This window comes from Streptomyces sp. NPDC014894, assembly GCF_043080985.1.
GTDB lineage: Bacteria > Actinomycetota > Actinomycetes > Streptomycetales > Streptomycetaceae > Streptomyces.
In genome coordinates this window covers 114,257-159,471 of sequence record NZ_JBIBWD010000019.1, presented here as the reverse complement: position 1 = coordinate 159,471, position 45,215 = coordinate 114,257, and the positions used below count along the sequence as shown (strand labels likewise).

34 protein-coding genes, 7 tRNA genes and 1 riboswitch are annotated in these 45,215 nt (G+C 73.1%); of the genes, 17 read left to right on the top strand and 24 right to left on the bottom strand.

The window, feature by feature from the left end:
- Positions 1–384: 384 nt before the first annotated feature.
- Entirely contained in the window at positions 385–960 is a 576-nt protein-coding gene (locus tag ACF089_RS32555) for a MarR family winged helix-turn-helix transcriptional regulator (protein WP_392034645.1), read from the bottom strand.
- 132 nt (positions 961–1,092) lie between these two features.
- On the opposite strand from ACF089_RS32555, the gene ACF089_RS32550 reads away from it, so the two are divergent.
- Complete coding sequence (locus tag ACF089_RS32550; RefSeq protein WP_392034642.1) at positions 1,093–2,373, top strand: MFS transporter; 1,281 nt, start codon at positions 1,093–1,095, stop codon at positions 2,371–2,373.
- 58 nt (positions 2,374–2,431) lie between these two features.
- Here the strand turns inward: ACF089_RS32550 and ACF089_RS32545 are convergent, their stop codons facing one another.
- Together ACF089_RS32545 and ACF089_RS32540 are read right to left on the bottom strand one after the other, a co-directional pair.
- Positions 2,432–4,153 (bottom strand): SpoIIE family protein phosphatase, encoded by a 1,722-nt coding sequence (locus ACF089_RS32545; protein ID WP_392034639.1) that lies wholly within the window; start codon positions 4,151–4,153, stop codon positions 2,432–2,434.
- 169 nt (positions 4,154–4,322) lie between these two features.
- Entirely contained in the window at positions 4,323–5,864 is a 1,542-nt protein-coding gene (locus ACF089_RS32540; protein ID WP_392034636.1) for an NAD(P)/FAD-dependent oxidoreductase, read from the bottom strand.
- Between the two features lie 326 nt (positions 5,865–6,190).
- Between ACF089_RS32540 and ACF089_RS32535 the strand changes: the two genes are divergently transcribed.
- Positions 6,191–6,979, top strand: coding sequence for a TetR/AcrR family transcriptional regulator (locus ACF089_RS32535; protein ID WP_392034633.1), 789 nt, complete (start codon positions 6,191–6,193; stop codon positions 6,977–6,979).
- Positions 6,980–7,955: 976 nt separating this feature from the next.
- Complete coding sequence (locus ACF089_RS32530) at positions 7,956–9,896, top strand: sigma-70 family RNA polymerase sigma factor (protein ID WP_392034630.1); 1,941 nt, start codon at positions 7,956–7,958, stop codon at positions 9,894–9,896.
- Positions 9,897–9,917: 21 nt separating this feature from the next.
- Here ACF089_RS32530 and ACF089_RS32525 read toward each other — a convergent pair whose 3' ends face one another.
- On the bottom strand, positions 9,918–12,047 hold the full coding sequence (locus tag ACF089_RS32525; RefSeq protein WP_392034627.1) for an asparagine synthase-related protein: 2,130 nt from the start codon (positions 12,045–12,047) through the stop codon (positions 9,918–9,920).
- Positions 12,048–12,991: 944 nt separating this feature from the next.
- On the opposite strand from ACF089_RS32525, the gene ACF089_RS32520 reads away from it, so the two are divergent.
- The 4 genes from ACF089_RS32520 (at position 12,992) to ACF089_RS32505 (ending at position 18,721) form a co-directional block, all read left to right on the top strand.
- A complete protein-coding gene (locus ACF089_RS32520) occupies positions 12,992–14,428 on the top strand; it encodes an MFS transporter (RefSeq protein ID WP_392034624.1) in 1,437 nt (478 codons plus the stop codon).
- 163 nt (positions 14,429–14,591) lie between these two features.
- Positions 14,592–15,815 (top strand): L-2-hydroxyglutarate oxidase, encoded by a 1,224-nt coding sequence (gene lhgO / locus ACF089_RS32515; protein ID WP_392034621.1) that lies wholly within the window; start codon positions 14,592–14,594, stop codon positions 15,813–15,815.
- Positions 15,816–16,098: 283 nt separating this feature from the next.
- Positions 16,099–16,893, top strand: coding sequence for a tRNA (guanosine(46)-N7)-methyltransferase TrmB (gene trmB, locus ACF089_RS32510; RefSeq protein ID WP_392034618.1), 795 nt, complete (start codon positions 16,099–16,101; stop codon positions 16,891–16,893).
- Positions 16,894–17,464: 571 nt separating this feature from the next.
- Positions 17,465–18,721, top strand: a complete 1,257-nt coding sequence (locus ACF089_RS32505) for a PrsW family intramembrane metalloprotease (protein WP_392034615.1) — start codon at positions 17,465–17,467, stop codon at positions 18,719–18,721.
- 213 nt (positions 18,722–18,934) lie between these two features.
- On the opposite strand, the gene ACF089_RS32500 is transcribed toward ACF089_RS32505, so the two are convergent.
- From ACF089_RS32500 to ACF089_RS32470, 7 genes are all read right to left on the bottom strand, one after another.
- Entirely contained in the window at positions 18,935–20,023 is a 1,089-nt protein-coding gene (locus ACF089_RS32500) for a M23 family metallopeptidase (RefSeq protein ID WP_392034612.1), read from the bottom strand.
- 11 nt (positions 20,024–20,034) lie between these two features.
- Positions 20,035–20,191, bottom strand: a riboswitch (cyclic di-AMP (ydaO/yuaA leader).
- A 242-nt stretch (positions 20,192–20,433) separates the two neighbouring features.
- The gene (locus ACF089_RS32495; RefSeq protein WP_392034609.1) at positions 20,434–21,570 is read right to left on the bottom strand and encodes a PP2C family protein-serine/threonine phosphatase; all 1,137 of its coding nucleotides are present in this window, start codon (positions 21,568–21,570) and stop codon (positions 20,434–20,436) included.
- Positions 21,571–21,938: 368 nt separating this feature from the next.
- Positions 21,939–22,012, bottom strand: a tRNA-Met gene (locus tag ACF089_RS32490).
- 170 nt (positions 22,013–22,182) lie between these two features.
- Entirely contained in the window at positions 22,183–22,932 is a 750-nt protein-coding gene (locus ACF089_RS32485) for a MerR family transcriptional regulator (protein WP_392034607.1), read from the bottom strand.
- Positions 22,933–22,966: 34 nt separating this feature from the next.
- Complete coding sequence (locus ACF089_RS32480; RefSeq protein ID WP_392034605.1) at positions 22,967–24,238, bottom strand: RNA polymerase sigma factor; 1,272 nt, start codon at positions 24,236–24,238, stop codon at positions 22,967–22,969.
- A 246-nt stretch (positions 24,239–24,484) separates the two neighbouring features.
- Positions 24,485–24,901 carry a YciI family protein gene (locus ACF089_RS32475; RefSeq protein ID WP_392034602.1) on the bottom strand — a complete coding sequence of 139 codons (417 nt, stop codon included), beginning with the start codon at positions 24,899–24,901 and terminating at the stop codon, positions 24,485–24,487.
- A gap of 205 nt (positions 24,902–25,106) precedes the next feature.
- Positions 25,107–25,346: a hypothetical protein gene (locus ACF089_RS32470; RefSeq protein ID WP_392034599.1), complete on the bottom strand. Its 240-nt coding sequence runs from the start codon at positions 25,344–25,346 to the stop codon at positions 25,107–25,109.
- A 220-nt stretch (positions 25,347–25,566) separates the two neighbouring features.
- Here ACF089_RS32470 and ACF089_RS32465 point away from each other — a divergent pair, with 220 nt between their 5' ends.
- Complete coding sequence (locus tag ACF089_RS32465; protein WP_392034596.1) at positions 25,567–26,289, top strand: HNH endonuclease family protein; 723 nt, start codon at positions 25,567–25,569, stop codon at positions 26,287–26,289.
- Positions 26,290–26,386: 97 nt separating this feature from the next.
- On the opposite strand, the gene ACF089_RS32460 is transcribed toward ACF089_RS32465, so the two are convergent.
- The gene (locus tag ACF089_RS32460) at positions 26,387–27,436 is read right to left on the bottom strand and encodes a methyltransferase domain-containing protein (protein WP_392034593.1); all 1,050 of its coding nucleotides are present in this window, start codon (positions 27,434–27,436) and stop codon (positions 26,387–26,389) included.
- 65 nt (positions 27,437–27,501) lie between these two features.
- Between ACF089_RS32460 and uppS the strand changes: the two genes are divergently transcribed.
- Entirely contained in the window at positions 27,502–28,287 is a 786-nt protein-coding gene (gene uppS / locus ACF089_RS32455) for a polyprenyl diphosphate synthase (RefSeq protein ID WP_392034590.1), read from the top strand.
- A 95-nt stretch (positions 28,288–28,382) separates the two neighbouring features.
- Here the strand turns inward: uppS and ACF089_RS32450 are convergent.
- A tRNA-Ala gene (locus tag ACF089_RS32450) sits at positions 28,383–28,457 on the bottom strand.
- 447 nt (positions 28,458–28,904) lie between these two features.
- On the opposite strand from ACF089_RS32450, the gene ACF089_RS32445 reads away from it, so the two are divergent.
- Entirely contained in the window at positions 28,905–30,155 is a 1,251-nt protein-coding gene (locus tag ACF089_RS32445) for a helix-turn-helix transcriptional regulator (RefSeq protein WP_392034588.1), read from the top strand.
- 25 nt (positions 30,156–30,180) lie between these two features.
- The gene (locus tag ACF089_RS32440; RefSeq protein WP_392034585.1) at positions 30,181–30,495 is read left to right on the top strand and encodes a 4a-hydroxytetrahydrobiopterin dehydratase; all 315 of its coding nucleotides are present in this window, start codon (positions 30,181–30,183) and stop codon (positions 30,493–30,495) included.
- Between the two features lie 127 nt (positions 30,496–30,622).
- On the opposite strand, the gene ACF089_RS32435 is transcribed toward ACF089_RS32440, so the two are convergent.
- The 6 genes from ACF089_RS32435 to ACF089_RS32410 form a co-directional block, all read right to left on the bottom strand.
- A tRNA-Lys gene (locus ACF089_RS32435) sits at positions 30,623–30,695 on the bottom strand.
- A 192-nt stretch (positions 30,696–30,887) separates the two neighbouring features.
- Positions 30,888–33,224 carry a DEAD/DEAH box helicase gene (locus ACF089_RS32430; protein ID WP_392034582.1) on the bottom strand — a complete coding sequence of 779 codons (2,337 nt, stop codon included), beginning with the start codon at positions 33,222–33,224 and terminating at the stop codon, positions 30,888–30,890.
- A gap of 215 nt (positions 33,225–33,439) precedes the next feature.
- On the bottom strand, positions 33,440–34,033 hold the full coding sequence (locus ACF089_RS32425; RefSeq protein WP_392034579.1) for a hypothetical protein: 594 nt from the start codon (positions 34,031–34,033) through the stop codon (positions 33,440–33,442).
- Positions 34,034–34,187: 154 nt separating this feature from the next.
- A complete protein-coding gene (locus ACF089_RS32420) occupies positions 34,188–34,541 on the bottom strand; it encodes a fluoride efflux transporter FluC (protein WP_392034576.1) in 354 nt (117 codons plus the stop codon).
- 34 nt (positions 34,542–34,575) lie between these two features.
- Positions 34,576–35,058: a fluoride efflux transporter FluC gene (locus ACF089_RS32415; RefSeq protein WP_392034573.1), complete on the bottom strand. Its 483-nt coding sequence runs from the start codon at positions 35,056–35,058 to the stop codon at positions 34,576–34,578.
- Entirely contained in the window at positions 35,055–35,405 is a 351-nt protein-coding gene (locus tag ACF089_RS32410) for a metallopeptidase family protein (protein ID WP_392034570.1), read from the bottom strand. Before ACF089_RS32410 ends, ACF089_RS32415 begins: the two co-directional genes overlap by 4 nt.
- Before the next feature lie 321 nt (positions 35,406–35,726).
- Between ACF089_RS32410 and ACF089_RS32405 the strand changes: the two genes are divergently transcribed.
- The 3 genes from ACF089_RS32405 to ACF089_RS32395 all read left to right on the top strand — a co-directional run bounded on the left by ACF089_RS32405 (position 35,727) and on the right by ACF089_RS32395 (position 36,008).
- Positions 35,727–35,799 (top strand) — tRNA-Glu (locus ACF089_RS32405).
- A gap of 38 nt (positions 35,800–35,837) precedes the next feature.
- Positions 35,838–35,912, top strand: a tRNA-Asp gene (locus ACF089_RS32400).
- Positions 35,913–35,934: 22 nt separating this feature from the next.
- Positions 35,935–36,008: transfer RNA gene (locus ACF089_RS32395), tRNA-Phe, on the top strand.
- 42 nt (positions 36,009–36,050) lie between these two features.
- Here ACF089_RS32395 and ACF089_RS32390 read toward each other — a convergent pair.
- The 3 genes from ACF089_RS32390 to ACF089_RS32380 form a co-directional block, all read right to left on the bottom strand.
- Complete coding sequence (locus tag ACF089_RS32390; protein WP_392034568.1) at positions 36,051–36,968, bottom strand: cytochrome c biogenesis CcdA family protein; 918 nt, start codon at positions 36,966–36,968, stop codon at positions 36,051–36,053.
- Complete coding sequence (locus ACF089_RS32385) at positions 36,965–37,816, bottom strand: thioredoxin domain-containing protein (RefSeq protein ID WP_392034565.1); 852 nt, start codon at positions 37,814–37,816, stop codon at positions 36,965–36,967. Before ACF089_RS32385 ends, ACF089_RS32390 begins: the two co-directional genes overlap by 4 nt.
- A gap of 234 nt (positions 37,817–38,050) precedes the next feature.
- A complete protein-coding gene (locus tag ACF089_RS32380) occupies positions 38,051–38,416 on the bottom strand; it encodes a hypothetical protein (protein ID WP_392034562.1) in 366 nt (121 codons plus the stop codon).
- A gap of 154 nt (positions 38,417–38,570) precedes the next feature.
- On the opposite strand from ACF089_RS32380, the gene hrpA reads away from it, so the two are divergent.
- The 3 genes from hrpA to ACF089_RS32365 all read left to right on the top strand — a co-directional run bounded on the left by hrpA (position 38,571) and on the right by ACF089_RS32365 (position 43,304).
- Positions 38,571–42,491 (top strand): ATP-dependent RNA helicase HrpA, encoded by a 3,921-nt coding sequence (gene hrpA / locus ACF089_RS32375; protein ID WP_392034559.1) that lies wholly within the window; start codon positions 38,571–38,573, stop codon positions 42,489–42,491.
- 95 nt (positions 42,492–42,586) lie between these two features.
- Positions 42,587–42,661 (top strand) — tRNA-Asp (locus tag ACF089_RS32370).
- A 385-nt stretch (positions 42,662–43,046) separates the two neighbouring features.
- Positions 43,047–43,304 carry a DUF6274 family protein gene (locus ACF089_RS32365; RefSeq protein ID WP_392034556.1) on the top strand — a complete coding sequence of 86 codons (258 nt, stop codon included), beginning with the start codon at positions 43,047–43,049 and terminating at the stop codon, positions 43,302–43,304.
- Positions 43,305–43,684: 380 nt separating this feature from the next.
- On the opposite strand, the gene bldC is transcribed toward ACF089_RS32365, so the two are convergent.
- Together bldC and ACF089_RS32355 are read right to left on the bottom strand one after the other, a co-directional pair.
- Positions 43,685–43,891 carry a developmental transcriptional regulator BldC gene (bldC, locus tag ACF089_RS32360; protein ID WP_003949541.1) on the bottom strand — a complete coding sequence of 69 codons (207 nt, stop codon included), beginning with the start codon at positions 43,889–43,891 and terminating at the stop codon, positions 43,685–43,687.
- A 477-nt stretch (positions 43,892–44,368) separates the two neighbouring features.
- Positions 44,369–45,208 carry a hypothetical protein gene (locus ACF089_RS32355; RefSeq protein WP_392034553.1) on the bottom strand — a complete coding sequence of 280 codons (840 nt, stop codon included), beginning with the start codon at positions 45,206–45,208 and terminating at the stop codon, positions 44,369–44,371.
- Positions 45,209–45,215: the final 7 nt, after the last annotated feature.

The window sequence follows — 45,215 nt, the reverse complement described above, 5'->3', positions numbered from 1 at the left end:
GATTCAGATCCAGCGGCCAGTTGGACCGGCCTTTCGCCTTTCGGCTGCTCCGACTTTATCAGATCCTTTCGGGCCTGACTCCCGGTCGAAATCGGTTTGTCTTTCCGGCTGTTGGGCCGTTCCGACGTTTCAAACTGTAGCGGATTTCCCGAGCGACTCATAATCGAGTCTGTCCAATGGATTTCGGCGTGCCGAAATCCACCCCGGCCGGGGAGATCGTGCTGAGTTTGATTGCCGCATCCGCGGCGTGAGTGGCTGTCGCAGAACCGTTCCGGCCCCGTGACAACTCGAAGAACCTTACGGACCGATGAAGTCCGTGTCAACTTCGATCAAAGGGCCCCGAGAAGGCCCTGGTCCAGGGCCTCTTCGGTGGCTCCGGCTCCCTCACTCCAGGTCGGTCAGGCGGCCGCCCGCGTCGGGCTGGGCGTCCTCGACCCGGCGCAGCACCCGGATGAGCAGCTCCCCGAGGACGCCTCGTTCGTCCGCCGAGAGGTCCTGGAGCAGATCGCCCTCGAAGTCCGAGGCCATCCGCATCGCCTCCAGCCACTTCGAGCGGCCTTCGTCCGTCAGTTCCACGATCACGCGGACCCGGTTGCTCTCGTCGCGGTCCCTGGTGACCAGGCCCTCGCCGGCCATCCGGTCGATGCGGTGGGTCATCGCGGCCGGGGTGAGGCCGAGGCGCTTCGCGAGTTCGCCGGGGCCCATCCGATAGGGGGCGCCCGCGAGGACGAGGGTCTTGAGGACCTCCCACTCGGCGTTGGTGATGCCGAGGGTGGCGAGCTGGCGGCCGTATCCGACGTTCATCCGGCGGTTGAGGCGGCCGAGTGCGGAGACCACCTTCTCGACCTGTGGGTCCAGGTCTCCGTACTCGCGCTGGTACGCGGCGATCTGCTCGTCGAGGGACGGCTCCTGGATGGCCGGGCCCGTCACTGCTGGGCCCTCGGGGCTCGCGTTAGGCATACGGCGCAGTATCGCACGGCACTCGTTGGCATTGAAGTCCTTCGGTGTGTACTGTTAACACTCGAACTTTACTGTTGAAGTCTTGAGGCTTCATCCCTTCGATCTCTGAGGCAGGTGAGTGTGAGCAGGGTGATGGGTGCAGCGATGCGCCGGATCCAGGCAGGGAGCGCGCTGAGCGCGTTCGGACTCGGTTTCACGGTCCCGTATCTGTATGTCTATGTGGCTCAGGTGCGGGACCTGGGCGCGACGACGGCCGGCGCCGTCCTCGCGGTCTTCGCGATGGCCGCTCTCGTCGCCCTCCCCTTCACCGGGCGGATCATCGACCGGCGCGGGCCGCTGCCCGTGCTGGTGGGCGGGGCCCTGCTGGCCTCGGCGGGCGCCGTCTCCATCGGTCTGGCCGCCCATGTGTCGACCGTGGTGCTCTCGGCCGCGCTGCTGGGAGCCGGTACGGCCGTGATGCAGCCGGCGCTCGCCACGATGCTGGTGCGGTGCACCGACGCGGCGGGCCGCACCCGGGCCTTCGCCATGCAGTTCTTTCTGCAGAACCTGGGGCTCGGCCTCGGCGGGCTGATCGGCGGGCAGATCGTCGACAAGAGCCGGCCCGAGACCTTCACCCTGCTCTTCGGCATCGAGGCCGTGATGTTCCTGGTGCTCGCCGGGATCGCGCTCACGGTCCGGCTGCCCCGGCCTGCCGTGCCGCTGCCGGGCTCGGCGGCGCAGCAGGGCGCCAAGGGCGGGATGCGGGTGCTGCTCGGGCACAAGGCGATGGTCCAGCTCTGTGTGCTCGGCTTCGTCCTCTTCTTCGCCTGCTACGGACAGTTCGAGTCGGGGCTGGCCGCGTACGGCACCGAGGCCGCCGGAATCGAGCCCTCCACGCTGGGGACGGCGCTGGCCGCGAACACCGCGGTGATCGTGCTCGCCCAGTTCGTGGTGCTGAAGTTCGTGGAGCGCCGCAAGCGCAGCCGGATGATCGCGGCGGTTGGCCTGATCTGGGCCGTCGCCTGGGTGCTCGCGGGGTACGCGGGCCTCGGATCCGGCAGCCAGGCCATGGCGACGGCGGCCTTCATCTCCACGTACGCCCTCTTCGGGCTCGGCGAGGCGATGCTCGCGCCGACCGTGGCGCCGATGGTGGCCGATCTGGCTCCGGAGTCGATGGTGGGGCAGTACAACTCGGCCTTCGCCCTGGTCAAGCAGCTCGCTCTGGCGCTCGGCCCGGCGATCGGCGGACCGATGGGGGCTTCGCTGCACGGTCCGTACATCGTGACGTTCGTACTGTTCTCGCTCGGCATCACCGTGCTGGCGATCCGGCTGGGGCGGCAGCTCACCCCCGTACAGAATCAGCCGTATCTCGCGGTGACCTCGCGGGTGGTGGCGCAGCACAAGCCGGCCGAGCAGGTGGAGGCCGCCGCCTGACCGTCCGGCCCCTTTCCGGGGGCCGGCCGTGCCCGCCGGGCCCGTAACGGGGCGGGTGTCAGGCGGGGAGGGCGAACTCGCACCAGACCGCTTTGCCGCCGCCCGGAGTGCGGCGGCTGCCCCAGGACGAGGCGATCGTCGCGACGATGGAGATCCCGCGACCCGCCTCGTCCTCCGTTTCCGCGCGGCGGCGGCGCGGGAGGTGGTCGTCGCCGTCGGTGACCTCGATGATCAGGCGGCGGTCGGTACGGCGCAGCCGCAGGCGCATGGGCGGGGTGCCGTGCTGGAGGGAGTTGGCGACCAGCTCGCTGGTGGCGAGCACGCCCAGGTCGTGCAGTTCGGGGGAGAACCGCCAGGAGGCCATCACTCCGGAGGCGAAGGCGCGGGCGCGGGGCGCGGCCTCGGTGCCGCCGAGGAGTTCGAGCGCCGCGTTGTGGAACAGCTCGGCGGAGGGTCCGCTGCGGGCGGGGTGCTGGACGACGAGGACGGCGACGTCGTCGTCGTGGTCCGCGGTCACTCCCTGGGAGCGGATCAGCCGGTCGCAGACGACCTGCGGGGTGCCGGTGGCTCCGGACAGGGCGCGCTCCAGGCCCGCCACCCCTTCGTCGATGTCCTCGCCCCGGCGCTCGACCAGTCCGTCGGTGTAGAGGACGGCGCTGGAGCCGGGCGGCAGGGCGATGGAGCCGGAGCTGTGGAGCCAGCCGCCGGTGCCCAGCGGCGGGCCGGTCGGGTCGGCGGCGCGGCGGACGGCGCCGTCCTCGTCGCGCACCAGGATGGGGAGGTGGCCCGCCGAGGCGTAGACGAGCTGGCCCTCGTTGGGGTCGTGCACCGCGTAGACGCAGGTGGCGATCTGGCTGGCGTCGATCTCGGCGGCGAGCCCGTCGAGGAGCTGGAGGACCTCGTGGGGCGGGAGGTCGAGCCGGGCGTAGGCCCGTACCGCGGTGCGGAGCTGGCCCATGACGGCGGCCGCGCGCACGCCCCGGCCCATGACGTCGCCGATGACGAGGGCGGTGCGGCCCGCGCCGAGGGTGATCACGTCGTACCAGTCGCCGCCGACCGCAGCGTCCTCGCTGCCCGGCTGGTAGGTGGCGGCGATCCGCAGGTCGTCGGGTTGTTCGAGCTCCTGCGGGAGCAGTGAGCGCTGGAGGGTGACGGCCATCTCGCGCTGGCGGCGTTCGCTGGCGCGCAGCCGGTCGGCGGACTCTGCGTGGCCGGTGACGTCGGCGGCGAAGACGAGGACTCCGCTGCCGGCGCCGGGGATCTCGACGGGCAGACAGGTGACGGTGTACGAGCCGCCGGCGGCGACCTTGCGGGACTTCACGGTGCGTGAGGTGCCGCCGCTGAGGACCTGGTCCATGAGCGGGGACAGGCCCAGCTCGGCCAGTTCGGGGCAGGTGTCGGCGGCGCGGGTGCCGATCGGCCGGGGGCCGAAGGCCGTGGTGTAGGCGTCGTTGACGTAGGCGATGCGGTGTTCCGCGCCGTAGGCGACGGCGACCAGGGCGGGGAGCCGTCCGAGGATCTCGGCGATCGGGAAGTCCTCGACCGGGGGCGCGGAGGGGAGCGGGTCGAGCGCGGCCCGTTCCTCCGGGCGGCGGGCGGAGTCGGCCTCGGCGGTGTCGCCGCGGGCCGCGGGGACCGAGCCCTCCCGGCCCTCCGCCCGGCCGCCGTCTTCCCGCCGGTCCGGTCGTGGAGGCGCGGTGGAGATCCCACGGTCGGTCCTTCGCGCCGCGGCGCGGCGCTGCGTACCGGGGAGCCTTGCGCTCCAACGCGTGAAGTTCACTGACTTTCTAGCCTCAATGGTTGTCGCCAAGGGTCACAAGGGTCACTCTGTGCAAATGTGAGCCCACCTATGGTCACACGGTCAGTGTGACCGAACGTACTGACAGTCGGTGTCGACTGGGCGTCTACTAGGCCCTTCCGGGGTTGCCGTCAGGCCCTGTGCGCCGCTGTCACGCGCCGCCGGGGCCGCTGTCGTCCGGGCCCGGGCCCGGCGTGTCCGGCCGGGCGGGTCCCGGCGTGTCCGGCGGTGTGGACCGTGGTGGGTCCGAGGGTCCGCGCGGCGGGACGCCCGGTGGTCCCGGCCGGGGTGTGCCGGGTCCGGGGCCGCCGCCCGCCGCGCTCTCGAATTCGGCGCGGGGGTGCTCCAGCGAGCCGAGGGAGACGATCTCCCGTTTGAACAGTCCGGCGAGGGTCCACTCTGCCAGCACGCGCGCCTTGCGGTTGACGGTGGGGACCCGGCTGAGGTGGTAGACGCGGTGCATCAGCCAGGCCGGGTAGCCCTTGAGCTTGCGGCCGTACACATGGGCGACGCCCCGGTGCAGTCCCAGGGAGGCGACCGAGCCGACGTATTTGTGGGCGTACTCCCGCTGCGCGCCGCCGCGCAGGGACGCGGCGAGGTTGGCGGCGAGCACCTTGGCCTGGCGTACGGCGTGCTGGGCGTTGGGGGCGCAGTCGGCGCCGGGGGCGGCGGAGGTGATGTCCGGGACGGCGGCCGCGTCGCCGGCGGCCCAGGCGTGTTCGACTCCGGCGACGGTGAGGCGGGCGGTGCAGCGGAGCCTGCCGCGTTCGGTGAGCAGGAGATCGGTGGCGGCGAGGACCGGCGCCGGTTTGACGCCCGCCGTCCATACGACCGTACGGGTCGGGAAGCGGCTGCCGTCGCTGAGCACGGCGACCCGGTCCTCGCAGGAGTCCAGCCGGGTCCTGAGGCGGACGTCGATATTGCGGGAGCGCAGCTCGCGGACGGCGTATCCGCCCATCTCCTCGCCGACCTCGGGGAGGATGCGGTCGCTGGCCTCGACCAGGATCCATTTCAGGTCGGCCGGCTTGATGTTGTGGTAGTAGCGGGAGGTGTAGCGGGCCATGTCCTCCAGCTCGCCGAGGGCTTCGACGCCCGCGTAGCCGCCGCCGACGAAGACGAAGGTGAGGGCGGCGTCGCGGATGGCGGGGTCGCGGGTGGAGGAGGCGATGTCCATCTGTTCGATGACGTGATTGCGCAGCCCGATGGCCTCCTCGACGGTCTTGAACCCGATGGCGTACTCGGCAAGTCCGGGGACGGGGAGGGTGCGGGAGACGGATCCGGGCGCGATGACCAGTTCGTCGTACGCCACCTCGATGGCTCCGGTCCCCTCTTCGGCGGTGGCGAGGGTGGTCACGGTGGCGGTGCGCTTGGCGTGGTCGACGGCGGTGGCCTCGCCGATGAGGATCTTGCACCGGTCGAGGACTCTGCGCAGGGGGACGACGACATGGGCCGGGGCGATGGAGCCGGCCGCGGCCTCGGGGAGGAAGGGCTGATACGTCATATAGGGGTCGGGGGTGACCACGAGGATCTCCACCGAGCCGTCGCGCAGCTCCCGTCTGAGCTTCCGCTGGAGGTGGAGAGCCGAATACATCCCGACATAGCCACCACCGAGGACGAGAATCCGCGTGCCGGACGTGCGCACGGTCGGTGGGGTGCCGGGGGCCTGGCCCCGGGAGTCAGCTGCCTTCACCATCCCATGACGCAACGGTCCCCGGCGTTTGTCCACAGGCCCGGCAAATTGTGTGACCGGAGGCTTTGTGCCGCCGTGCGCCGGGGGGCGGTCGGAGGGAGGGGAAGGTGCGCAGGTCAGAGGTGACGCGGAGGGGGGCGCCGGGGGGCGTAAACGGGAGCCTTCCGGTCCTTGCTCCGATCGGGGGGCGCTCCGTGCGGAACTACCCCCTTCTGAATTGACCCCCGCTCAACTATGTTCGTACCTCGTCGGGGTGCTTGGTCAAGGCGCGCCCGGCAGACCAGGTGGGGAGGTCTCCGGGGGGAGACACAGTGACCGGGGGAACACGTATGACCATTCAGGATTCGCATTGGCAGGCAGCCGTTCCCACGACCGCGGACACGCAGTCGCAGGGCGGTCATCCGGGCGGCGACGGGGCCGTCGGGAACGGACGGACGGTATCGGGCGGGGTGGGTCGTTCGGCCCCGCTGAGGGTGGACGCGCAGCGCAATCTGGAGCATGTGCTGCGGGCCGCCCGTGAGGTGTTCGGCGAGCTGGGTTACGGCGCGCCGATGGAGGATGTGGCGCGCCGGGCGCGCGTCGGCGTCGGGACGGTGTACCGCCGTTTTCCGAGCAAGGACGTGCTGGTGCGCCGAATAGCCGAGGAGGAGACCTCCCGGCTGACGGAGCAGGCGCGTACGGCTCTGGGGCAGGAGGAGGAGCCGTGGTCGGCGCTGGCCCGGTTCCTGCGGACCTCGGTGGCCTCGGGCGCGGGCAGGCTGCTGCCGCCGCAGGTGCTGCGGGTCGGCGTCGATCCGGAGGACGTCCCGACGCGGGACGAGGCCCGGGTGCCGCATCAGCGGGCGGGCGAGCGGGCCGATCTGCGGATCGTCGGGCAGCGCGCGGTGACGGCCGAGGAGCTGGACGACGCCGGGGCCGGGGTGCTGCTGGAGGTCGTGGGCCAGCTGGTCGACCGGGCGCGGGCGGCGGGCGAGCTGCGGGGCGATGTGACCGTGGCGGATGTGCTGCTGGTGATAGCGACGGCCGCGCCGTCGCTGCCGGACGCGGCTCAGCAGGCGGCGGCCTCGGCACGGCTGCTGGACATCCTGCTGGAGGGGCTGCGGCCGAGGGGCGCCTGAGCGTCCCGGCGGGCGCGCCGGAGACGGACCGCGCCCGCGACGGGGACGGCCGGGGCGGGGTGCGATCCCGCCGGGCGGGCCTTCGGTGTGCGTGTGCGCGGTCGGGGCGCGTCTGTCGTGGGCTCGGCTGTGGTGGGCGCGCGGTCAGTTCATGGGCGCGCGGTCAGGGGGAGTCCTCTGCCGTACGCGGCCGGGGTGAGCCCTTCGCCGTGCGCGGCCCGTCGCGGCCATGGTCTGGCTCAGGGACCGGCCCCGGTCGCGGTCCTGCCGACGAGCGGTGCTCGTTCGCGGTGGGCCGGGCCCGCTTCCGGTGACCTGCTGAGACGTCTCCCGCCGACGCCGGCGGTCCGTTCGGCCGTGTCGAGCCGCGCCCGCTCGCTGTGACGCGGGGCCGCGGACCGTGGGTCACGGTCCGTTCCGGGGCGTTCCTGGAGGCTGTGCTGCGGGGCGGACGGCCGGAATCATCTCTTCTGGAAGGGCCTGCGCGAGCGCGGATTCGGTCAGGTCTCCCCGGATGAGTGGTTGACACGGCTGAGTGGTCGGTGCGCAGTTGCCGTGTGGCACGCTTGCCCGGTGTTCGGGTCTGAGGTGCTGACGGCGGCTTGCGCGATGAATGAGGGCTTCCGCGATGAGCGGTGACGGGCGGGACGCACGGGACGAACCGGTGAGCGGCTCGGGCGGTACGGACGGCCCGGAGAGCGCGAGCGGCCCCGCCGGCCGGGACGGCACGGAGCGGGGCGGGGAGCCTGACGGAGCGCCTTCACGGCAGGTGCCGGAGCAGGGCGGGCCGGGAGGTTCCCGGCGCGGAGCGCCGTACGGTGCGGGCGGCGGCGCGGCGGGCGGATCTGCCGGATCTCCCGGGCGCGCCGGACCTGCCGGACCTGCCGGACAAGCCGGATCTCCCGGGCGGGGCGGACCTGCCGGGCGTGGCGGACCCGTCGGATCTCCCGGACCTGCCGGGCCCGGGGCCTCCGGAGTGCGTGCCCCCGGTCATGACCCGGCGGCGCCCACGGTCCCCGGTCAGGGGGCGGGGGGCGCCTGGGCGGACGACTCCGCGGCGTTCGGGGCCGCGGGATTCCCCGGCGACCCGGCCGTGCCGCCGCAGCGTGAGGGCGGGGGCGCGCGGTTCGATTCCGTACTGCCGCCGCCGCGTGAACTGCCGCAGTCGGACGCCGAGCTGATCCAGCGGATGCGGGGAGGCGACGACAGCGCGTACGCGGAGCTGTTCCGGCGTCACTCCGAGGCGGTGCGCCGCTATGCGCGGACCTGCTGCCGGGACGCGCACACCGCGGACGATCTGACGGCCGAGGTGTTCGCCCGGACGCTCCAGGCCGTGCGCGGCGGCGCGGGACCCGAGCAGGCGGTGCGGGCCTATCTGCTCACCACGGTCCGGCGGGTGGCGGCGACCTGGACGAAGACCGCCAAGCGGGAGCAGCTGGTCGACGACTTCGCGGTGTTCGCCGCGGAGGCCGCCCGCGGCCAGGACGCGGCGGCGGGCGAGACCCTCGATCTGGGCGCCGACGTCCGGGCGATGCACGAGGCGGAGCGGTCGCTCGCGCTCCAGGCGTTCCGGTCGCTGCCGGAGCGCTGGCAGGCGGTGCTCTGGCACACCACGGTCGAGGAGGAGTCGCCGAGCGAGGTCGCGCCGCTCTTCGGGCTGACCGCCAACGCCACGGCGGTGCTGGCCGGCCGGGCGCGCGAGGGCCTCAAGCAGGCCTATCTCCAGGCGCATGTCAGCTCCGCGCTCACCTCGGGCGGGGACTGCGCCCGATACGCCGACCGGCTGGGCGCGTACGCCCGGGGCGGGCTGCGGATGCGGGCCGAGCGCGGGCTGCGCAAGCATCTCGACGAGTGCGCCAAGTGCCGGCTGGCCGCGGGCGAGCTGGCTCAGGTGAACTCGGCGATTCCGGCGCTGCTGCCGGTCGCGGTCATCGGCTGGTTCGCCGCCGGGTATTCGCTCAAGGCGGCCGGGATCGCCGCCGGGGGCGCCGTGGGGGCCGCCGGGGCGGGAGCCGCCGCGGCCGCCACGGGCGGGGGTTCGACGACGGGGGCCGCCGGAGGCGCGGCGGCGGCCGAGGGGCTGGGCGCTCCGGCGAAGGCGGGGATCGCCGCGCTGATCGCGGTCGCCGTGACCGCCGGTCTGGTGTGGGCGCTCGCCAACGACTCGCGGGAGCCCGCCCCGGACGCCAAGCCGCCCGCGGTGCGGAGCGTCGCCCCGGTGGAGCCGCCGCCTCCGCCGAGGCCGGCCCCGAAGCCGCCCGCGCCGAAGCCGAAGCCCGCGCCGCCGGCGCCCGCGCCCCGGCCCGTGACGTCCGCGCCGGCCCCGGCGAAGCCCGCGCCGCCGAAACCGACGCCGACGCGGACGAAGCCCTCGCCGCCGAAGCCGAGCCCGACGCCGACGCCCACCCCGAGCCCGGTCGAGCCCACGCCGTCCCCGACGCCGCCGAAGCCGAGCCCGACTCCCTCGCCGTCCGCGCCGGAGCCGAAGGTCTACCAGCTCAACCGGTTGCAGTACGGCCTGTTCGGCGACGGCACCGGGCCCGAGGTGCGCATCGGCGAGAGCGGGTGGCTCTGGCAGCGCACCGGTCTGCTGATCGGCGGGGAGCGGTACGGACACGGGATCACCGTGCACGCGCGCTCGTCCGTCACCATCGATCTGAACCGGGACTGCTCCGGCTATGACGCGGTGGTCGGCGTGGACGACATGACGATGGGGCTGGGCGCGGTGCGTTTCTCGGTCTACGCGGACGGGGCCCGGCTGTGGCGGTCGCCCGTGGTGCTGGGCGGCGAGGCGGGGGTGCCGGTGCATGTGCCGCTCGCGGGGCGGGAGACGATCCGGCTGGTGGTGGAGCCGGAGACGCCGTTCGACGCGGTCGCCCTGGTGGACTGGGCCCAGTCCCGGATCACCTGCGCCTGAGAGCGGGGGCGGCCAGGGCGGTCAGGGCCTCAGGGAGGGTCTCGACGGTACGCCGGTGGGGACGGCGCGCCGGCGGGGGGCCGCGGTGCCGGTCCAGCAGGTGCCCCGGCGGGAGAGCAGACGGCGGAGCCAGAGTTCGGTGGAGACCAGCTCCGCGAGGCCGTCCAGGGGCAGGGGCTCGCCCTCGGAGGCGGCGCGCAGGGCCTTGCGGACGACCCGGGCCTCGACCAGGCCGGCGTCCGCCAGCAGCGGGGCGTCGAAGAGGGCGATGAGCTGGGGCAGCGCCGCCCGCAGCCCCTTGCGGGCGGTGGCGCCGGAGGTGCTGTGGGCGGCCGCGCCCCAGCCGGGCGGCAGTTGGTGGACGCCCGCGCCCGCGAGGACCGTGCGGAGGATCTCCGCGCGCGCCCCGGGGCGTACCCGGAGGGACTCGGGAAGGTCGCGGCAGGCGCGTACCACCTGGTTGTCCAGGAAGGGCGAGTGGAGGCGCTGGCTGCGGACCTCGGCGGCCTGTTCCAGGATGCGCTGGTCGAAGGCGTGACGGGTGAGGGCGGCCCGGGCGCGGGCCTCGCCGGGGCGCTGCACGGACACGGGACGGGTCGCCGCCTCGGTGAGGCGAACCGATACTTCGGCGAGGGCCTCGCCGGTGAGCCAGCGGGCCGCCGGTCCCGGGCGGGACCAGGCGAGGGCGGCGAGGGAGGCTCCGAGCGGTCCGGCGTCCTGGTCCCGGTGGGTCGCGCGGTTGGCTTCGAGGAGCAGGTCCGCCGCGTTCTCCAGTCCGGTGCGGTAGGGCGTGCGGGCCAGCCGCCGGGCGGCCCGGTAGACGGTCAGCGGGACGAACAGGGAGTTGGGCGCGGGGCCTTCGGCCCTGGTGAGCGCCGCCACGGGCCGCAGCAGATGCCGTCTCTGCCGGTCCAGCAGCAGATCCGCGAGACGGGCCGGGTGGGCGTCCAGGACCTGCCGGGCGCCCGCGCCGGTGAAGTGGTCGGCGCTGCCGGACGCCAGCCGGCCGCGGTGGCGTTCGGCGACGACGAGGGAGGGCGCCGGTTCGTCGGTGAGCGGCCCGTTCTCCAGGCCGGTGTAGGGCAGGCCCTCCTCACCGGCGGCCACGACGACATGGTGCAGCCGCGGGTCGTCGGCGAGGGCGCGGGCCCGTTCCAGCTCGGCCTCGCGGCCGTCCGCGGTGAGGTCGTTGTAGGTGACGGCGAGGAGCCGTTCGCCGGCGCCCGTGCCGTGGCCGAGCAGGGTGCCGGGTCTGCCGGGCAGTCCGGCGGCGAGAAGGGCGAGGGTGCCGGAGGCGCTGCCTCCGGAGAGGTCGGCGCCGATGCCGGGGGCGGGGCCGCCGCCTCGGCGGGCGCGCCGGTCGGCGGGTCCCATCCCGGGCACCGGCCCCGGGTCCGGCGGCAGGGTGTCGGGGGCGTGGCGGGGGGCGGTGAGCCGGGCGCGCACCGCCTCGACGAGCGCGTCCCGTACGCCGTCGACCGCCCGGTCGGGGTCGATCTGCGGTCCGGCGACGGCGAGGGAGGCGACCGGTTCGTAGCCGGTGATCTCCCGGGAGCCCTCGCGGAGGATCAGGGCGTGGCCGGGCGGGACGCGCTTGACGCCTTCGTAGGGGGTGGAGTCGCGGAGCGCCTCCGGGGTCTCGGGGCAGGCGAGGAGGGCGGCGAGGTGTCCGATGTCGAGCTGGGCCTCGATGAGGTCGGCGAGGGGGAGGGCGGCGGTGGCGTACGCGGTGCCGTTCGCCCAGGGGGTGTGGAAGACGGGCCGGGCCCCGGCGAGGTCGCCGAGGACGGTGATCCGGCGGCCGGCCTGGACGACGGCGGTGTAGCTGCCGGGCCAGGCGGTGAGATGGCGCAGGGCTCCGCCCCGGGCGGAGAGCAGTCCGGCGCGCAGTTCGTCGTCGCCGGCGGCGCAGCAGCCGAGGACGGCCATCCGGGTGAGGTGGGTCTCCGGGGCGTGGCCGGCGGGCGGGTCGAGGCTGATGACGCGGATCTCGTCGGGCCGCCAGTCGCCGACCGCCCAGAGCGGATCGGGGTCGCCCCAGAGCAGCTGGGAGCCGACGGGCTGGATGGCGCGGCCCTCGTCGGACGCGCCCACGGCCCCGGCCGAGCCGAAGTGGGCGGCGATACTGCTCCATCCCACCAACCACCGCATCGCCGCCTCCACAGGCTGTGGACGAACCCTGGCCGCCGGACCCGGCCGTTCGGGTGCACGCTACGCCCGGCGGGCGCGCGTGCCGCGGCCGAACACACGGGACAAGCGTCACACCCGGCCGCACGGGACGGGCGCCGCCCCCGCATACTGGGGGCGCGGGGCATGGTCCCGCCCCCGTGCCGGGGGCCGTTACCTGCCCGTTCGGGAACATGCTGCCACGAAGGCGGCGCGCGGAGACGTCCCCGGGTCGCACGAGCAAAAAGTGAACGCGCCCCCGGAACGGCTGATTTGCTATCGGTTCACCACGAAGCGGAACGATCTCTTCGGTGCTGTGGAGGAACAGAGCCCCCAGCGGTGACAGTCGACATTCGGCCAATCTCCGGTTGGCCGAGGGCAGCACAGAACCCCCCGAACCACCCTCCGAACAGGGCCGCGACCAGCGCGCGGAAACGGACGCACAGCAGTCCGGGAGGCGGACTGCGCCTCCCGGACCGGTCCGCCGCCCGCGGGGATTGAAGACGGCGGCGTCCCCCAGCCCACTGGTTCCAGTACGCAGCGGGCCGACCCACGCAGCACTCATGGAAGCCCTTCCCCGACCCGCCTGGCAGAGCGCACGCACGGGCGCACGGCCACACGCCCGGGGCTCAGCCAGGGCACGCCCCCGGACACGCCGGCGGCCGCGTCCGCGCCTGTGGGACGGCCCTCCCCCAACGCACAACAATCTCGCCAACCGGAACTCCGCCCCTTAACGGTCGGGATGCGGCGAACTACGCTGGGTTTACTGATGTTCTGAACCGACGGGCATATTCCGCAGGGCTCGGCCGACCGCTTGTGCAACGGGACCGTGCCGGGGGGCGGGGAAGCCGCCCGACGGGGAGGACTCAGTACGAATGCCGCGCGCCGGACAGCGACGCGGCGGCCGTCTGCGTGTCGAGGGGTGGGCCATGTCCAGGGAGCAACGCGGGCCGAACGAAAAGCTCGGCACCGTTCTCGCCCTCGCGGGAATCAGCAACGCCGGCCTCGCCCGGCGCGTCAACGACCTGGGAGCGCAGCGGGGCCTGACCCTCCGTTACGACAAGACGTCCGTGGCCCGATGGGTGTCGAAGGGCATGGTCCCCCAGGGCGCCGCCCCCCATCTCATCGCCGCCGCGATCGGCGCGAAGCTCGGCCGCCCCGTACCGCTGCACGAGATCGGTCTCGCGGACGCCGACCCGGCTCCCGAGGTCGGGCTCGCCTTCCCGCGCGATGTGGGCGCGGCGGTGAAATCGGCCACCGAGCTGTACCGGCTCGACCTGGCCGGCCGACGGGCCGGCAGCGGCGGAATCTGGCAGTCCCTGGCCGGCTCGTTCGCGGTGAGCGCCTACGCCACCCCCGCCTCCCGCTGGCTGATAACGCCCGCCGACTCCTCCGTCGAACGGATGCCGGACCTCCCCCCCGGGGAGACCGCCCCGGACGACGCGCCCGCCCGCGTGGGCCACAGCGATGTGGCCAAACTGCGGGAGGCGGCGGAGGACGCCCGCCGCTGGGACTCCAAGTACGGCGGCGGCGACTGGCGTTCGTCGATGGTCCCCGAGTGCCTGCGGGTCGACGCGGCGCCGCTGCTCCTCTCCTCGTACTCCGACGAAGTGGGCCGCGCCCTGTTCGGCGCGACCGCCGAGCTGACCCGGCTGGCCGGCTGGATGGCCTTCGACACCGGCCAGCAGGAGGCGGCGCAGCGGTACTACATCCAGGCGCTGCGGCTCGCGCGGGCGGCGGCGGACGTTCCGCTGGGCGGCTATGTGCTGGCGTCGATGTCCCTCCAGTCGATCTACCGGGGCTTCGCCGACGAGGGGGTGGACCTCGCGCAGGCCGCGCTGGAGCGCAATCGCGGCCTCGCCACCGCCCGCACGATGAGCTTCTTCCGGCTGGTGGAGGCCAGGGCGCACGCCAAGGCGAACGACGCGGTGGCCGCCGGGGCCGCGCTGAAGGCCGCCGAGGGCTGGCTGGAGCGCTCCCGGGACGGCGACAATGACCCCACCTGGCTGGGTTTCTACTCGTACGACCGGTTCTGCGCCGACGCGGCCGAGTGCTATCGCGATCTGAAGGCCCCCGGGCAGGTGCGGCGCTTCACCGAGCAGGCGCTGTCCCGCCCCACCGAGGAGTTCGTCCGCTCGCACGGACTGCGGCTGGTGGTCAGCGCGGTCGCCGAGCTGGAGTCCGGGAATCTGGACGCGGCCTGCGCGGCGGGCACCCGCGCGGTGGAGGTCGCCGGACGGATCTCCTCGGCGCGGACCACGGAGTACGTACGGGATCTGCTGCACCGGCTGGAGCCGTACGGGCACGAGCCGCGCGTCGCCGAGCTGCGGGAGCGGGCGCGGCCCCTGCTGATGGCCCCGGCGTAGCGGAAGGCCGGACTCCGGGGCGGGGCGGCCGAGGGTCGTACGCGCCTCGGGGGAGGCCGGCCCGGGGTGGCTGGGGCGGTCGGGGCGGCAGGGGCGGTCGCGAGGGCGGGTGCGGGGCCGTTGTCAGTGGGCCGGTGCACTATCGGGGTGGGAGGTGAGCGGGGTGACGGTGTCCAGAGGCGGCTTCGGCGGCGCCTTCGACTGCGATGTGCTGGTGATCGGCGGCGGGATCGTCGGCCTGTCGACCGCCCATGCCCTCACCCGCGCGGCCCCCGGCACCCGGGTCACCGTGCTGGAGAAGGAGCCCGCGACCGCCCGCCACCAGACCGGGCGGAACAGCGGAGTGATCCACAGCGGGATCTACTACCGCCCCGGATCGCTCAAGGCGCGGTACGCGCTGAGCGGCTCGGCCGAGCTGCTGAAATTCTGCGCGGAGCACGGCGTCCCCCACCGCGTCACCGGAAAGCTGATCGTCGCCACCCACCGCGACGAGCTGCCCCGGCTGCACGCCCTGGTCCAGCGCGGCCGGGAGCACGGAATCCCGGTCCGCGAGCTGGGCCCTGCCCAGATCATGGAGTACGAGCCCGAGGTCCGGGGCCTGGCCGCCATCCAGGTCGGCACCACGGGCGTCTGCGACTTCGGCGCGGTCGCGGCCCGGCTGGCGGAGGTCTGCGGCGCCTCCGGCACCGAGATCCGCTGCGGCGAGGAGGTCGTCGCGGCGGACCGCCGCCCCTGGGGCGTCGCGGTGCGCACGGCGTCGGGGACCGTCCTGCGCGCCCGGGTCCTGGTCAATTGCGCGGGGCTGCACTGCGACCGGGTGGCCCGGCTGGCGGGCGACGACCCGGGCATGCGGATCATCCCCTTCCGCGGTGAGTTCCATGAGCTGGCCCGGCCCGAGCGGGTGCGGGGGCTGGTCTATCCGGTGCCCGACCCGGCCTTTCCGTTCCTCGGCGTCCATCTCACCCGAGGGATCGACGGCTCCGTGCACATCGGGCCGAACGCGGTGCCCGCGCTCGCCCGCGAGGGCTATCGCCCCACCACGGTCCGGCCCCGGGAGCTGGCCGGGACGCTGAGCTGGCCCGGCTCCTGGCGAATGGCCCGCCGGCACTGGCGGTACGGGGCCGGAGAGCTGCACCGCTCCCTGTCGAAGCGGGCCTTCACCACGGCGGTGCGCCGGCTGCTCCCCTCGGTCACGGAGTCCGATCTGCGGCCCGCGCCCTCGGGGGTGCGGGCCCAGGCCGTGCTCCGCGACGGCACGCTCGCCGACGACTTCCTGATCAAGGAGTCCCCGAGAACGGTCCATGTGCTGAACGCGCCGTCACCGGCGGCGACGGCCTCCCTCCCCATCGGCAGGGAGGTGGCGAGACGGGCCCTGCGACTGCTGTGAGCCTCCTCTCTCCCGGCCCGCGACCCCGCCCGCCCGGCCGCCCCGGCCACGACCCCGATTCACAGGACCCGGCCCCGATCCACAGGACCCGGGCCGGAGCCGCGTGACCCGGGCCGTCACCGCCCGGACCTGGGCCCCGGCCGAGGCGAGCCGCTCGCCGGATCCGACCCGGGCCCGCTCGCCGGAGCCGGCCCGGAGCCTCCTGCGGGCCGCCCTCGGGAGCCGTCGCCGGAGCCCGCGAGCCGTTCCTCCGCGCCGCCCGCCGCCGTAGAATCAAGGCACTGTGTCCCAGCTCCGAAACCACACCCCCGCCGCCCCCGCCCGTGACCGAAGCGAGTCCCGCTTCCCCGGCGGGCCCGTCGCCGACCCCGCCGGCTCGCACCACGAGCGGCGCATCCGCAGCTTCCAGCCCCGGCGCAGCCGGGTGACGACCGGGCAGGGCGACGCCCTGACGCGTCTGTGGCCCCGGTGGGGCTTCGAGATCGACGGGAAGAGCGTCCTCGATCTCGACGAGGTCTTCGACGGGCTGCCCGTCGTCCTGGAGATCGGTTTCGGCATGGGCGAGGCCACCGCGCTGATGGGCGCGGCCGATCCCGGCACCGGCATCCTCGCGGTCGATGTGCACACCCCCGGGCAGGGCAATCTGCTCGGTCTCGCCGAGAAGCACGGGCTGTCCAACATCCGGGTCGCCAACGGCGACGCGATCATCCTGCTCCGCGAGATGCTCGCCCCCGGCTCGCTGGACGGCGTGCGCGTCTACTTCCCCGATCCCTGGCCCAAGAAGCGCCACCACAAGCGGAGGCTGATCCAGCCCGAGTTCCTCACCCTCGCGGCCGCGGCCCTCCGGCCGGGCGCGGTGCTGCACTGCGCGACCGACTGGGAGCCGTACGCGGAGCAGATGCTGGAGGTGTTCTCGGCCCACCCGGACTTCGAGAACACCGAGCCGGGCGGCGGCTACGCCCCGCGCCCCGACTTCCGCCCGCTGACCCGTTTCGAGGGACAGGGCCTGGACAAGGGCCACACCGTCCACGATCTGCTGTTCCGGCGCGTGGCCGACAGCGGCCGGCGGACCGGCTGAGCGGACCGGCTGAGCGGACCGGCCCCGGGCGCCGCAGCGGCGCACCCGGTGACGGAGCGCGGACCCGGGCGCCCGGGCATCCGGACCCATTGACGGCCGCGCACCCGGACACCCGAGCGTCGGCCCAGGCACTGACCCGGCGCCCCGGAGCCGGATCCGGAACGGAATCCGGCTCCGGATCCGCAGCGCGACCCGGAACGGAATCGGCGGCGGACCGGGCGCGGACCGGGCGCCCGGCGCGAACGGCCGTGCGCCGTGCGGCGGATCGCCTCGGGCGAGGCGGGCGCGCGCCATGATCGTTCAAACGGCGTCGTCAGTTGTCGGTGCCCGTCGTTAGGGTCGTGGGGTGTCCGAGCCGCCTGCGCACCGCCCTCAGCCCTGTCCGCCCGCCCACGCGCCACCCCCTCGACCCGCGCATCTGCCGCCCCGGCCCCGGGATCCGGCGGACCGCCCGCTCCCGCCGGAGGCGTCCGCCGCACCGCCGTACCCGGAGACGGACCCCGCCGCCCCGGCCCCGGTCGTTCCCGGGCCCGCCGTCCCCGAGTGCGCGCGCCAGCCGGTGTTCGACGCCGTGCCCGAGCCGACCCGGTGGCGCTACAAACCGCGCCGCGCCGCCAGGCTCTGGCAGAACAAGGCGGTCCGGGCCGGCATCCTGATCATCGTTCTCGCCCTCTGCGCCCTGTTCATCCTCGCCCTGGTCCGGGAGCAGACCGGACCCGAGGGGTTCCTCGTCGGACTCGGGCTGGCCACCCTTCCCGTACCGCTGCTCCTCGCCGCCTTCCGCTGGCTGGACCGGGTCGAACCGGGGCCCTGGCGCAATCTGATCTTCGCCTTCGCGTGGGGCGCGTTCGCCGCCGCGCTGGTCGCGATCCTGGCGAACTCCTTCGCGATGCGCTGGATCGCCACGGCCACCGCCGATCCCCACAGCGCGGAGGGTCTGGGCGCGACGGTCATCGCGCCGGTGGTGGAGGAGTCCGCGAAGGCGGGCGCGATCCTGCTGATCTTCATCTTCCGCCGCCGGGACTTCACCGGGATCGTCGACGGCGTGGTGGTGGCCGGTTTCACCGCGACCGGCTTCGCCTTCACCGAGAACATCCTCTATCTCGGCACCGCGTTCGGCGAGGACCAGGAGCTGGGCCACTCGGGCCTGGAGTCGGTGACGGCGGCGACGTTCTTCGTCCGGGTCGTCATGTCCCCGTTCGCGCACCCGCTCTTCACCATGCTCACCGGCATCGGCTTCGGCATCGCGGCCCTGGCCGCCCGCCGCCGCCGGTTCCGCCGGATCGCGCTGCCGACGCTCGGACTGGTGCTGTCGATGGGCATGCACGCGCTGTGGAACGGCTCGGCGTCGTACTGGGGCCCGTGGGGCTTCTACGCGGTGTACGGGATGTTCATGGTCCCGGCCTTCGCGCTGCTGACCTGGCTGACGATCTGGACCCGGCAGCGGGAGCTGCGCACGATAGCGGCCGAGCTGCCCGCCTACGCGGCGGCCGGCTGGCTCTCCCCGACCGAACCGCAGGCGCTGTCCTCGATGCGGGCCCGTGCGGCGGCCCGTGACATGGCCCGCCGGATGCGGGGGCCGGCGGCCGCGCACGCGGTGACGGAGTACCAGCGGTTCGCGACCTCGCTGGCGTTTCTGCGCCACCGGGCGGGCCGGGGCGCGGCCGATCCGGATTTCGTGGCGCGGGAGCAGGAGCTGCTGCACCACATGTGGCAGCGGAAGGACGAGGCGGCTCCGGCGCTGACGTACGCGGCGCGGGCGACGGGCCGGGTGTGGGTGCCCCCGCCGTACCGGGACTACGAGGGGTACAACCCCTACCGGGGCTGACCGGGTCCCGGCGGGCGGAGGGACGGGACCCGGCGGCCCTGGCATCGGGGGGTGTGGTGCCAGGACCGCCGGGAGCTGTGTGTACGAAGGGCGCCGCCGCGCGGGCCTCGGCCCCGAAGGGCCGGGACCGGGGGGCGAACGGATCGGGCCCGTAGGCCCACGCCCGAAGGACTCCGGCGCGTGGGGCTCGGGCCCGCTGGGCCCCGGCCCCGGTCAGACCGTGAGGCCATTGCCTCGCAGCCAGGACAGCGGGTCGATGCCGGAGCCGCCCGGCGTCTTGACCTCGAGGTGCAGATGGGGGGCGGAGGAGTTGCCCGTGGAGCCGACCCGGCCGATGGTCTCGCCCGGAGCCACCTTCTGGCCGGGGCTCACGGTCATCGAGGACAGGTGGGCGTACCAGACCTCCGTGCCGTCGGACAGCTCCAGCACGACGCGGTAGCCGTACGAGCCGGACCAGCCGGCCGAGGTGATGGTGCCGGTGGTCACGGCCTTGGCCGGGGTGCCGGCCGGGGCCGCGAAGTCGAGACCGGTGTGCTGGCCGGAGGACCACATCGAGCCGGACTGGCCGTAGGTGGCGGTGATCCGGTACGAGGAGGTCGGCAGGGAGAAGTTCCCGGCGGCCTTGGCGGCGCGCTCGGCCTCGGCCTTCGCCGCCGCCTCCCGCTCGGCCTTCTCCTCGGCCCGCTGCTGGGCCTCCTTCTCCGCCTTCTCCGCGGCCTTCTTGGCCTCGGCCTTCTCCTTGGCGCGCTCCTGGGCCTCCTTCTCCGCCTTCTCGGCGGCCTTGGCGGCCTTCTCGGCGGCGGCCTTCTCAGCGGCGGCCTGGGCCATGGCCTCGGCGCCCGCCTGCTGCTCCTCGGCCTGCTCCAGGATGCGGGAGCGCAGCGCCTCGGCGGCGGTGGTGGTGCTCTGCTGGGCGCCGACCTCCTCGCCGATGCCGCCCATCGTCTCGTACCCGGAGGCGTCGGCGGTGTCGGCGGTGTCCGGCTCGGCCGCGTCCTCGGACATGAAAGAGCCGATGCCGGGAAGGGATTCGACATCGGGCAGCGATATGGAGACGGCCGGTTTGTTCTGCGCGGTGGCGATGCCGCCGGCTCCGACGGCGGCGATCACACCGACGCCGAGCACGGTGGAGCTGCGGGCGAATCCGCCGCGCTGCTTGATCACCCGATGGCGGTGCCGGCCGCGCACCGGACGCACGGTCTCCGCGGTGGGATTCCACTCACCGACGGACCGTTCGGCCCCGTCCTCGCTGAAGACACCGGTCCTGAAAGGCGATTCCGGGGCAGGGGTGTTGGACGCCACTGAGGCGCACTCCTTTCCTTCCTTCTCGCCTACCGGGTTAGCTGACGGGTTCGGAGCAGGAAGGTCTCCTACGGGCGTCGCTCACCGCGAACTGTGCGGCGGACGAAGCCCGATTCACCCCAATTGGTGGTTCCCCGGTTCCCTTGCGGGATTCGGCGCTCGCGCACGGCGCCGTCCTGACGACGGCTGGGCGACCGCGCTGCGTTATCGAACGTTAATAGACACGCGGTCCGGATTCCAAGTTGTTCCGAGTGATCTTTAATCTCTTTGCCATGGACTTACCCGGACACAAGCAGCCGGATTCGGGCGACTTGAGCGCCCGTCGGGAGCCACAAAAGAACTGACGGTATATCAATTGTTATCAGAGGGCTCTGTATTGACTACGCAGCGTGCGGGTCTTTATGCCGCCCTCACAGGCGGATCCCGCCGCGCAGCCGGTCTTCCGGACGCTTGGCCTCCGGCGGCCGGACCACCGCGAGCAGCGCCATGTCGTCCGTCGCGCCCCCGCCCGTATGCCGGCGCACATCGTCCAGCAGCCCGTCCAGCAGCTCCCCGGGCCCGGAGAAGACCCGGCCGCGCAGCCGCACCGCCGGGTCGTAGAACACCCCCCGGGCGTCCCGGGCCTCGGAGAGCCCGTCGGTGTAGAGCAGCAGGGTGGCACCCGGCGGCAGCGGATACTCCTCCGCCCGGTCCGGCAGCGCCCCCAGCTCGCCCATGGAGAGCGGCAGCGCGTACTCGGCGGGCTCCAGGACGTCCAGCCCGCCGTCCGGACGGAGCAGCAGCGGCGGCGGGTGGCCGCGGTTCACCAGCCGTACGGCGCCGCCGCCGCGCGGGATCTCCGCCAGCACGGCGGTCGTGAACGCCTCGAAGGCGTCCAGGGTCTCCCGCCGGCGGGCCTCGCGGGTCAGCGCCCGCTCCAGCCGCCCGGTCACCCCCTCCAGCGAACTCTCCTGCTCGGCGGCCTCGCGGAACGCGCCGATGGCGACCGCCACCGCCTCGACCGCGCCCAGCCCCTTGCCCCGTACGTCGCCGACCACCAGCCGGACGCCGTGCGGGGTGTCCTGTACGGCGAAGAGATCGCCGCCGATGAACGCGTCCGCGAGGGCGGCCTCGTAGCGGGCGGCGATCCGGAGCCCGCCGATCTCCTCGGCGGGGGTGGGCAGCACGGCCCGCTGTGCGGTCTCGGCGATCACCCGGGCGGAGGCCAGCCGCTCGCTGCCGCGCCGCACCACCCGGTTGATGAGCAGCGCCAGACCGGCCACCGTGATGACCGTGGCCAGCTCGGTGACGGCCATGGGGTCGGCGAACATGTCCTGGAGGACATGGAGCACGATCACCGCGGCCGTCGCCGCGATCCCGGTCCACAGGGTGATGAGCCAGGAGAAGAAGGGCGCGGCGATCAGCGGGGCCGCGGCGAACATCGGGGCGGCCGTGTACTTCACCGGGGTGGCCAGGTCGAAGACCACGCCGCCGAGGATCATCAGCGCGGGCAGCATCCGGACAAAGCGGCGGACGCCGGGCCCGCTGGGCTCCTCCTGCTGCGCCAAGGGTGCTCTCCCGACCGGTGCGCCGACGGCTGCGGGCACGGTTGAGCGCCCCTCTCAGCCTCGCGGCAACCGGTCGGCGGGGCGAGCGGCCGCCGTCCAACCGGGCGACACGAGGCCGGGCGGGGGCGGGCGGGCCGCGGCCCGCGCATCAAGGACCCTCGGGGCGAGGGGCCCGCGGACCGGGCCGCCGCCGAAAGCCCGCGGACCGCACGGCCGGAAGCCCCGGGCCGCCGGGCGGAAGCCCCCGGGCCGCCGGGCGGGCGGAAAGGGACCCGGCCCCCTGGGAAACGGGCGCGGGCTGTTCGGGAACGCGCCAACGACCGTGGCCCGGCACTTCTTCTCAGAAGTGCCGGGCCACGGTCTTTCAGTAGCGGGGACAGGATTTGAACCTGCGACCTCTGGGTTATGAGCCCAGCGAGCTACCGAGCTGCTCCACCCCGCGTCGGTAAACACAACTCTACGCCATCCGGAGCGCGGCTCACGCCACTTTCCCCCGGGGTGCGCGAAGCGCCCTCACCCATCGGCTCTTCCGACCTCAGCAGCTCGGTCGATTTCCGTGCTTTTACTGGCTTTCGCCCGCCGGGAAACGGGCGGAAGACCAAGCAGCGCGGCTCATTCGTCGGTCAGATTCCGTTCCCCGAAGACCCGCATCGCGTCCCGGACGAAGGCCGCGACGCCCTCCCCGTGCCGGTCGTAATGGGCGGCGAACCGCTCGTCTGTGACGTACATCTCGCCGAGCCCGATGAAATGACTCTTCGACGGCGCGCCCATCGCCGACAGCCAGACGTACTGCCGCCGGGCGATCTCCTGCGCCTCCTCGCCGCCGGCGTCCAGACCGGCCGCCAGCGCGCGGGCGAAGTCCTCGGCGACGGCGGTCTGCTCCCGCTGGTACGCCCGCCGCTCCGGCTCCCCGAGCGACCGCCACCACTGGTCTCCGCGCTGATACGCCTCCTTCCCCCAGCGCTCGGTCACCTCCCGCTCGTACCGTGTGTGATCGAAGCCGTCGAGCACGTCCTCGGCCATCAGCTCTTCCCCTCGCTCGGTCTTGTGGAGAGTGGTCCGCACCGAGGCGATCTGCCGTCCGATGCGTTCCCGTTCCTGTTCGAGAAGGCCCAGATGGGCCCGGAGCGCGACGGCGGTGTCCCGCTGCCCCCGCAGCACCTCGGCGATCGCCGGCAGCCCGAGGCCCAGCTCGCGCAGGAGCAGAATCCGCTGGAGCCGCACCAGGGCCTCGGGGCCGTAGTAGCGGTAGCCGTTGCGTCCCACCCGGCTGGGCTCCAGCAGCCCCAGCTCTCCGTAGTGCCGCAGCGTGCGGCTCGTCGTCCCGGCGCGCCGGGCGATCTCCTGGATCGACCACTCCATGACCTGAACGGTAAATCTTGACGTTACGTAAAGGTCAACCCGGATTTTCCGGGAGGATACGGGCGGCTCTCATCCGGAGATAGTTCGCCTCGGGGACGCTCAGCGTGCGCCCGGCGGCCAGCCGGTACGCGGCCCTCGCCCCCTCCGCGTCGCCCGCCCGCTCCAGCAGATGCGCCCGCACCGCGTCGAGCCGGTGGTGTCCGGCGAGCCGCTCCTCCAGGGCCGCCACCTCCACGAGCCCCGCCTCAGGACCGTGCGTCATCGCCACCGCCACCGCCCGGCCGAGCGCGGCCATCGGCTCGGGAGTGCACCGTACGAGCAGGTCGTACAGGGCCAGGATCTGCGGCCAGTCGGTGGATCCGGCGTCCTCGGCCTCGTCGTGCAGCGCCGCGATCGCGGCCTGGAGCTGATACGGCCCGGCGGGGCCCTGGCCGAGGGCCTCCTCCACCAGCGCGGCCCCCTCCGCGACGGCCCGCCGGTCCCAGCGGGAACGGTCCTGCTCGTCGAGCGGGATCAGCTCGCCGTGCGGGCCGGTGCGGGCGGCGCTGCGCGCGTCGGTGAGCAGCATCAGCGCGAGCAGTCCGGTGACCGAGCCCTCGCGCGGCAGCAGCAGACGCACCCGGCGGGTCAGCCGGATCGCCTCCCGGGCCAGGTCGGCGCGGTGCAGCGCGGTGCCGGAGGTGGCGGTGTACCCCTCGTTGAAGATCAGGTAGAGCACCTGGAGCACGGCGGCGAGCCGCTGGTCGCGGTCCTCGGGCAGCGGCTCACGGAACGGCACGCCCCGCAGCCGGGACTTGGCGCGGCTGACGCGCTGCGCCATCGTCGCCTCCGGGACCAGATGGGCGCGGGCGATCTCGGCGGTGGTCAGCCCGCCGACGGCGCGCAGGGTCAGCGCGACCTGGGCGGCGGGGCTCAGCTCGGGGTGGCAGCAGAGGAAGAGCAGGGTGAGCGTGTCGTCCTCGGCCGGAGCGCGGCCCTCGCCGGGCGGCGGGGCGGTGAAGGCGTCGCGCGGGGCGAGGGCGGCGGCGGTCTCCTCCCGGCGGCGGCGGGACGTCTCGGCGCGCAGCAGATCGGTGAGACGGCGGGAGGCGACCTTGATCAGCCAGCCGCAGGGGTTGTCGGGGACGCCCTGGGCGGGCCACTGTCCGGCGGCGGCGAGCAGGGCCTCCTGGACGGCGTCCTCGGCGAGGTCGAAGTGTCCGTACCGGCGCACCAGCGCGCCGAGGACCTGCGGCGCGTGACGGCGCAGCAGGTCCTCGGCGGCGGCGGTGGAGTCGGGGTCGTCCGTGTGTCTGGTCCGGGTCACCCGGCGTGGGTATCACACACGGCGCGCGCCGCGACGGAGTTCCGGGCGCCCCGGCTGTACGGAACGCCCGGCTCCGGCAGGGCGTCGCGCCACGGCGGGCTCGGGGGCCCGGCTGTACGAAACATCCGGCTCCGGGCGCTCGGGGGCCCGGAGAACGGATGACCGGACGACGGGACGGCCGGACGACGGGGCCGACGGGGCCGACGGGATGACCGGACGGCCGGACGGCCGGACGGAGGACCGGGCCTAGACCTCGCCGCCGTCGCCGTCCTGGATGGGCCGGATGACGACGGGACGGACGGGGGTTCCGGCCGGTTCGGGACACTGGCTGACGCGGATCGCGATCTCGGTGACCCGTTCCAGGCTCTCGCAGTCCACCACCCAGTACCCGGCGAGGACCTCCTTCGTCTCGCCGTACGGTCCGTCGGTGACGACGGGCCGGCCGTCGGGGCCCGCCGTGACGGTGCGGGCCTGGGCCGGTTCGGTGAGTCCCTGGGAGTCGACCAGCTCGCCGGATTCGGCCAGATCGTCGTTGACGGCGCTCATGAACGCGAACATCGCCCGCAGATCCTCCTCGCTCCAGGCCGGGCCGTGGGGGGAGGACTTGCCGGTCATGCCCTCGTAGTCGGACTGGGCGCCCTGGACCATCACCAGATACTTCATGACACGGCTCCTTCGCTGTGGTGGCCGCCCCGTTCGGGCGGCTCTCACAGGGGACGTCGGAGCCGGCGACGGGATCTCGACACGGTCTCGCGCTTTCGCGAAAAGACTTTCCGGGGGTACGGAAGGCATTCTGCGGGGAGGGCGTGCGCGGGGCCAGTGGGGGCGGGCGGCGGGGCGCCCGGCCGAGTCCGTCCGTACGGCGGAGCTACTGGACGGCGCCGGTCAGCCCGGTGACGGGGTCGGTCAGCGTGGTGAGCTGGTTGGGGACCTCCAGCAGGGCGTTCAGCCCGTTCAGCTGGTTGAGCCCGCCGGTGACCTGGTCGATGGGGCTGGGCTGGGCGGCGCCGGACGGGGGGACGGGCGCGGCGGAGGCGGCGGTGACGGAGAGGACGGAGGCGCCGGCGGCGAGGGCGACGGCGGCGAGGACGCGCTGTGTCTTGGTCATGCCGGGACAACGGCCCGGGCGGGCTGGGGTCACGGTCCGGGGCCGGGGATGACCCGCAAGGAGCGCCGTCGGCGGCGGTTCGCGCAGTGACCCGGTGAACGGGCGAACGAGCGCGGGAGACGTCCGGGCACGGACGTACGGGTGAACCCGTGCGCCCGTCCGGCGCAGCCGTTCGGTTCACTGATCCGCCTCCGGGTGATCGGCGCGTATCCCGGTTGACGTGATCAAGAACCTCAAGCGCGCCGCCGCGGCCGCCGCCGTCGCCCTGCTGCCTCTCACGCTCGCCGCCCCGGCCCAGGCGGCCGCCGCCGTACCGCTCACGCCCCTGGCCCCCGCCGGGCCGCTCGCCCCGGCCGCGGCCGCGGCGGAAACGCTTCCCCTCGGGGTGGCGGTGAGCCGTCTGGCCGTCACGACGGAGGACCGGACGGGGTACGAGCGGGACTCGTTCCGGCACTGGAACGCCGGGCTGAACGCGACCGACGGCTGCAACACCCGGGCCGAGGTGCTGATCGCGGAGGCGGTCGAGGCCCCGGCGGTCGGGGCGCGGTGCGCGCTGGGCGGCGGCTCGTGGTGGTCGTACTACGACGAGCAGACGGTGACCTCGGCCGGGGCCCTGGACATCGACCACATGGTCCCGCTCGCCGAGGCGTGGGACAGCGGGGCCTCGGACTGGACGGCGGCGCGCCGGGAGGCGTACGCGAACGACCAGGGGCAGGCGTCGTCGCTGGTGGCGGTGACCGCGCGGTCGAACCGGCAGAAGTCGGACCAGGACCCGGCCGACTGGCTGCCGCCGGCCGCGGACGCGCTCTGCCGCTATGTGTCGGAGTGGACGGCGACCAAGCTCCGCTGGGGGCTCGCGGTCGACGAGAACGAGCAGGACCGGCTGTTCTTCGTGGCGGCGGGCTGCGGGGGCACTTCGGTGACGTACGAGCCGGCTCCCTAGCGGGCGGCGGGGCCCGGGGCCCCGGTAGTCCTTGGGGCCCGGTAGTCCTTGCGGCCCCGGTAGTCCTTGGGGCCCGGGGGCTACGGGCTGTCGGGGGCTACGGGCTGCCCGGGGCCTCGGCGACGACCACGTACAGCGTGACCGCCGCGAAGAAGGGCCCGGTCGCGAGGTGGTCGAGCCACTCCCTGCCCGCGTCCTCCGTCAGATACCCGTCCGCGACGGCGCGTTCGGTGTTGCGCCGCAGTCCGAGGACGGCGTCGGCTGCCTCGACGTCCCGGAAGACGGAGGTGACGGGGACGACGGCGGGGACGGTGAATCCGGCCCCGGTCGCGAGCCGGGCCAGCTGACGTCCCACGACCCCGTTGCGCACCTCCCGGTCGGCGAGGCGGCGGGTGTAGGCGCGGGCCGTGCCGAGGTCGGGGTGGTCGACGGCGAGGGAGTCCCAGTCGGGCTCGCCCATGACGAGCCGGCCGCCGGGCCGCAGCACCCGCAGCGCCTCCGTCAGCACCCGGGCGGGGTCGGCGACATGCTGCATGACGCGGTCGGTGCGGGCGCGGTCGGCGCTGCGATCGGCGAGCGGGAGGGAGTGCAGATCCCCCCGCACCACCTCCACCTCGGCCGCCGCGGGGTCGGCCGTGCGGGCGCGGGCCCTCCCGACCATCTCCTCGCTGATGTCGACGCCGATCACGGCCCCGGAGCCGCCGACCGCCCCGGCGAGTGCGGCGAGATCGGTGCCGGGGCCGCAGCCCAGGTCGACCACGGTCTGCCCGGGGCGGGCGTCGAGCGCGTCGAGCATCAGGCCCTTGTAGACGCGGCCGGCGTCGGTGGCGGCCACCCGGTCCAGATAGACGGTCTCGTCCGGGGCCACCGCCTCGAAGACCCGCTCGGTCACCCGGGCCATCGACCGCGCCTCGGCCTCCAGCACCGCCCGCCCCGCCGCCGTGATCCGCACGGGCCGCTGCCGCCCCTCCCCGGCGACCGGCTCGACGAGCCCCTTCGCCTCCAGTCGGGTCAGCGCTCCGTAGAGACTGCCCGGCCCCAGGCGGCTGCCGGAGAGCTTCTCGATCGCCGCGTTGACGGCGTAACCGTGCAGGGGGCCGTCGGTGAGGGTGGCCAGCACCAGTGTCTGGGCGTCGTTGGTCCGCATGGCTCCATAATGCTACGCGTCACGTAGTACGCGCTACGTATCACCGAGATCCGAGGAGCCGCCGTATGCGCACCACCGCACCGCTCGCCGCCTTCCACGCCCTCCGCGCACACGGCCTCCGCCGCCGGCTGCGGTCCGCGCCGCTCCCCCGCCATCTCGCCCTGATCATGGACGGGAACCGCCGCTGGGCCCGCCGGGCCGGCCTGACGGACCCGGGCGCGGGCCACCGCCGCGGCGCGGAGCATGTCGCCGAGGTGCTCTCCTGGTGCGAGTCGCTCGGCATCGGACAGGTGTCGGTCTTCGTCTGCTCCGCCGAGAATCTGCGGCGGCGCGGCGCGGCCGAGGTGGCCTCCCTGATGCGCACGATCGAGGAGGTCGTGACGGAGCACCTCCGCCGCCCGGACAGCGACTGGCGGGTCCGGATCGCGGGCTCCCTCGACACCCTCCCCGACTCCACGGCCCGCGCCCTGCGCACAGCGGTGGAGTCGACCCGGGACCGGCCCCGCGGATCCGTGCTGACCCTCGCCGTCGGATACGGCGGCCGCCAGGAGGTGGTGCACTCCGTACGCGAACTCCTGCGCGAACAGCGCGCGTCGGGCACGACCCTGAACGATCTGGCCGCCCGCCTCACCGCCGACGACATCGGCCGCCATCTCTACACGGCGGGCGCGCCCGACCCCGAACTCGTCATCCGCACCAGCGGGGAGCGGCGCGTGTCGAACTTCCTGCTCTGGCAGAGCGCCCACTCCGAGCTGTACTTCTGCGACGCGTACTGGCCCGCGTTCCGCGAGATCGACTTCCTGCGCGCACTGCACCTGTACGCACTGCGCCGCCGCCACACCGCCGACTGAGCCCGCGCACCCGCCGGACTTCCCGGTCAGGCCGCGCTCGACCGCGCGCGGGATCCGGCTCCGGGATCCGGCCGGCAGGCCGAAGAGAGAAGGGGGGCGGGGCGGCCGGATTCGAACCGGCGTCCTCCTCCATGCTGTGTAGGCGCACTACCTCTGTGCTACGACCCCGCCCTTCCCAAGATCATATCCCCGGCCCCCGGGCGGCCCGCCACGAATTTTCCGCACCGCACCGCACCGGGCGGGCCGGGCGATCTTATGTCGGGAAGCCGTGACTCCCCACCTGCCACAGGCGCCTGCGGCAGGGCGGCCGGGGTCGCTTTGCCCAGTCACTCGCCCAGCGTCCGACTCGGCCCATCAGGGCTGTCCAGCCAGACGCACTGCTCGCGACGGACAACGGTGGCCCCCTAGCGGTCGGGGGTGGGGCGGGCCTCGCGGTGGCGAGCGGCTGACCGTTCCAGGGAACCGCCGGACCCCACCGGGCGGCCAGGAAGCCCGGCGGCCACAGGGCGGCCATTGACCGGCCACTTCGAACAGATGGGCCGGTCTTCCGTAACGCCGGTTATGAGCGGATCAGTTGGGCGTTACGTTGGAGAGGGCGAAGCCAGGGAGACACGGTGATGACCAACCACAGGCTGCGGGCGGCGCGACTCGACCGCGGGTGGCTGTCCCAGGAGAAAGCGGCCGAGGAGATCAGCACGGCGGGTCGGCTCGCGCTCGGCGACCCGTACTTCACCGTCAGCGTGCGCACCTACCGGCGCTGGGAGTCCGACCGACCCGGCTGGCCTCGGCCCGACACCGCCGCCGCCCTGCGCGCGGCCTTCGGCCTCAGCCCCGAACACCTCGGCTTCACTCCCCCGCCGGGACACCCCGCCCGTCTGCGCCACGCGGAGGAGGGATCTTCCATGGAACCCCGCAACTTCCCGGCCTCCGGTTCGGTGGCGGCGCTCGGCATGGTGAGCCCTGCCGACCTCAGGCCCCGGGACATCGACCCGGCCCTGGTCGGCTACTTCTACCAGCAGCTCGGCGGCCACTACACCGCCGACATGATGCTCGGCCCCCGCGACCTCATCGGAACCGTCACCGAGCAGTACCGGCTGATCAGCGACCTCACCCGAGCCGCCGGCGGCACCGTACGGCAAGAGCTGATCCAGGTCGGGGTGACCTACGCCGCGCTGGCCGGATGGCTCCACCAGGACGCCGGCCTGTGGGACTCGACCGCGTACTGGCACGGCATCGCCCAGATGGACGCCCAGATGCTCGGGAACGCCGATCTGACCGCGTACATCCTCTCCAACATGGCCCGTCTCCGATCCGACCTGGGCGACGGCCGGGCCGCCGTCGACCTCTGCGTACAGGGGCTGAGCGAGCGACACCGGCTCTCCCGCCGCATCCGGGTCAATCTCATGCACCAGCAGGCGCACGGCCACTCGCTGCTCGGGGAGCGGACCGCCGTGGACCGGCTCCTGGACGAGGCGTCGGCGGTGGTCGAAGCAGCGGATCCGGCCGTGCCCTGGGGCGGGGTCCACCACAACGCGTACTTCTTCGAGGTCCAGCGCGCCACCTGCTACGGACGGCTGGGCCTGTACGAGGAGGCCCTGCGCATCTGGGACCGGATCAACGCGGACATGCCCCCGGCCGCCCGCCGGGACACCGGGGTCTACCTCGCCCGCCAGGCCGCCGCGTACGCCGCCGCCGGCGAGCCCGAACACGCCGTGACCCTGGCCGCCGAATCCGCTGGGATCGCCGCCCAGACCCGCTCCGCCCGCCATCGCAAGGAGCTGGAAGCCCTTCGCGAGAGCATGGGCCCCTGGCGCGACGGCCCCATCGGCGACCGCCTTGTCCAGGCCCTCAAGCCGCTCGCCGCCTAAAACCGTCAAACGAAGGAGCAACCCCATGGCCGCCACTCCGCTGACCGACGCCGAACTCGACCGGGCCCTCACCGGCCTCCCCGGCTGGTCCGTCCGGGACGGAAAGCTCACCGCCGCCTTCAAGGCCGACCGGTCCGCCGTCCCCGCCCTCTACGCCGCCGTCGCGACAGCCGAGGACGAGGCCGACCACCACGCCGAGGTCACCATCCTCTACGGAACCATCGGCTTCGCCCTGAACACCCACGACGCCGGGGACGTCATCACCGCCCTCGACACCGCCATGGCAGCCCGCCTCACCGCCCTCGCCTCCGAACACGGAGCCCGCCCCGTCGGCGAGTGACCCGGAGCGCGCCCCCGCGCCCCCCCGCCCGCGCACAAACACCGCAACGCCGAAGCGCCCCACCCGGCATCAGCCGACTGGGGCGCTTCTTCGCAGGTCACGGGCTTGCGCCCGCCCCCGCGTTCGGTAGGCCGTGTGGGACTCGAACCCACAACCAACGGATTAAAAGTCCGCTGCTCTGCCAATTGAGCTAACGGCCCTCGGCAACTCCTCCCCGAGCATAGCTTCCCCCGGCCCGTGCGCCGATCGGGTATCCGATCAACGGAGTGCCGGAGTCCGGCGGAGGGGGCGTCAGGGGCCCGGTGCGGAGCGGGGGGAGGGCGGAAGGGGAGGCGCGGGGGGAAAAGGGCGCGGGGCCCGTACCTCGGGAGGTACGGGCCCCGCAGGGTCGGTCAGCCGTTGCGCTTCCAGCGCGGCTTGTCGTCACGGCGGCCGAAGGAGCCGGTGTTCGTGCCGGTGCCGGTGCCGCCGCGGTGGTCGTCGCGACGGGCGTAGGGGCGCTCCGAGGAGCCGGCGCGGTAGCCGCCGCCCGCGGGACGGTCGTCGCGACGGTCGCGGTTGAACGGACGGTCGCTGCCGCGGTGGCCGCTCGGGCGGTCGTCACGGCGGAAGCCGCCGCTGGACGCGGGGCGCTCGTCACGACGGTCGTCACGGCGGAAGCCACCGGACGGACGGTCGTCACGACGGAAACCACCCGACGCGGGACGCTCGTCACGACGGTCGTCGCGACGGAAGCCACCGGACGGACGGTCGTCACGACGGAAACCACCCGACGCGGGACGCTCGTCACGACGGTCGTCACGGCGGAAACCACCGGACGGACGGTCGTCACGACGGTCGAACGAACGGCCGCCCCGGTCGCCGCGGTCGTCACGGCGGAAGGAGCCGCCGCGGTCGTCACGACGGTCGTCGCGGCGGAAGCCGCCGGAGGAGGGGCGCTCGTCGCGGCGGTCGCGGTCGAACGAACGGCCGCCGCCCCGGCGGTCGAAGTTGCCGCGGTCGTCGCGGCGGTCGGACTGCTGCTGCTCGGGCACCGCGGCGGCGGCCACGGCCGCCTCCAGCTCGGCCTCGGCGGCCTCGGTCACCTCGGCGACCGCGGTCTCCGGGTCCTCGCCCCGCTCACGCGCGGCACGGGCGACCAGACGGTCGGCCTCCTCGCGCAGCTCGGTCGCCCGGCGCTGCACCCGCTCCAGCTGCCTGGCCAGGTCGGCGGCCTCGCGCTCGGCCTGCTTGGCGGCGTTGTTCGCGGAGTCGGCCTGGACCTCGGTGAGCGAACGCGCGCCGGTGATCTCGGCGACCTCGGGGTCGAACGCGCCGGCTCCGCCGACGATGTGGCGCGAGGCGTCGACGCCCGCGTCCTCCATCAGCCGGAAGATCTGGCGGCGCTGGTGCGGCAGCGACAGGGAGACGACCACACCGGACTTGCCGGCGCGGGCGGTGCGCCCGGAACGGTGCAGGTAGTCCTTGTGGTCCCCGGCCGGGTCCACGTTCAGCACCAGGTCGATGCCGTCGACGTGGATGCCTCGGGCGGCGACGTCGGTCGCGACGAGCGCGTTGACGTAACCGTCCTTGAAGTCGGCCAGGGTGCGGGTCCGCGCGCCCTGCGTCATGCCGCCGTGCAGCGCGTCGGCCTTCACGCCCGCCTCGCGCAGCTGCTCGGCGATGCGGTCCGCGCCCAGCTGGGTGCGGACGAAGATGATGGTGCGGCCCTTGCGGGCGGCGATGGCGGCCGTGACCGGGGCCTTGTCCTTCGGCTTCACGACGAGGACGTGGTGGGTCATGGTCGTGACATTGCCCTGGGCGCTGTCGACCTCGTGGGTGACCGGGTTCGACAGGTAGCGCTTGACCAGCGTGCTGATCTCGTTCTCCATCGTGGCGGAGAACAGCATGCGCTGACCGCCGGAGGGCACCTGGTCGAGCAGCTCGGTGACCTCGGGCAGGAAGCCCAGGTCGGACATCTGGTCGGCCTCGTCCAGGATCGTCACCTGGACCTGCTCCAGGGAGCAGGCGCCGCGGTTGATGATGTCGCGCAGCCGGCCCGGGGTGGCGACGAGGATGTCGACGCCGCGCTCCAGGGCGTAGATCTGGTTGCCCATGGACGTACCGCCGCAGACGACCTTCATCTTCAGGCCGAGGACGTCGCCGTACGGCTGGAGCGCGTCGGCGACCTGCATGGCCAGCTCACGGGTGGGCGTGAGGATGACGCCGCGCGGCTTCTTCTTGTCGGTGTGGCCGCCGGAGAGGGTCGCCAGCAGCGGGAGGCCGAAGGAGAGCGTCTTGCCGGAGCCGGTACGGCCGCGGCCGAGGATGTCCTTGCCGGCCAGGGCGTCCGGGATGGTCGCGGCCTGGATCGGGAAGGGGGCGGTCACGCCGTTCTGCGCGAGCTTGCGCACGACGCCCTCGGGCAGGCCGAGGGTGCCGAAGGTGACGGTCGGCTCGGCGGGCTCGGCGTCGGCGTCGTCGGAGGCTTCAGCGTCGGAGGCCTCAGCGGCCTCGGAGACGTCCGCGTCGGCGGAGACGTCGGCGTCGTCGGCGGACGACTCGGTGATCTCAACGGCCTCAGCGGCCTCGGTGACCTCGACGGCCTCGGGAGCCTCGACCGGAACGACGGTCTCGACGATCTCGATGACCTCGGAGGTCTCGACGATCTCGATGACGGCCTCGGCGGCGACGGCCTGCTCGTCGTTGTTCTCGGGCATGACGGCGTGATCAGTACTGAAAGTGGACATGCGAAATGCGAAACCTTCCGGAGTCTCGGCACGCGCCCAAACTCCGTGATTTCGCAATTCGACCGCCTCTATGCGGTCAGCCACGGCTAGGGAGAGTACGCGCCACACGGCGCGCTTCTTTTTCGGCGCCGGGCAATGGGATCAAACGATCTACCACCATACGCACCCTCCCCCGCCCAAGGCAAACCACTCCGACGTGACCCGCATTACATCCCCTACACCGGGCCCATCTGCGGGGACGCCGACGGCTCGCCCCGCATGCCGAACCCCTCCGCCCCCGCCGTCCGCAGCGCCCCCGCGTGCACCTCCGGCGCCGAGGACGCCGACGGCTGCTCGGTCGGCGCGCTCGGCTGCTCCGAGGGCGTCGGCGACGGCGGCTCGGGGGACGGCGTCTGCGCGGGCGGCGTGGACGGCGGTACGGAGGTGGCGGGCGCGCCCCGGGTCGGCTCCGGGGTGGGGCCCGGCGGCTTCGGCCGCTTCCCGCCCGCGGACGGCCGGGGCGCGGGCGCCGCCGTCACGTCCTCGCTCGGGCTCGCCGGAGCCGGGCGCGCTCCGCCCCGCTCCTCCCGCGCGCCGGATCTGCCGGGCCCCACGGCCTGCCTCCCGCCCGCGTGCCGCTCCTCCTCGCCGGGCTCCGCGTGGCCGCCGTCCGGATCGGGCGCGGTGTGCCCCTGTTCCTCCTCCGACTTGCTGGGCGCCGGCCTTCCGCTCTTGTCGTCGCTCACGCTCATACAGCCGGCCGACGACGCGAGCGCCAGTGAGGCGGCGAACGCGACGGCGAGACGGCCGGGGACGGACACATGGCGCACGAGGGCACCTCCGGGGGGACAGCGCAGGGGACGGAACACGGGTTGCACTGCCCAACTCCCCGCGCCCCGCGAGGGACACGCCCCCACGCCTGACAAGTACACGACCCGCGCCCCGGACCCGGCCCCCGGGCCGGACCCGCCGGGCCCCCGCCCGTCAGCCCCCCGCCAACTCCACGCCCAGGTACAGCGATCCGATCCCCACCGCCAGAGACCCGGCCGCGTTCGCCGCCGCGAGCGCGCCCCGCCCGCTCTCGGCCAGCCGGAACGTCTCGTACGAGAAGGTCGAGTACGTGGTCAGCGCCCCGCAGAGCCCCGTACCGAGCAGGGCGTACGCGGGCGAGGACACCGCCGCCCCGGTGAGCAGCCCCAGCAGCAGACTCCCGGCCGCGTTGGCCGCGAGGGTGCCCCAGGGGAAGAGCGTGTCGTGACGGGACTGGACCGCGCGGTCGGTCAGATAGCGCAGGGGCGCTCCGAGCGCGCCGCCGAGGGCCACCAGCAGCCAGTTCACCGCGCGCCCCGGGCGAGGGGAGCCCTTCGGCCGGTCACCGCGCGCCCCGGGCGAGGGCCGCCCTGGTCAGCGTGACCGCCGCCCACACCGCGCCGAGGCAGAGGGCGAGCGTGCCGACGGCGTACCCGAACGCCGGGCCGGTCTCACCTCGCCCCATCAGCTCGCGGAAGTCCAGCGCGTACGCCGAGAAGGTGGTGAACCCGCCCAGCACCCCCGCCCCGGCGAACGGGCGGACCAGCGGATGCGCCCACCGGCCGCCGTGGCCGACCAGCACCGTCACCACGCCGATCAGCGCGGATCCGGCGGCGTTGATCGTGAGCACGGTCCAGGGGAACGCGTCGGACGGCCAGGCCCGGGAGATCGCGTACCGCGCCAGGGCCCCGACCGCGCCGCCCGCGGAGATCACCGCGAGGATCGCCCACCGCCGGGATCCGGACAGCTCGTCACGCTGCCCGGGGACCCGCAGATCGACATCCGGATCGACTGGTTCCGGAGGGTCGGCGGGGCCGGGACTCACCCGTACCCCAGATCGTGCAGCCTCTCGTCGTCGATCCCGAAGTGGTGCGCGATCTCGTGGACCACGGTGATCTCGGTCTCCTCGACCACCTTCTCGCGGGTCTCGCACATGCGCAGCGTCGGTCCGCGGTAGATCGTGATCCGGTCCGGCAGCACCCCCGCGTACCACTCGCCGCGCTCGGTCAGCGGAGTCCCCTCGTACAGCCCGAGCAGCTCCGGATCGTCCGCCGGCGGCTCGTCCTCCACGAACACCGCGACATTGTCCATGAGCCGCGTCAGCTCGGGCGGGATCCGGTCCAGGGCCTCGGCGACCAGTTCTTCGAACTCCTCGCGCGTCATCTCCAGCACCCGGCCATTGTCACGTACGGCACGCCGGAGGTCGCCCCGGGCGGCCCGCGGATCCAGGACGCGCACCGCACGGGCCCGAACGGAACGTGCGCGTCCTGTACGGGAACCCTCGGTGCGCCCCGTCGAGGCGGACCCGGAGTCGGGGCGGGCGGGGCTTCCCGGGCCTGACCCGTACCCCGTTCGGCCCCCTCGCACCGGCCCGCCGGGCCGCTCCCCCGGCCCCCCGCGCCGGCTCCGGGAAAAGCGTTTTGGCGATACCTCCCGCCATCCCATATGCTTCTCACGTCCCCGACGCGCTGCAAAGCGCCCAGGCGGGCTCTAGCCCTCATCGTCTAGTGGCCCAGGACGCCGCCCTTTCAAGGCGGTAGCACGGGTTCGAATCCCGTTGGGGGCACGCAACACCTGTGCGAGACTTGTGCTCGCACAAAGCTTGGTCCTGTGGAGCAGTTTGGAGTGCTCGCCACCCTGTCAAGGTGGAGGCCGCGGGTTCAAATCCCGTCAGGACCGCTGCGGCTCGCGAGAGCTGCGTGGCTGGGTAGCTCAGTTGGTACGAGCGTCCGCCTGAAAAGCGGAAGGTCGCCGGTTCGACCCCGGCCCCAGCCACAGCCCCGAGAGGCCCCGTCCACTGGACGGGGCCTCTCGCCGTTACACCTCCTTCCCGGCGCGGGAGCCGGAGACGGACCCGGCCTCCTCGGCGGGCTCAGCGGACTCGACGGACTCGGCGGAATCGGCGGACTCGGCGGACTCGGCGCGGCGCCTCCACCCCCGTACCCCCAGCGTGATCGCCACCACCGCCACCACACCGATCAGCAGCGCCCAGTCCGGCACCGCCTCGCCGACCCTGCTCGCCCACTGCTCGGCGGCGAAGGAGTCGTCGACCGAGAGCAGTCCGGGCAGCGACGTCGTCCCGTCGAAGACGAGGAAGAGCGTGCCGAGGACGATGAAGAACAGGCCCGAGGCGAGCGAGGTGGTGTGCAGCCGCAGCCGGCCGAGGCTCAGCGGGCGGCCGCGGAGCCAGCGGCGGGCGCCCAGGTCGTAGCGGTCCCAGAGCAGCGCGAGCAGAAAGAGCGGGACCGCCATGCCCAGGGCGTAGACGGCGAGCAGCAGTCCGCCGTAGACCGGGCTGCCGCTCAGCGCGGACACCGTCAGCACACTGCCGAGGATCGGGCCCGCGCAGAAGCCCGCGAGGCCGTAGACGAGGCCGAGGGCGTAGACGGGGGCGGCGGTGGTCGGGCGGATCCGGCCGGAGAGCCGCGCCATCCGGCGGGAGGCGAAGCCGAGCCCCAGGATCTGGGCCACGCCCAGGGCGATGATCAGCCAGCCGCCGATCGCGACCAGCAGATCGCGGTTGCCGTAGAAGAACCGGCCGGCGTACGAACCGGCCACCCCGAGCGGGACCAGGGTGGTGGCCAGACCGGCGTAGAAGATTCCGGTACGGAGCAGCAGCCGGCCCGCCGAGTCCAGCGAGTACGCGAAGAACGCGGGGAGCAGCAGGGCGCTGCACGGGCTGATCAGGGCGAGCAGTCCCCCGAGGAACGCGGCGAAGTAGCCGATGTCCGTCATCGGCCGGCCTTCTCGGAGGGCTTGCCGCCGCTCCCGGCCGCCGCGAGCGCCGACTCGATCGCCTGGGTGAAGGCCGACATGGGCTGGGCGCCCGCGATCGGGCGGCCGTTGACCAGGAAGGAGGGGGTAGAGGTCGCGCCCAGGCCGTAGGCCTCGTCCTGGTCGCGCTTGACGGAGGCGCGGGCCTCGTCGCTGTCGATGTCCCGGGCGAAGCGGCCCGCGTCGGGGACGCCGGCCTCCTTGGCGAGCGCCTTCACCCGGTCCGCGGCGAAGCCCTTCTCCTTCGCCCCGTCGGCGTAGGCGGCGGCGTGGAACTGCCAGAAGCGGCCCTGCCGTCCGGCGGCCCACGCACCCCGGGCGGCGGTCTCGGACTCCTCGCCGAAGATCGGGAAGTTGCGCCATTCGATGCGCAGATCGCCGCGCTCGACATACTTCTCGATCAGTTCGGGCTCGGTGTCGCGGGCGAACTTCCCGCAGAAGCCGCACTTGAAGTCGGCGTACTCGACCATGACGACGGGGGCGTCCGCGCGGCCGACGGCGAGCGGGTCCTTCGCCTCGCGGCGGGCGAGCTTCTCCAGCTCGGCGTAGGCGCCGCTCTGCGGGTCGGCGGAGACCTCGGCGGGGGCGGCGGGCCCGCCGCCGGCGGACGGGGAGTCGTCGGGGCGGGTGGCGGTGTACGAGGCGAAGCCGAGCAGCAGGGCGGCCGCGACGACGCCCGCGCCGATGAGCAGCGGCTTGCCGCCGGGGCCGCGCGCGGGCTTCCGGGCGGGCTTGGCGGACGGCTTGGCGGACGGCTTGGCCGCGGGCTTCGCGGAGGGCTTCCGGGCGGGCTGGGGAGACGACGACATGAGGGTTTCTCACTCCTGGGCGAGGGCGGTACGAGGTCGGCCGGCCGGTCGCGCCCGGACCACGGCGGAACGGACGGACGACGGCCATGGACGACGGCCATGGACGACGGACGACAGACGACGAGCGACGAGCGACGGACGGCAGACGGCAGACGGCAGACGGCAGACGGCAGAGCAAAGCCGTAGAAGCATGACAATGCGGGCATACGACGGCAGAGGCCCGGGCCGCCGGGCCTAAACGCGCAGGACCGAGAGATCCACCGGGGTCGGCGGGCCGAGCGGCGGCGGACCGCGGTCGGGCGCCAGCCGGAGAGCCGTCACCCCCTCCAGCGCGCCCGGCGCGCCGTGCGGGTCGTAGGGGGCCGGCACGGGCTCGTACGAGACCCCGCCGCGCGGCGGGGGCGCGGGATGCGCCCCCCGGTCGTCGTCCGCCCCGCCCTTGCCGCAGCCGGGCGTCCAGTCCTGGGCCACCGCGACCGGGCCCGGGGCGGGGTCGGCGTACGACGGCGGGCACAGGGCCACCACCAGCGCGAAGACCATCGCCAGCAGCACGGACGCGGAAACCGGCAACCGGCTCCGGAGGTCACGGCTGAGCGGCATGGGGGCGCGGGTTCCCTTCCCGTACGGGACAGCGGAGCCCCCGGGCCGGACGAAGGGAACCGAGGGCGGCTGAATGATCTGTTCCATACTGCACCAGCTTGCGGAGGAAATGCGTTCGCCAGCTCTTTGACGGGGGTGCGATCCTGGGAGCCGTATGTCTACTTCCTTCGCCGACCTTCAGACGCTGCTGGCCGGGGTGTCGCTCCGCGACGCCCACCGGCTGGGCCGCCGTCTCGAAGGCGCCCGCCGCATCCGTAAGCCCGAGGCGCGGCAGGCCGTGCTGGACGAGATCGCCGCCGAGGCCGGGAAATCCGCCGAGCGGGTGACCCGGCGCGCCGAGCGCGTCCCCGCGATCAGCTATCCGGAGGAACTGCCGGTCAGCCAGAAGCGGGACGAGATCCTCGCCGCGATACGCGACCACCAGGTGGTGATCGTCGCGGGTGAGACCGGCTCGGGCAAGACGACCCAGATCCCCAAGATCTGTATGGAGCTGGGCCGCGGTGTGCGCGGCATGATCGGCCATACGCAGCCGCGCCGGATCGCGGCCCGCACCGTCGCCGAACGCGTCGCCGACGAGCTGAACACCCCGCTCGGCGAGGCCGTCGGCTGGAAGGTCCGCTTCACCGACCAGGTGGGCGGCGACACCTTCGTCAAGCTCATGACCGACGGCATTCTGCTCGCCGAGGTCCAGACCGACCGTGAGCTGCTCGCCTACGACACGATCATCATCGACGAGGCCCACGAGCGCTCCCTCAACATCGACTTCCTGCTGGGCTATCTCGCCCAGCTGCTGCCCAAGCGGCCCGATCTCAAGGTCGTCATCACCTCCGCGACGATCGACCCCGAGCGCTTCTCCCGCCACTTCGGCGACGCCCCGATCGTCGAGGTCAGCGGGCGCACCTATCCGGTCGAGGTCCGCTACCGGCCGCTGCTGGAGGACGACAGCGAGGAGAGCGACCGCGACCAGATCACCGCGATCTGCGAAGCCGTCGAGGAGCTTCAGGGCGAGGGCAAGGGCGACATCCTGGTCTTCCTCTCCGGCGAGCGGGAGATCCGCGACACGGCGGACGCGCTCAACAAGCGGAACTATCGCTTCACCGAGGTGCTGCCGCTCTACGCCCGGCTCTCCCACGCCGAGCAGCACCGGGTCTTCCAGGCCCACACCGGCCGCAGGATCGTTCTGGCGACCAATGTCGCCGAGACCTCGCTGACCGTCCCGGGCATCAAGTACGTCATCGACCCCGGCACCGCCCGTATCTCCCGGTACAGCCACCGCACCAAGGTGCAGCGGCTGCCCATCGAGCGGATCAGCCAGGCCAGCGCCAATCAGCGCAAGGGCCGCTGCGGCCGTACCTCCGACGGCATCTGCGTCCGGCTCTACTCCGAGGACGACTTCGAGGCCCGTCCCGAGTTCACCGACGCCGAGATCCTCCGCACCAATCTGGCCTCGGTCATCCTCCAGATGACGGCGGCCGGGCTCGGCGACATCGAGAAGTTCCCCTTCATCGACCCGCCGGACCACCGCAATATCCGCGACGGCGTGCAGCTGCTCCAGGAGCTGGGGGCGTTCGACCCGGCGCAGAAGGATGCGCGGAAGCAGCTCACCCCGCTCGGGCGCAAGCTCTCCCAGCTGCCGGTGGACCCGCGGCTCGCCCGGATGGTCGTCGAGGCCGACAAGAACGGCTGCGTCCGCGAGGTGATGGTGATCGCCGCCGCGCTCTCCATCCAGGACCCGCGCGAACGGCCGGCCGAGAAACAGACCCAGGCCGATCAGCAGCACGCCCGCTTCAAGGACGAGACCTCCGACTTCCTCGCGTACCTCAATCTCTGGCGCTATGTGCGCGAGCAGCAGAAGGAACGCGGCTCCTCCAGTTTCCGCCGGATGTGCAAGCAGGAGTATCTGAACTTCCTGCGGATCCGTGAGTGGCAGGACATCTACGCCCAGCTCCGCCAGGTCGCCAAGACCATGGGGATTCACATCAATGAGGAGGACGGGCCGGAGACGAGCGTCCATATCTCGCTGCTGTCCGGACTGCTCTCCCACATCGGTCTGAAAGACGCCGACGCCAAGAACGAGTATCTGGGCGCGCGCGGCGCGAAATTCGCCGTCTTCCCCGGTTCGGCGCTCTTCAAGAAGCCCCCCCGGCTGGTGATGTCCGCCGAGCTGGTGGAGACCTCCCGGCTCTGGGCCCGGGTCAACGCCAGGGTCGAGCCGGAGTGGGTCGAGCCGCTCGCCCAGCATCTGCTCAAGCGCACCTACAGCGAGCCGCACTGGGAGAAGGACCAGGCGGCGGTGATGGCGTACGAGAAGGTCACGCTGTACGGGGTGCCGATCGTCGCGCAGCGCAAGGTGAACTACGGCCGTATCGACCCCGAGGTCTCGCGGGATCTTTTCATCCGCAACGCTCTGGTCGAGGGCGATTGGCGCACCCACCACAAATTCTTCGCCGCGAACCGCAGACTCCTCACCGAGGTCGAGGAGCTGGAGAACCGGGCCCGGCGCCGCGACATCCTCGTGGACGACGAGACCCTCTTCGACTTCTACGACCGCCGGGTGCCCGACGACGTCGTATCCGGCGCGCACTTCGACTCCTGGTGGAAGCGGAAACACCGGGAGGAGCCGGAGCTTCTCGACTTCGAGCGCGAGATGCTCATCAATGAGAAGGCCGGCGCGGTCACCAAGGACGACTATCCCGACTCCTGGCGGCAGGGGCGGCTGAAGTTCCGGGTGACCTATCAATTCGAGCCAGGAGCGGACGCGGACGGAGTGACCGTCCACATCCCGCTCCAGGTACTGAATCAGGTCACCGACGGCGGATTCGACTGGCAGATCCCCGGACTGCGCGAAGAGGTCGTCGTGGAGCTGATCCGCTCCCTGCCGAAGCCCGTCCGCCGCCATTACGTGCCCGCGCCGAACTACGCGGCCAAGTTCCTGGAGCGGGCGGCGCCCCTCCAGGAGCCGCTGCCGGTGACGCTGGCGCGCGAGCTGCAGCGGATGGTCGGGGTCCCGGTCTCGCCGGACGACTTCGACCTGTCCCGGGTGCCCGACCACCTGAAGATCACCTTCCGGATCATCGACGAGCGCCGCCGCAAGCTCGCCGAGGACAAGGACCTGGAGGCGCTCCAGCTCAAACTGCGCCCCAGGGCCCGGCAGGCGCTCTCCCAGGCCGCCGCGGCGACGGCGGGCCCACAGGGCGAGTCGATCGAGCGCACGGGGCTCACGGACTGGACGATCGGATCGCTGAGCAAGGTCTTCGAGACCCGGCGGGCCGGACAGCCGGTCAAGGCCTACCCGGCGCTGACGGAGGCCGGCGAGACCGTCTCCGTACGGCTCTTCGACACCCAGGCCGAGCAGAAGCAGGCGATGTGGCGGGGCACCCGGAAGCTGATCCTGCTCAACATCCCGGTGAACCCGGCGAAGTTCGCCTCCGACAAGCTCACCAACCAGCAGAAGCTCGCCCTCTCCGGCAATCCCCACGGCTCGATCCAGGCCCTCTTCGACGACTGCGCGACCGCCGCCGCCGACAAGCTGCTCGCCGATCACGGCGGGCCCGCGTGGGACGAGGAGTCGTACCGGAAGCTGTACGACTCGGTCCGCGCGGACCTGGTGGACACCACCGTCCGGACGGTGGGCCAGGTGCAGCAGATCCTGGCCGCCTGGCAGGCCTGTGAGCGCCGCCTGAAGGCCACGAAGAGCCTGACGCTGATCAACAACGTCCAGGACGTACGGGAGCAGCTGACGGCCCTCGTGCCGGCGGGCTTCGTCACCCGCACCGGGCTGCGGCGGCTGCCGGACCTGATGCGCTATCTGGTCGCCGTGGACCGCAGACTCCAGCAGATGCCGACCTCCGTGCAGCGCGACACCACCCGCATGGAGAAGGTCCACGAGATGCAGGACGAGTACGCCTGGCTGCTGGAGCAGATGCCCCGGGGCAGGCCGGTCCCGCAGGAGGTACTGGACGTCCGCTGGATGATCGAGGAGCTGCGGGTGAGCTACTTCGCCCACGCCCTGGGCACCGCGTACCCCGTCTCCGACAAGCGGATCGTGAAGGCGATCGACGCGCTCGCTCCGTGACGGCCCCGTCACCCGGAGCGAGTTCGACCGCCGGGCCACCGCTGCTGTAGAGTTTCATCTCGCAGCCCAACGCACCAATCGGAGCTGCGAAACCTGGTCCTGTGGAGCAGTTTGGAGTGCTCGCCACCCTGTCAAGGTGGAGGCCGCGGGTTCAAATCCCGTCAGGACCGCAGTTGAAGGCCCGTCTCTGATCAAGAGGCGGGCCTTCGTCGTGCGCCCACGGCAGCCGGAGGCCGCGCCACGCGGCGGAGCCGCGCGACAGACACAGCAAATCCCGTCAGGACCGCAGCCGAACACCCGCCCCCGAACAAGAGACGGGCCTTCGCCGCATGCCCACCGCAGCCCGAGGCCGCGCCACGCGGCGGAGCCGCACCACGACCCCGCCCCGCCCCGAAACCCAACTTCCGGCCAGGAAAAGGGCCCTCGGCGCGCCCTCGCGGCGCGAAGGCCGCGGGAGGCGCCGCGGGACGCCGTCTTGACGGCCACCGGCTCCCCCGGTACCCACTCCTTAAGGCTCAACGCGAGCCGGCACACACCACAGCGGAGGTGACGTGCATGGCGGCGGCCACGGCGGGACGACACGAGACCGGAGCGCTGCTGCGCGCCCACCTGGCGGCCGCGTCCGGCTATCGGCACCTCACCAGGCACTGCCCGATCTGCCACCGTCTCCTGCGGCTCGCCATGGAGCCCCAGGAGGCCGTCCCCGCACCGGACCCGGCACACCCCGGCGAGTCCGGCCCGACGCCCGCCCGGAAGCCGGCCGACGCCGCCGGCGGCGGACGCGGCGAGGACGAAGGTCCCGACAGCGAGTGACTTCGGCCCAGTGGATCCGGGCCGCGAAAGTGACACGCTCGACAATGGCAAGGCTTGCACGGTGTGACGGGTGTCACCGTATAGGTTTTCAGAACCCAGGTGCTGAGCGCCTGCCCACAACCAACCAATTTAATATGTGCAATTGCACCGCCCTGTGAACACCCGTCTCACCCCCGCGCGCCTTCCCCCCTGAGGACCGGCGGAGCCCGCCCGGGCCGCGCCGGCGCACCCGGCCGCGAGAGCACAAAAAATCGCGCTGGACCCGGCGGAGTCCAGCGCGATCAATGTCCGGGGTCTGTTGGGGCAGACATCCGGCATGTGGAGCTATGGGTGGGCTCAACCGGGATGGGGGTCCCGGAAAGGCCCGGTCAGCGAGGCTCTCAGGCCTCGCTGCGCTGCTGCGGAATACCCGCGAGCAGCGCGCGTACCTCTGCCTCGCGATACCGGCGATGCCCGCCGAGCGTACGAATCGACGTGAGCTTGCCTGCCTTCGCCCAGCGGGTGACCGTCTTCGGGTCCACGCGGAACATCGTGGCAACCTCAGCCGGGGTCAGCAGCGGCTCGGCATCAGGGGTGCGAGCGGTCATGAGCGGCCTCCTCGGGAGAACCGAACCTTCTCGGTTCATTCCTCTAAATTCTGCACCTTGACCCGCGTTGCCCGAAATGGCGGACGCGGGCCGAGTCGGTTATAGGACGAACGGCTTGTCCTCGGCACTACAACTACACCATCTGTCCAGCCACGTCGGCCAAACCGACGGAATTGCCCTCTGAGGTGTTCATCAGTGGCTGAACGCCGATGGACCGGGCCATAGCGGACAGTCACGTCACAGTGACGATCAGTCACAGAGCGATCAGGAGCCATCAGAACCCCCATAGAGCGCAATGCCGAGCATTCCGCCCTTAGTTGGACGGAAGGAACCCTCCCCGGACTCCTTGTCCTATTTTGACACGAGGGTATGCGATGGGCGCAAGGGCCCAGATAGTGCAGTCCGTCACGCTTGAGACAAAGGCCCGGATCGGGACCTAGGGCCTGGACGGAAGGCCTCAATCATCCACACAATCGCTCAGTTTGCGAATTGCAGGTCCCTCACCACCCGCCATCGAGCCACAAGCCGGGCATAAGCCTCGCCCGCGGCGTCCCCGTCGCCCGATCTCAGCGCGGCGATCCCCGCCGCCACGTCCGCCGCCGAGTGATCGTCGGCGAGCTGCGGCCCGGAGAGGGCGTGCACCAGGCCCCCGTAGTCCAGCTCCACCAGCGAGCGGGGATGGAACTCCTCCAGCCAGCGGCCCACGTCCATCAGGCCGTCGATCAGCGGGCCCGCGTCCGACTCCTCGCGCAGCGCCTTCAGCGCCCGGGCGGTCCGGCGGCGGGCCTGGACCATCGGCGTGCGGTAGCGCAGCGCGGGGGCGCCGGGCCCGCCCGGCTCGTACACCCGCTCGGCGTCGGCGAAGAGCACGAACCAGCGGACCGGGACCTGCCAGACCGCGCTTCTGATCCATGGGCGGGCGTCCGGATTGCGTTCGCGCCACCGCTCCCAGTCGGCGGCGGCCTGGCCCCGGACCACCGGCGGCAGCACGGCGTCCAGCAGCGGCGCCGGGAACTCCTGGACCAGCTCCTCCAGGGCCAGCCAGCCCCGCAGCCGGGTGCGCCAGGGGCAGACGCAGACCACGCCGTCCACCTCGGTCACAAACGCCTCGGCGCTCTCGTGGACCGGCACCGGCACCGGCGGCGTGGGCAGCAAATCGGCCAGCGAGCGGCGCAGTTCGTCCTGGGCGGTGGGGGCGCGGCCGCGGCGCGCGTACTCCGCCCAGTGCTCGCGCTCCCCGCGCGGAAAGGCGGCCAGGGGCTCGTACACCCGCAGATAGGCCGTATAGGGCACAAGAACCGAGGACACCGCCGGCATGTCGCAA

Coding starts and splice junctions, on each gene's coding strand:
- ACF089_RS32555 (WP_392034645.1), bottom strand. CDS start 960: ATGCCTAACGCGAGCCCCGAGGGCCCAGCAGTGACGGGCCCGGCCATC.
- ACF089_RS32550 (WP_392034642.1), top strand. CDS start 1,093: ATGGGTGCAGCGATGCGCCGGATCCAGGCAGGGAGCGCGCTGAGCGCG.
- ACF089_RS32540 (WP_392034636.1), bottom strand. CDS start 5,864: ATGGTGAAGGCAGCTGACTCCCGGGGCCAGGCCCCCGGCACCCCACCG.
- ACF089_RS32535 (WP_392034633.1), top strand. CDS start 6,191: ATGACCATTCAGGATTCGCATTGGCAGGCAGCCGTTCCCACGACCGCG.
- ACF089_RS32525 (WP_392034627.1), bottom strand. CDS start 12,047: ATGCGGTGGTTGGTGGGATGGAGCAGTATCGCCGCCCACTTCGGCTCG.
- ACF089_RS32520 (WP_392034624.1), top strand. CDS start 12,992: ATGTCCAGGGAGCAACGCGGGCCGAACGAAAAGCTCGGCACCGTTCTC.
- ACF089_RS32485 (WP_392034607.1), bottom strand. CDS start 22,932: ATGGAGTGGTCGATCCAGGAGATCGCCCGGCGCGCCGGGACGACGAGC.
- ACF089_RS32475 (WP_392034602.1), bottom strand. CDS start 24,901: ATGAAGTATCTGGTGATGGTCCAGGGCGCCCAGTCCGACTACGAGGGC.
- ACF089_RS32470 (WP_392034599.1), bottom strand. CDS start 25,346: ATGACCAAGACACAGCGCGTCCTCGCCGCCGTCGCCCTCGCCGCCGGC.
- ACF089_RS32460 (WP_392034593.1), bottom strand. CDS start 27,436: ATGCGGACCAACGACGCCCAGACACTGGTGCTGGCCACCCTCACCGAC.
- uppS (WP_392034590.1), top strand. CDS start 27,502: ATGCGCACCACCGCACCGCTCGCCGCCTTCCACGCCCTCCGCGCACAC.
- ACF089_RS32445 (WP_392034588.1), top strand. CDS start 28,905: ATGACCAACCACAGGCTGCGGGCGGCGCGACTCGACCGCGGGTGGCTG.
- ACF089_RS32440 (WP_392034585.1), top strand. CDS start 30,181: ATGGCCGCCACTCCGCTGACCGACGCCGAACTCGACCGGGCCCTCACC.
- ACF089_RS32430 (WP_392034582.1), bottom strand. CDS start 33,224: ATGTCCACTTTCAGTACTGATCACGCCGTCATGCCCGAGAACAACGAC.
- ACF089_RS32390 (WP_392034568.1), bottom strand. CDS start 36,968: ATGACGGACATCGGCTACTTCGCCGCGTTCCTCGGGGGACTGCTCGCC.
- ACF089_RS32385 (WP_392034565.1), bottom strand. CDS start 37,816: ATGTCGTCGTCTCCCCAGCCCGCCCGGAAGCCCTCCGCGAAGCCCGCG.
- ACF089_RS32380 (WP_392034562.1), bottom strand. CDS start 38,416: ATGCCGCTCAGCCGTGACCTCCGGAGCCGGTTGCCGGTTTCCGCGTCC.
- hrpA (WP_392034559.1), top strand. CDS start 38,571: ATGTCTACTTCCTTCGCCGACCTTCAGACGCTGCTGGCCGGGGTGTCG.
- ACF089_RS32365 (WP_392034556.1), top strand. CDS start 43,047: ATGGCGGCGGCCACGGCGGGACGACACGAGACCGGAGCGCTGCTGCGC.
- bldC (WP_003949541.1), bottom strand. CDS start 43,891: ATGACCGCTCGCACCCCTGATGCCGAGCCGCTGCTGACCCCGGCTGAG.
- ACF089_RS32355 (WP_392034553.1), bottom strand. CDS start 45,208: ATGCCGGCGGTGTCCTCGGTTCTTGTGCCCTATACGGCCTATCTGCGG.